This window comes from Comamonas suwonensis, from assembly GCF_012844455.2.
In the GTDB taxonomy this organism is placed as follows: Bacteria; Pseudomonadota; Gammaproteobacteria; order Burkholderiales; family Burkholderiaceae_C; genus Comamonas; species Comamonas suwonensis.
In genome coordinates this window covers 1-57,671 of sequence record NZ_JABBCQ020000007.1, presented here as the reverse complement: position 1 = coordinate 57,671, position 57,671 = coordinate 1, and the positions used below count along the sequence as shown (strand labels likewise).

Annotated in this window: 50 protein-coding genes and 5 tRNA genes (1 of these 55 running past the window's edge); 24 read left to right on the top strand and 31 right to left on the bottom strand. The window is 58.4% G+C overall.

What is annotated here, in order from left to right; all coding sequences use genetic code 11:
- From HF327_RS09560 to HF327_RS09525, 8 genes are all read right to left on the bottom strand, one after another.
- Nucleotides 1-93, bottom strand: partial view of a TrlF family AAA-like ATPase gene (locus HF327_RS09560; protein ID WP_407927033.1) — the start only. Its footprint begins 2,784 nt before the window's first position; only the first 93 of its 2,877 coding nucleotides appear in the window; its start codon is at nt 91-93; its stop codon lies off the left edge, out of view.
- The gene (locus HF327_RS22015; RefSeq protein WP_169107997.1) at nt 86-3,559 is read right to left on the bottom strand and encodes an Eco57I restriction-modification methylase domain-containing protein; all 3,474 of its coding nucleotides are present in this window, start codon (nt 3,557-3,559) and stop codon (nt 86-88) included. Before HF327_RS22015 ends, HF327_RS09560 begins: the two co-directional genes overlap by 8 nt.
- Nucleotides 3,560-3,613: 54 nt before the next feature.
- On the bottom strand, nt 3,614-4,732 hold the full coding sequence (locus HF327_RS09550; RefSeq protein WP_169107996.1) for an Abi family protein: 1,119 nt from the start codon (nt 4,730-4,732) through the stop codon (nt 3,614-3,616).
- Nucleotides 4,733-4,764: 32 nt separating this feature from the next.
- Nucleotides 4,765-8,226, bottom strand: coding sequence for a BREX system P-loop protein BrxC (brxC, locus tag HF327_RS09545; RefSeq protein ID WP_169107995.1), 3,462 nt, complete (start codon nt 8,224-8,226; stop codon nt 4,765-4,767).
- A gap of 38 nt (nt 8,227-8,264) precedes the next feature.
- Complete coding sequence (locus HF327_RS09540; protein ID WP_169107994.1) at nt 8,265-8,828, bottom strand: BREX protein BrxB domain-containing protein; 564 nt, start codon at nt 8,826-8,828, stop codon at nt 8,265-8,267.
- Nucleotides 8,818-9,618, bottom strand: coding sequence for a hypothetical protein (locus HF327_RS09535; RefSeq protein WP_328701769.1), 801 nt, complete (start codon nt 9,616-9,618; stop codon nt 8,818-8,820). The genes HF327_RS09540 and HF327_RS09535 overlap by 11 nt, the downstream gene beginning before the upstream one ends.
- The gene (locus tag HF327_RS09530) at nt 9,615-9,842 is read right to left on the bottom strand and encodes a hypothetical protein (RefSeq protein ID WP_169107993.1); all 228 of its coding nucleotides are present in this window, start codon (nt 9,840-9,842) and stop codon (nt 9,615-9,617) included. Before HF327_RS09530 ends, HF327_RS09535 begins: the two co-directional genes overlap by 4 nt.
- Before the next feature lie 363 nt (nt 9,843-10,205).
- A complete protein-coding gene (locus HF327_RS09525) occupies nt 10,206-11,453 on the bottom strand; it encodes a hypothetical protein (protein ID WP_169107992.1) in 1,248 nt (415 codons plus the stop codon).
- Nucleotides 11,454-11,855: 402 nt separating this feature from the next.
- On the opposite strand from HF327_RS09525, the gene HF327_RS09520 reads away from it, so the two are divergent.
- Nucleotides 11,856-12,221: a helix-turn-helix domain-containing protein gene (locus HF327_RS09520; protein WP_169107991.1), complete on the top strand. Its 366-nt coding sequence runs from the start codon at nt 11,856-11,858 to the stop codon at nt 12,219-12,221.
- Between the two features lie 268 nt (nt 12,222-12,489).
- Here HF327_RS09520 and HF327_RS09515 read toward each other — a convergent pair whose 3' ends face one another.
- The 14 genes from HF327_RS09515 to HF327_RS09450 form a co-directional block, all read right to left on the bottom strand.
- Complete coding sequence (locus HF327_RS09515) at nt 12,490-12,852, bottom strand: hypothetical protein (protein WP_169107990.1); 363 nt, start codon at nt 12,850-12,852, stop codon at nt 12,490-12,492.
- 2 nt (nt 12,853-12,854) lie between these two features.
- Nucleotides 12,855-13,172 carry a hypothetical protein gene (locus HF327_RS09510; protein WP_169107989.1) on the bottom strand — a complete coding sequence of 106 codons (318 nt, stop codon included), beginning with the start codon at nt 13,170-13,172 and terminating at the stop codon, nt 12,855-12,857.
- Nucleotides 13,173-13,290: 118 nt separating this feature from the next.
- Nucleotides 13,291-14,496, bottom strand: coding sequence for a tyrosine-type recombinase/integrase (locus HF327_RS09505; RefSeq protein WP_169107988.1), 1,206 nt, complete (start codon nt 14,494-14,496; stop codon nt 13,291-13,293).
- Nucleotides 14,497-14,674: 178 nt separating this feature from the next.
- Nucleotides 14,675-14,748, bottom strand: a tRNA-Cys gene (locus tag HF327_RS09500).
- 15 nt (nt 14,749-14,763) lie between these two features.
- Nucleotides 14,764-14,839 (bottom strand) — tRNA-Gly (locus tag HF327_RS09495).
- A gap of 58 nt (nt 14,840-14,897) precedes the next feature.
- Nucleotides 14,898-14,973, bottom strand: a tRNA-Gly gene (locus HF327_RS09490).
- A gap of 57 nt (nt 14,974-15,030) precedes the next feature.
- A tRNA-Gly gene (locus HF327_RS09485) sits at nt 15,031-15,106 on the bottom strand.
- A gap of 109 nt (nt 15,107-15,215) precedes the next feature.
- Nucleotides 15,216-17,633 carry an endopeptidase La gene (gene lon / locus HF327_RS09480; RefSeq protein ID WP_169107987.1) on the bottom strand — a complete coding sequence of 806 codons (2,418 nt, stop codon included), beginning with the start codon at nt 17,631-17,633 and terminating at the stop codon, nt 15,216-15,218.
- A 156-nt stretch (nt 17,634-17,789) separates the two neighbouring features.
- Complete coding sequence (gene clpX, locus HF327_RS09475; RefSeq protein WP_169107986.1) at nt 17,790-19,052, bottom strand: ATP-dependent Clp protease ATP-binding subunit ClpX; 1,263 nt, start codon at nt 19,050-19,052, stop codon at nt 17,790-17,792.
- A gap of 176 nt (nt 19,053-19,228) precedes the next feature.
- Entirely contained in the window at nt 19,229-19,837 is a 609-nt protein-coding gene (clpP, locus tag HF327_RS09470) for an ATP-dependent Clp endopeptidase proteolytic subunit ClpP (RefSeq protein ID WP_169107985.1), read from the bottom strand.
- Nucleotides 19,838-19,972: 135 nt separating this feature from the next.
- Nucleotides 19,973-21,283, bottom strand: a complete 1,311-nt coding sequence (gene tig / locus HF327_RS09465; protein WP_169107984.1) for a trigger factor — start codon at nt 21,281-21,283, stop codon at nt 19,973-19,975.
- Nucleotides 21,284-21,620: 337 nt separating this feature from the next.
- Nucleotides 21,621-21,707: transfer RNA gene (locus HF327_RS09460), tRNA-Leu, on the bottom strand.
- Between the two features lie 84 nt (nt 21,708-21,791).
- The gene (locus HF327_RS09455) at nt 21,792-25,001 is read right to left on the bottom strand and encodes an efflux RND transporter permease subunit (RefSeq protein WP_169107983.1); all 3,210 of its coding nucleotides are present in this window, start codon (nt 24,999-25,001) and stop codon (nt 21,792-21,794) included.
- The gene (locus tag HF327_RS09450) at nt 24,998-26,173 is read right to left on the bottom strand and encodes an efflux RND transporter periplasmic adaptor subunit (protein WP_236024134.1); all 1,176 of its coding nucleotides are present in this window, start codon (nt 26,171-26,173) and stop codon (nt 24,998-25,000) included. The genes HF327_RS09455 and HF327_RS09450 overlap by 4 nt, the downstream gene beginning before the upstream one ends.
- 239 nt (nt 26,174-26,412) lie before the next feature.
- On the opposite strand from HF327_RS09450, the gene hpnC reads away from it, so the two are divergent.
- The 4 genes from hpnC to HF327_RS09430 all read left to right on the top strand — a co-directional run bounded on the left by hpnC (nt 26,413) and on the right by HF327_RS09430 (nt 30,829).
- Nucleotides 26,413-27,318 (top strand): squalene synthase HpnC, encoded by a 906-nt coding sequence (gene hpnC, locus HF327_RS09445; protein WP_169108133.1) that lies wholly within the window; start codon nt 26,413-26,415, stop codon nt 27,316-27,318.
- Nucleotides 27,319-27,468: 150 nt separating this feature from the next.
- On the top strand, nt 27,469-28,308 hold the full coding sequence (gene hpnD / locus HF327_RS09440; protein WP_169107981.1) for a presqualene diphosphate synthase HpnD: 840 nt from the start codon (nt 27,469-27,471) through the stop codon (nt 28,306-28,308).
- 8 nt (nt 28,309-28,316) lie between these two features.
- On the top strand, nt 28,317-29,663 hold the full coding sequence (hpnE, locus tag HF327_RS09435) for a hydroxysqualene dehydroxylase HpnE (protein WP_169107980.1): 1,347 nt from the start codon (nt 28,317-28,319) through the stop codon (nt 29,661-29,663).
- 143 nt (nt 29,664-29,806) lie between these two features.
- Complete coding sequence (locus tag HF327_RS09430) at nt 29,807-30,829, top strand: Bug family tripartite tricarboxylate transporter substrate binding protein (protein ID WP_169107979.1); 1,023 nt, start codon at nt 29,807-29,809, stop codon at nt 30,827-30,829.
- 114 nt (nt 30,830-30,943) lie between these two features.
- Here HF327_RS09430 and HF327_RS09425 read toward each other — a convergent pair whose 3' ends face one another.
- Genes HF327_RS09425 through HF327_RS09415 form a run of 3 tightly spaced genes read right to left on the bottom strand, consistent with a single transcriptional unit; the run spans nt 30,944 to nt 32,849 of the window.
- Nucleotides 30,944-31,159 carry a DUF2788 domain-containing protein gene (locus HF327_RS09425; protein ID WP_169107978.1) on the bottom strand — a complete coding sequence of 72 codons (216 nt, stop codon included), beginning with the start codon at nt 31,157-31,159 and terminating at the stop codon, nt 30,944-30,946.
- A gap of 46 nt (nt 31,160-31,205) precedes the next feature.
- Nucleotides 31,206-32,054 carry a DUF2189 domain-containing protein gene (locus HF327_RS09420; RefSeq protein WP_169107977.1) on the bottom strand — a complete coding sequence of 283 codons (849 nt, stop codon included), beginning with the start codon at nt 32,052-32,054 and terminating at the stop codon, nt 31,206-31,208.
- A gap of 45 nt (nt 32,055-32,099) precedes the next feature.
- Nucleotides 32,100-32,849, bottom strand: coding sequence for an HAD family hydrolase (locus tag HF327_RS09415; RefSeq protein WP_169107976.1), 750 nt, complete (start codon nt 32,847-32,849; stop codon nt 32,100-32,102).
- A 71-nt stretch (nt 32,850-32,920) separates the two neighbouring features.
- Between HF327_RS09415 and hemH the strand changes: the two genes are divergently transcribed.
- From hemH to HF327_RS09345, 14 genes are all read left to right on the top strand, one after another.
- The gene (gene hemH, locus HF327_RS09410; protein ID WP_169107975.1) at nt 32,921-34,018 is read left to right on the top strand and encodes a ferrochelatase; all 1,098 of its coding nucleotides are present in this window, start codon (nt 32,921-32,923) and stop codon (nt 34,016-34,018) included.
- A gap of 59 nt (nt 34,019-34,077) precedes the next feature.
- Nucleotides 34,078-35,046, top strand: a complete 969-nt coding sequence (locus HF327_RS09405) for a LysR family transcriptional regulator (protein ID WP_169108132.1) — start codon at nt 34,078-34,080, stop codon at nt 35,044-35,046.
- Nucleotides 35,047-35,249: 203 nt separating this feature from the next.
- Nucleotides 35,250-36,203, top strand: a complete 954-nt coding sequence (locus HF327_RS09400) for an isopenicillin N synthase family dioxygenase (RefSeq protein ID WP_169107974.1) — start codon at nt 35,250-35,252, stop codon at nt 36,201-36,203.
- 11 nt (nt 36,204-36,214) lie between these two features.
- Nucleotides 36,215-37,024: an alpha/beta fold hydrolase gene (locus HF327_RS09395; RefSeq protein WP_169107973.1), complete on the top strand. Its 810-nt coding sequence runs from the start codon at nt 36,215-36,217 to the stop codon at nt 37,022-37,024.
- Nucleotides 37,025-37,083: 59 nt separating this feature from the next.
- Nucleotides 37,084-38,085: an ABC transporter substrate-binding protein gene (locus tag HF327_RS09390; protein ID WP_169107972.1), complete on the top strand. Its 1,002-nt coding sequence runs from the start codon at nt 37,084-37,086 to the stop codon at nt 38,083-38,085.
- Nucleotides 38,086-38,153: 68 nt separating this feature from the next.
- Nucleotides 38,154-38,933 (top strand): ABC transporter ATP-binding protein, encoded by a 780-nt coding sequence (locus HF327_RS09385; protein ID WP_169107971.1) that lies wholly within the window; start codon nt 38,154-38,156, stop codon nt 38,931-38,933.
- Nucleotides 38,934-38,953: 20 nt separating this feature from the next.
- Entirely contained in the window at nt 38,954-39,724 is a 771-nt protein-coding gene (locus tag HF327_RS09380) for an ABC transporter permease (RefSeq protein WP_206764388.1), read from the top strand.
- Nucleotides 39,725-39,798: 74 nt separating this feature from the next.
- Nucleotides 39,799-40,314 (top strand): nucleoside deaminase, encoded by a 516-nt coding sequence (locus tag HF327_RS09375; protein ID WP_169107970.1) that lies wholly within the window; start codon nt 39,799-39,801, stop codon nt 40,312-40,314.
- Entirely contained in the window at nt 40,299-41,135 is an 837-nt protein-coding gene (locus HF327_RS09370; RefSeq protein ID WP_236024118.1) for an FAD binding domain-containing protein, read from the top strand. Before HF327_RS09375 ends, HF327_RS09370 begins: the two co-directional genes overlap by 16 nt.
- A 6-nt stretch (nt 41,136-41,141) precedes the next feature.
- Nucleotides 41,142-43,424 (top strand): xanthine dehydrogenase family protein molybdopterin-binding subunit, encoded by a 2,283-nt coding sequence (locus HF327_RS09365; RefSeq protein ID WP_236024117.1) that lies wholly within the window; start codon nt 41,142-41,144, stop codon nt 43,422-43,424.
- Complete coding sequence (locus HF327_RS09360; RefSeq protein WP_236024116.1) at nt 43,421-43,963, top strand: (2Fe-2S)-binding protein; 543 nt, start codon at nt 43,421-43,423, stop codon at nt 43,961-43,963. The genes HF327_RS09365 and HF327_RS09360 overlap by 4 nt, the downstream gene beginning before the upstream one ends.
- 218 nt (nt 43,964-44,181) lie before the next feature.
- The gene (locus HF327_RS09355; RefSeq protein WP_169107969.1) at nt 44,182-45,138 is read left to right on the top strand and encodes a sulfurtransferase; all 957 of its coding nucleotides are present in this window, start codon (nt 44,182-44,184) and stop codon (nt 45,136-45,138) included.
- Nucleotides 45,139-45,195: 57 nt separating this feature from the next.
- Nucleotides 45,196-46,293, top strand: coding sequence for a YeeE/YedE thiosulfate transporter family protein (locus HF327_RS09350; RefSeq protein ID WP_169107968.1), 1,098 nt, complete (start codon nt 45,196-45,198; stop codon nt 46,291-46,293).
- A 14-nt stretch (nt 46,294-46,307) separates the two neighbouring features.
- Nucleotides 46,308-46,481: a hypothetical protein gene (locus HF327_RS09345; protein WP_169107967.1), complete on the top strand. Its 174-nt coding sequence runs from the start codon at nt 46,308-46,310 to the stop codon at nt 46,479-46,481.
- 74 nt (nt 46,482-46,555) lie between these two features.
- On the opposite strand, the gene HF327_RS09340 is transcribed toward HF327_RS09345, so the two are convergent.
- From HF327_RS09340 to HF327_RS09320, 5 genes are all read right to left on the bottom strand, one after another.
- Complete coding sequence (locus HF327_RS09340; RefSeq protein ID WP_169107966.1) at nt 46,556-47,530, bottom strand: rhodanese-like domain-containing protein; 975 nt, start codon at nt 47,528-47,530, stop codon at nt 46,556-46,558.
- Nucleotides 47,531-47,611: 81 nt separating this feature from the next.
- Nucleotides 47,612-48,487: an amidohydrolase family protein gene (locus tag HF327_RS09335; protein ID WP_169107965.1), complete on the bottom strand. Its 876-nt coding sequence runs from the start codon at nt 48,485-48,487 to the stop codon at nt 47,612-47,614.
- Nucleotides 48,488-48,699: 212 nt separating this feature from the next.
- A complete protein-coding gene (locus HF327_RS09330) occupies nt 48,700-50,217 on the bottom strand; it encodes a tripartite tricarboxylate transporter permease (protein ID WP_169107964.1) in 1,518 nt (505 codons plus the stop codon).
- Nucleotides 50,217-50,810 (bottom strand): tripartite tricarboxylate transporter TctB family protein, encoded by a 594-nt coding sequence (locus HF327_RS09325; protein WP_169107963.1) that lies wholly within the window; start codon nt 50,808-50,810, stop codon nt 50,217-50,219. The genes HF327_RS09330 and HF327_RS09325 overlap by 1 nt, the downstream gene beginning before the upstream one ends.
- Nucleotides 50,811-51,085: 275 nt before the next feature.
- Nucleotides 51,086-52,051, bottom strand: a complete 966-nt coding sequence (locus HF327_RS09320) for a Bug family tripartite tricarboxylate transporter substrate binding protein (protein ID WP_099737766.1) — start codon at nt 52,049-52,051, stop codon at nt 51,086-51,088.
- A gap of 134 nt (nt 52,052-52,185) precedes the next feature.
- Here HF327_RS09320 and HF327_RS09315 point away from each other — a divergent pair, with 134 nt between their 5' ends.
- The 5 genes from HF327_RS09315 to HF327_RS09295 all read left to right on the top strand — a co-directional run bounded on the left by HF327_RS09315 (nt 52,186) and on the right by HF327_RS09295 (nt 56,805).
- Complete coding sequence (locus tag HF327_RS09315) at nt 52,186-52,887, top strand: response regulator (RefSeq protein WP_169107962.1); 702 nt, start codon at nt 52,186-52,188, stop codon at nt 52,885-52,887.
- A complete protein-coding gene (locus HF327_RS09310) occupies nt 52,884-54,365 on the top strand; it encodes a sensor histidine kinase (RefSeq protein ID WP_169107961.1) in 1,482 nt (493 codons plus the stop codon). Before HF327_RS09315 ends, HF327_RS09310 begins: the two co-directional genes overlap by 4 nt.
- Before the next feature lie 32 nt (nt 54,366-54,397).
- The gene (locus HF327_RS09305) at nt 54,398-54,844 is read left to right on the top strand and encodes an RNA-binding S4 domain-containing protein (RefSeq protein ID WP_169107960.1); all 447 of its coding nucleotides are present in this window, start codon (nt 54,398-54,400) and stop codon (nt 54,842-54,844) included.
- Between the two features lie 18 nt (nt 54,845-54,862).
- The gene (locus HF327_RS09300; RefSeq protein ID WP_169107959.1) at nt 54,863-55,660 is read left to right on the top strand and encodes a hypothetical protein; all 798 of its coding nucleotides are present in this window, start codon (nt 54,863-54,865) and stop codon (nt 55,658-55,660) included.
- Between the two features lie 365 nt (nt 55,661-56,025).
- Entirely contained in the window at nt 56,026-56,805 is a 780-nt protein-coding gene (locus tag HF327_RS09295; RefSeq protein ID WP_407927034.1) for a DNA/RNA non-specific endonuclease, read from the top strand.
- Between the two features lie 61 nt (nt 56,806-56,866).
- On the opposite strand, the gene HF327_RS09290 is transcribed toward HF327_RS09295, so the two are convergent.
- The gene (locus tag HF327_RS09290; protein ID WP_169107958.1) at nt 56,867-57,613 is read right to left on the bottom strand and encodes a 16S rRNA pseudouridine(516) synthase; all 747 of its coding nucleotides are present in this window, start codon (nt 57,611-57,613) and stop codon (nt 56,867-56,869) included.
- Between the last annotated feature and the right edge of the window lie 58 nt (nt 57,614-57,671).

The window sequence follows — 57,671 nt, the reverse complement described above, 5'->3', positions numbered from 1 at the left end:
CCTGGTGTCGTCATCGCCCCAATGGGCTGCGTCTTCTGGGGTCTGTACCTGAAAGTCGCACTTGAACCACCGCATTCCTTCGTAGTCAGCCACGGCCTGCCTCCCTTGCCGCTTTCTTTTCCGCCACTGTCAAATGATGGTCATTAATGCGCTCACCGCCAAACACACCAAACCACGGCGCGCTTTCCACGTCCTTGCCGCGATCTTTGTCCAAGGTGATGTTGAGCTTGGGCTTTTTGTTGTGGCGCAGCACCTCGGCGGTCATGAAGGGGCGGATGTTCAGGCGCACGCCGTCGTTTAGGTCGGGGTTCCAGGCGACGGGCTGCTGGGCCAGGGGCTTCCAGCGCACGAAGATGTCGTAGGGCGGCTCACCGGTGGCGATCAGCTCCAGGCGGCGCTTGAGATCTTGGGCCGCCGCGAGGCGCGTGGGAGCGTCGTCAACGCCTTCGTGCACGCCGATTTCCTGCTGGCGAATCCAGTCGCCAAGGTAGGTGTGGATTAGGCGATCGAGCTTGCGGGCGTCGAACTGGTGGTAGTTGACCAGCGCGGCAAAGCCGTCTTTCAGGCCGTCCCACACATGCCAGACAAAGGGGCGGTGGTGAAAGCGCTTGGCGTGCTGCTCAAAGAACTTGTCGCGCAGCCATACATCCAGCCCTTTGCCTGTGCAATCAGCTTGGGCCAGCAGCTTGTCGAGCACGGCGGGCTTCCAGCTACCGGGCTCGACGGTTTCCCAGGAGGCGATCAGCAGCTTCAACAGCCGCTCGTGCGCCGCAGGCTCGCCGCGCACCGAGGGCAGGCAGCAGATGCCATCGTCGTCGATGTGCTCGGCCAGGGTAGAGCAATGGGCTATCCAGACGTGGGCCTGGTCAGACAGCTCCATGGGGGCGGCGCTGCCGGGTACTGGTGCAGCGAGTGCGGAATCATTATTTCGATAGCTGCTAGTGCTTTCTGGTAAAGCGCTGGAGTCCGATTTGGCTTGTAATTCAGACGATGCCGCTGCCTGCAGCTCCGCAGGCCAGCGGTAGCCCACCAAGCGGGCAACTGCGACTTGCAGCGGGTCGGTGGCGGGCTGAGGGTGACCATGGAACAGCCATTGCGTGGGGTCGTCGGAATACGGCTTGGGCAAACCGTGAGGGTAGCGCTCGGCGGCGACTTGTTTCCAGTGGGCGAGGTCGAACGGGACTTTGACCAACGTGGCGTTGGTGACCTTGAGTGCTTGGTCGATTTGGCGAACGGCTTCGTTGTATTCGGGGGAGGAACAGAAGCACCAAATGGCGGGGAGGTTCGATGCGTCGAGCGGCACTAGGGTGGCGCTATTCATGTCCCACGGGCTACCACTGTTCAGCGTCGCTGGCAACTCGCTCATCTGCCGTACGGCAATCCCCCGACTACTCCATGCAACCTGACCTTGAACCCGAGCGGCACTAGAACTAGCAAGGCTTCCTTTGCCGCACTCCCAAAGAAACACTTGCTCTCGACCGCAAAAATGGGCGGTCACATCTCCAGTCGATTGGAAGCTTTTCCAATCTTGCCCCCACTGCCGTTGCTCCCAGAAGCATTGGATGTAGCGAAGGTTGTCACCTGTCGTAATGCCTTGGTATGAGCGAGCAAATTGCTCCAATAGCGGCAATTCAGACGCTTCTTCCAACGCCACCCGCGCATCCGGATTCCCCAACTGCCCTTTCTGGCTCACCGCCACCACCGCGCCCTCGCGCAGCAACAACGCTTTTTCTGGCGCCGACTTGAGCGCGCTGGCGTCCACGCCGTGCAGCGCAAAGCCTTCCGGCGCCGGGGCGCGGGTCTGGGTGAGCAGCACGGCCTGCACCACCTCGCCGCTGATGGTTTCGAAAGCGCCCGGCCCCAAGCGTGCCAGCAGGTTCCACTGCACGCGCTGCAGCAGCGAAGCCCGCTGCTTTTTGTAGCTGGTCAAAAACAGCCAGTTCTGCGGCATGACGATTTGCACCACGCCTGCGCCTTCTTTGCGGCACAGCTCCAGACAGCGCTCCAGAAAGACGTTGGCCAGGTCGTTCTTGGCCTCGGGGTAATGGGTGGCGCAGTAGCTTTTCAGCGCATCGTTTTGCTTGCCGCGTGCCAGATAAGGCACATTGGTGATGACAAGGTGGTAACGCGCCTGCAGCAGACGGGCGGCATCGAGCAGGCCGCGGGCGCTCAGCGCCAGTTCCAGCAGCTCGCCATCGGACGCGTTGGCATCGCTGGTTTCCTGGGCCAGCGCTTGGGCCAGCAGTTCGCGCAGCGTCTGCACGTTGGAGGTAGCCAGGTCGTCCTTCAGGCTACGCGCGGGGTCGAGCAAACTGCCCAGCAGTGGTGCTTGGGCAAAATCGGCCTGTAGTGCCCGCAGGTCTTGCGCTACCAGCTCTTTGTTTAATAGCGTTTCTGGCACCAGCGCGCTCCAGTCTTGGGCGCTGGCGTTCATCTTCAAGCCACAGCAGGCAATTTGCGGCGCAGGCATATCAGCGCGTACGCCCAGTTGGTCGCCATTTTCATCCGGAAAGCGCCAGGCAGTCAGGGCCAATGCGAACACGGCAATCTCCACGCAGCGTGCGTCCAACTCCAGGCCGTGCAGATTGTCTTGCAGCACGTAGTCCACCGCGTCCATCGCACTCAGACCTTCGGCGGCCATGCGCATGGGTACGAGCATGAGGAAGGCTGCCACCAGAAAGTGGCCAGATCCGCAACAGGGGTCGAGCAGCTTGAAGTCTTTGAGGCTGTCGGGCCAGGCGGCGAATGGGCCAGCAGCGGGTGTACCGTCTTCCAGGGTACGCAGGTAGCTCAGCGACACGGGGCATGGTTGGCCGGGGTGGCGCGTTTGCCACCAGGCGCCCAGGCTGTTGTGCAGCAAAAAGTCCACCATATAGGGCTCGGTAAAAAGCTGGGTGACGGCGGGTAGCTCGTCAGCGCCAATCTTGTCCCCGGAGGCATTAACCTCGTCCTTGCGCTTGGCCTGCCAGAACTGGTAAACCCAGCCCAGGCTGTCGCTGGCCTGGAAGACGTCCAAAGGCAGGGCAGCCAGCAGGCGCTCCAACTCGCGCTGGTGCTCGGGGGCAAAGGCCAGCTCAAACACAGGGCTTTGGGGCTTGAACACCTGGGGCAACATCCGTGCGGCGAGCTTGCCGGCCAACTCCCACTGGGTTTTGGCGCCCAGGTTCATGGCGGGGTCGGTTTCTTGCACCAGGGCTTCGCAGTCGTCCAGCGACACCGCGGCGCCAATCTCCCACAGCAGCAGGCCATTTTCTGCCAGAAAGCGAGCAAACAGCATGCGATGCCAGTGCTGGTAGGCCACTTCCCAGCCCAGTTGGCGGTTGGTTTGGCTGCCGTCTGCACCCAGCGCATCGCCCAAGGCGCGGCCATGGGCACGCAGACGGCGGCGCAGGGCTTTTTTGTCGTCGGTGAGGTAGTCAGGCGCCTTTGCGTCGCCTACAGCCATTTGGGTCAATGCGGCTTGCGCGGCTTTTTCGGCCACGTCGCGGGCGGCTTTGACGGTGTTTTCTAGCTGGGTGCGTAAGGGTTTGGGCAGGGGAGCTGCGTGGGCTATGGGCATGAAAAAATCTTTAGTGAAATATGGCTCAAACGCTTTCTAGATAAGCGCAGATAGCTATGTTTTTTTGAGAGCGTGTGGATTGCAGGCTGCGCGCCGGGCTTCAAGAGCCTTGGCCACTCGTGTATGATTACCAGCAATATGCCCGGCGCCTCTGCACTTTGTGTACGCGTCGGTTCTCATTTGTGGCGGCACTTTATGCCTTCTGCTTCCAGGGCAAGGAGTTGGCCCAGCCCTCACAAGCGCCCAGCCCTCACAAGCGCCCAGATCTTGCAACGACAGCCGAGCATTTGCGTGCGGAAATTCATCGTGAAGCAAGGCTTGCACCCGCTGGTCCCAGGTGGAGCGGGGGCAGATCACCTCCAGCAGTTGGCGCATCAAGCAGAAGTAGAAAAACGGGCGCGCATTGTCTGCCTCGGCAGGCCAGCTTGTAGGTACAGCGGCGCGCTCCACCACATTGATGTTCCATAAGCGACTGTGATGGGCCGATACATTGCGGACGAAGTTCAGGCTGCGCAGCCATTGCGCGAATGCCTGGCCGTCCGGCGCGCCGTAGATGGCGGCGATCTGCTGCTGGTCTGCGTATTGCATGCCCGAAAACAGTTTGGAGAGCAGGCCAAAATCCCACACCTCGACCGCAGCCAAAACAGGGAGTGCCCCGTATTGCTGCTGGTGATGGACCACAAAGGGTTCTTTGCGCGCACGGTGCAAAAGCGTTTCGTATTTGGCCAGCCAAAGCTGGTGCTCTGTTTTTCCTACGTTCGGGCCTTTGGTGATACGCTTTTTAGAGAAGTTGCCGTGCAGGCAGTCCGGATTCTCATGAGCGGCTGGGTCCCGTTTACCGAGTAAGTGGGCCACATCCACGCGCACGGCCATTTCTATCCGCTCCAAGGCGTCCAGGGCGAGCAAGCGCAGTTTTTTATCGAACACGTACAAGCGCACCACGTCTTCAAAGCGGCTTCCCGGGACAAAACTGTCCGAGCGCACGGCCCGGCCTTGCTGCCGGGATGCCTCGGCATCTATGGATCGCATGGGATACCAGTAACCACTCAAGCGGTAGTAGCCCAGGCGCTCCAGATAGTCGAGTGCGGCCACGCGGTCTTCCACCTGCAAGCCCCGCGCCTGAAGCACGTCCAACTGCTGGGCAAACGAGAGCCAGGGCTTGAGGGGTTTCATGCGATATGCCTCCAAGTGCCTCAACGCCGGGCTTACAACGACACCGGCCCTTGTTGCAATTTGGCTTGCAACAGGGTTTGCACTTCGTCCAACCAAGCTTGCAGCTCCGCCTGGTCGTTCAAGGTGCGTTTGGGCAGAGTGACGTGGACGACATTGGGTTTGAGCAGTTGCGCGGCGGCATAGCGAGCGGCGTCAAAACGGCTGGACAGAGCCTGAGTTTTGGAAGCCCAGTGCTCCAGATCGCATTCGTCCAGCGCATCTTGCAGTTGCTCAGGCATCCCTAACAGGGGGGCGTTGGGTGCTGCCAGGTGGTGCTGGTTGCGCAGGGTGTCGCGTTGTGCTTCGGTGAGCTTGCCCCAGTCGAAATCGGCCTGGAGCTGTACTTGCTGCTGTTCGAAGACTTGCTGAAACGTGTCCAGCTTGGCGCTTAGGGCCTGGCGCAGCAGGTCGGCGGCCTTGTCCAGCAGCGGGCGCACAGGGTCAGGGTCGGCCAACAAACTGCGTTGTGCTTCGATGGCATCCACCTCGGCTTTCAATGCTGCATAAGGCCCCAGCGCTTTGGCGTGGCGCAGCAAGTCGCCCAGCTTGCGCCAAACGGGCATGCGTTGGGCGATCACCTGCGCCGTTTGGCTCCAGGTTTTGGAGAGCGCCACAATTTCATCGTAGCGAGTGAAAAGCTCTAGCAATTGCGCGTTGCCGCTTTGCGCTTCGATAGCTTCTAGGGCGTCGAGCTTGGGCGCTTGCGGGGCGGGGGCGGTTCCACCTGCTTGGACAGCCTGTTCGCGCAGCTTGGCCAGCAAGGCGGGGACTTTAGTCAGCTCTTCCTTGGGTTGGCAAGGCACGCCGACAGCGCTGAACAGGCTGCGAATCTTGATGAGCTGCGGCGGTGTGATGGTGACGCTTTCGCGCTGAAAGCTCGCTTGGGTGAGCTTGGCGCGGTCCAGGCTCTTGGCATCGACGGGCTTGGAAGCGGCATCTGTAGCTTTGATGTGGCCTGCGGCCAGCAACGCATACAGCGCACCGTCGATGGCGTCGCGCGGCCAGCCGTGAGGCGGGGCTTCGAACTGATCGCGGATTTCAGCGCCTTTTTTGCCAGGACCGATGTAGGCCAGGAGCTTTTGGCTGACGGGGTGTTTGTCAGCCTCCTGGGTGTGCCCCACTGCCTTGAGTGCTTCTAAGCTGCCCTTGCGTGCTTCATCAAGCACCTTGCTCCACTGAGGATGATCGGCAGCATCGAACTGGCTATAGAGGCGAATGGCCGATGAATGGGCTGCCTGCTGGATGCGTTCAGCCAGCTCGTTGCCGTCTTGCACCTCTTGCCCTCCCGCCTGAAAAATGCGTGCGCCGGCGAGGATTTGATTCAGCAGCTCAGCCAGCTCCTTTTCGGCGGCGCGCTGGCGGCTTTCCATGGAGCGCTGGGCATCACGACCCTCTTCGGTGGAAGGTGCGCCTTTTTTCTGTAGCGTGGCGCGTGCGGCTTCCTGTGCAACGATGGCGTTGGCCAGCTCAGTTTTATGCTGCGCGGGCAGGAAGGCGAACAGGCTGGGGTTGTCGGTGCCCAGAGCCTTGGCTTCAGCAAGCACGGATTTTTCTTCAGTCTGCCAGCCATCTTGCAGCCACAGATAGAGGTTCTCGGCATGGTCACGAGGCAGGCGGTCGTCGTAGCTCGGGATCAAGCGCCGCTCTACGTTGTCTGCTCCTTGTACAACGCGTACCTTCTTGAGTACCTCGCCCAAGCGGATCTTGAGAAGGTCGGCACGCTTTTGCTCTATACGCTGTGGTGCGGCCTTGAGTTCGGCCTCCTGAGCGCGGAATTCGTCATACCAAGTGCTGGACTCACGGGTTTGTAGGCGGTACTCGGTACCGTTGCCACCGGCCAGGGCCATCACCAGCCGGTCTTTGCTCTGCAGTTCTTCAAGCAGTTCAGGCAGTTGCTTGCGCAGCTCGGCTGAACCTGCGGACAGGTTCGTCACCAGCAGGTCAGCCAGCACGTCTTCGGTGGCCTTGAGGCCAATGTCCATGGCGGCATCAGCAGGCAGCTTGTTGATGAGGTAGATAAGTTTGAGCAGCCTGGATTTGAGCTGGGCGGCCTCGTCCCCCGCAGCCAGCCGTTGCACGTTCTCAAATACCTCTTTGGGCAGTTGGGCAGTAGAGACTAGGTTGGCAGCAATCTGGTCGTAGAGGAAGTCACCGGCCACGACATGGCCCAAAGGAGCCTCTGCGGTGGCCAGCACGGCCTCATGCACCACACGCAATTGGCTGCGCAGTTGCGAGACTGTGCCCGTGGTGTCGATAGTGCGTAGCACCCGTTCCCAGAAGCGGCGGCGTACAGGCAGCAACGGGTAGTCGGAAGTCATCACGCTTTCGTCGTCGGGGACGTGTTCCAGCTTGGTGCCACGCAGATGACGAGAGATTTCCCCCAAATTGTCGCGCCAGACTTGTTCGACCTGGGGTTGTGCTGTGGGCTTCTTTGCCAGAATGATTTGCCTCGTGACGTTCTCCACGTCCCAGTCCCCCAGCATGATCTGCACAGGGAAACGGCCCATCAGGCGCTGCAGATTGGGCATGCCCGACAGTGCTGATTGGCCGGTGCCCACAAACAGCAGTTTGCCGTTGAAGTGCTTGGACAGCGTTTCGGTGACTTCTTGCACCTGGAAGGCTTTTTCTGCGTCTGCACCAATGTATTGCTGCACTTCATCGAGCACCACGAGCGTAAGCGGAAACTTGTCGCCATCCATGAGCGCAGCCTCGATGGCAGCAGTCATTTGCTCACTGGTGACGTCCTGCACCTGGGGAAATTGCTCCTTGAGCAGCTTGCGCACGTCGGCTTCGGTGTGTGCCAAGTCCGGGCGTGCGCTAAGCAGCCCCTTGGCCAAGGGGCCGGAGACATACATGTGTGGCAGCTCTTGCGCCAAAGACCGTCCCGCCGTCATCAGCTCGGCTTCGACCAGAGACAGGATGCCTTCGCGGCGCATCCAAAGTACGAATTGAGCCTGGTTGTATTGCTCAGGCAGTCCTTTGGACTTGAAGATGATGCCCAGCAGCGCCAGTCGTACTTTATCCCCAGCGCCCGCACCCAATTTACCCGCTGCGGCATGCAGCCCACCGTGGCGTTTGCCATGGGTGCTGAGTTCCTTGAGCTGTTCAAACACACCCGTCGGCAGCGTGGCCAAGCTGCGGGCGGTGGCACCGCCCGTGAACTCGTAATCCGTCCAGAGTGTGCGCAGCATCTTGGCCAAATGGGACTTACCGCTGCCATAAAAGCCGGAGATCCATACCCCCGGCTGCTCGATTCCCGTATCCAAGTTGAGCAGGAATTTATCGAGGATGGTCTCCATCCCCTTCTCGTACTGGCCGTTGCAGACGAAGGTTTCCAATTCGTAGCGCAGAATGGCTTGGGCGGCAGTGGAGTGATCTTCTGAAACTTCAGCCACGCCGTTGTTGACGAGGCGGTTTTCCTGCGGCGGCTTGTTATAGATGTCCCGGTTCAGCATGATGGTTGTTTTTTGCTTCGATGATGTTGGGTATAAGGTCAGCCTTGGGCCAGTAGCGGCACAGCAAGGTAGTTCCAGCCGTCGCGTGCGTCTAGCAGGCGGTAGCTGTGAGTCTCGGGGTGATATTCGCCTGGAAAGAACACCAATAGACGGCCATCGACGGCATCCTTAACGCCCTCGACCAATGAGGACACGCGAGCCACACCGAACAATGCGCCCACGCCCAGTAGCGCCACCACGGTATTCGGCCCGGCTTCTGCTGCGATACGCGCTTTGAGCCTAGCAGTGAGGTCTGCAATGAATTCGGTCAGCTCTCCAGCCTGGTAGCCTGCGAGGTCTTCGGGCGATTCAAAGTAGGCATCACGGTACTCCTGGGCTGCCATCCATTCTGGGAAGGCCAGGGTAATGTCCAGCAGCAGCCACTGTTTGTCCGCCTGCTGGGTAGCCAAGGCAAATTCCTCGACATTAGCACGCAGTCGTAATTCGTCGGATTTGTCGTAAACCGCAAAAATTACGCGCTGAATGGCGGCCAGCCCGGCCTGCCAGGGCACAGTGAGGTGCTGGCGATAGACAGACACTAGCTTAGCGACCTTAGACGACATGTGAAGCCTCCTGGCGGATACGTTCTTCTTCAGGGGTGAGGTAACCAGGAAAGCGGACTTCCTTGACGCCGCCGGCATTCATGAAGACAAGCAATCCCCGGTGCGATGCAGCGTTGGCAAGCGCCTCCAACTCTTCGGCGGAACTACCCAACAAGTCCATCCAGCCGGATGAGAACAGGCGCTGTCCCGTCAACCCTTCCAAGTAGCCAAGGAACAGCAGCAATGCAACCGATTCAGGGTGAGGATGGATGGCTGCGCGGGTCTTGCGCACCTTGCCCTGCAGCAAGCCTGCCGCAGTCCAGGTGCCGCCAATGTTCTGCGCGAAAGACTGCAAGGATGCGGAGCTGAAGCGATCGGGATACACACTTGCGAGAACACCTTGCAACGCTTCACGCGGCACAGCAGCGCCAACGCTTTGCCCCAGAATGAAGGACTGGGTACTGCGTAGCAAGGGATCTCGCGCCAAAGCGGCAACCAGCGCAAGCTGCGGCTGAGCTGCTTCGGCGTATGGCCATAAACGCCGCAGCGCACGAAAAATGGGGCTACTCGGATCAAGCGCATACAGTGTTGCCATATGCCGCGCAGCCAATTGACGCGCCTTGCGAGTAGGTTTACCCAAAACATTGCCTTCAACCACGGCTGCAACATAGTCAGTACGGGAGGATGCTTGCGAGGTATGGGCTAGCAGCAAGCTCAGATCACCCAGCATCATGGTTCGTGCCGCATGCGGACCGTTGATGCCAAAACGAAAACCTAGCTGGGCTAGAAGTGCCTTACGCTGCTCAGTCACGCGGCACTTCCTGGCACGTTGCCACGCACGGTTTGCACCGTATGAGGCAATGTCTCGGCAGGAACGCCCTCCAGCGGATAACCCTGCGCACGGCAATAAGCAACCACCATCACCTCGAACATATTGGCCAGGCTGCGCATCTCCCTCTCTGCAGCCACTTGCATGGCGGCTTTAATGGGAGGCTCAACGCGGACACTGACGACCTCTGATTTGCTGGCGGCCATAGGCGCGCTCCTGTAAGTAAAACGATAGCGGATTGCTAGGTTACCAGATGTTCTCCATTAGCCAGTACATGTTCAGACAATCCGGACCGTTCCTGCAGATGAATGATCTTGCCCCATAACAGACGCGTACATCCGTTGACACAACGAGCGGCAAATCCAGATCTCATGAGAGGAGTAGCCCAATCTATGACCGAGGAGTTCTCTGAATCGCTGCAGAGCCATCCAAGATTTACACGATAACCAAAAAATCAGGAAACACTCCTAATTTTTAATTGAATATTCGCCCATGAGGGGGGGGGGAAGCGCAGATTGGGGGGGGAGCTATGGTTTATATAGCAAAATAATTAAGATGCGATGAAAAGATCAATCATCATCACCTAAAAAATGACGTTGAATATCCGAAATATAACTTTCAGTTCTTTTTCTATCATCATTTATTCCAACAATTTCATTTTGGGCAGAAGACCAGCATCTAACTCTTATCTGCCGTAACAGGCACCAGCTGTTTAAAAATTTTTTTGGAATCATATATCTATACACATTGCTGTTAGCGAATAGAAATTTATGCTTTCCATCATCTCTATCATGCTTCCAAAAATCGCTGCTTGCCAGTGCACCACTAGTTACAAGAACATTGTCCATTTCATTAATAGCATACGCCTCAGAATTTATATTAGAGGGTGATGATACGTAGATACAAGAAATCACCTCATCTCCAGTTATTCTTTTCATCAAATTAACTAAGGGATCAAAATTCCACAACACATATGAATAATAAATCAACTTAGACTTTTTCAAAATTAAAAAAGCATGATGACATCTTTGAAGTAAAGTAGCATCAGTATCTTCATAGCGCCAAACGTTTTCCAACAATTTTGACATCTCATTTAGATCAGAATAATCACATTTTTTATAACGAGAAAAGACTATTGACCAGTCATCTTCTTCATCAATTTCTGGACAAAAAGAAAACTCTTCAAAAATTTCAGAATCAGTACAGTGATGCATTCTTTCAGAAAAAACTCGTGGATTAACTCCAGAGTATTTACTGAAATCTTGAATTTTTAACAAATTCAAAAATAAAACTAGAGCATCTAATCTAGCTTGAGACAAGCTTATTGCACATATATCATGTGTTGCCCGGCAAGCATCAAGCAATTCAGCTAATTTATTAATATTATTATCTTTTAAACCACGATTGGAAATTTTATTTAAAAATTCTCCTGATATATTTAAGTAATTTTGATTTTTCTCCTCTGGAATCTCAAAGGTTATTGATCCTGGAGAAAATTTAATATTTTTTGGACGCTTATCAAAAATGTAATTTTTTCCACATAATTTCTCAATAGAATTCTGAATATCTGAATGCTTCAGGATTTTTGATCTTTCTGAAATGCTTCTCTCTGCGTGTGTAGATACCTTAAATCCACTCCCAATAGTGCACTTACTGTTATCTATACCGCCGCAAATAACGACATACGCAATGAGTGCTGCTAGTGGCTCCTCCAACCCAGCTATCGAATTAATAGCATCAAGTGAGATAGCGAAAAAAGATCGATTCAATTTTGAACGCTTTTTATTTTTACTCAAGTTTTCACTAGCACTCTTCATTTACACCTCGTAGCATTGGACATCTTCCAGTTTATTGTACGCACACTTTAAGCTTTGATGTAGATCTATGGAACAGCTAGAGGATTTTGAATAGCTAGAGCTATTGAAGTCCAAAAATCAGCCCCAATGCCTTATAAACAATAACGATTGCAATTGACGAAGAACGACCGTCCTCTCCAATCATGATGCTCGAAATCTATTTTTATGAATTGAAAGAGCGCAATAATCGAGTACCACGCAATTTGCACACAAATGAGACAAGAATCGTAAAATACGCTACATTAGCAATGCGCGTCACTTGCAAAAACCCATCAAAAATGGGACTGATAGTTATACAACTCAAGCACTTTGAGCATCTTCAGACCGCAATTTCCAATGATTTTCAATTTTAGGGAAATGCCGATGAACAATGCCCATTTCGCTCAATATGTCTTGAGTTGCGAGCAAGTCGCGGAAATGCTTGGTTGTACACAAAAAACGATAGAAGAAAAAGCCCGCATGGGCCTGCTCCCATCTATTAAATTCGGGCGCTCACACATATTCCCTGTAGATGCACTTTTTTGCCAGCTCAACGAACTGGCCAAGGCAAATCTTCGCCCACGAACCAAATCCCCCAAACCCGCAAACGAAAAATCATTCGCCACCGAAACGACTTCGGCAGCGAACGATTTCGCAATCGTAACAAGTTCAAAAAGCATCAGCATTGGCAAAACCAGGAAGCCCAAAGCTTTCGAATTTGGAAGCACTCGTAAGAAAAAAGCCGCTTAGAATTCCCTAATGCTTCGAGATGTTTTTGCTGCAAGCATCAGCAAAGGCGTGAATTTTTTTGTGTTTCCGGACAGAGTAATGTCTAGGGATCCAAGCTTGGACTTAATATCTATGATCGAAACCTGCTCTGCCATGCCCCTGTCTATTTGAAACTGAATAGTTCGGCACAGTGCATCGATAAGATTGAACCAGCCATCACCACACGATATTGGCACATTACCGATGAGTTTTGGGTGCTTCGAGCGCAGTGTATTGCAAAGATCCCGCTTCATAGCTCACCAAGAATGTCATTAATTACAGACTGAGCTGCACTTGCAGATAGCTGAGAAATAGCTGCTGCGTGCAATCCATTTACTATTGCTCCGAGATTTGCATGCTCAGATGTCATTACTGACATTTCTCCAACCTTCTCGATGAAATCTCGCGTGAAGCCTGGATCTAGCTCCATTTTTTGAAGTATGCGAGACTCAAATTCTCTGCGAGCAGCACCGATTTTCTCGTATTTTTCCTTCTGAAAAGGTAGAGAAAATGTTCGGTGGTCCGACATTTTTGAGACAAGCTTATTGAGCTTTTGGTCTTTTGTTTTATTAACAATGTAGACTAAAAAAGCTCTGTCTGGAGCGTTCAGCATAGTTACTCCAGAATGAAGCAAAACACAGTGCCAACATCTTTTCCGCGCAGTTGTCGCGCAATTGTGTCGCGCGCATTGTGCATATCAACAACTCCAGCATATGAATTTTCTTTTGAGCGAACGATGTAATCGTGTTTACCATCGGGGCGCTCTTTGAGCTTCATGAGCTGAAAATACTCATAACCTGGCTTCTCGCAGACACCATGATCAATAAATTCTTGAGCAATATTCTGCTCATTAATTAGACGTGTGCTTGTTGGTGATGCATTTGCAAATGCTGAAAACATAGAGAAAACGAAGAGTATGAAGACGTTTTTCATAAAGCACCTTGGTTGAGTTGCTTTTAGTTTGAACGTCTAGACGTTTATCTCCAAAACCCTGAGTTGCGCCTTAGCACGGCCCAACTTCATTTAGTTTTGGAGATTTTTTGATTGTCTGTTAGAGGCCGGCCTTAGCTGCTCTAGCAGCAGAACTGCCTCGCAGTGAAAGGTATCGGGCAATCATTGCGTCCGATGTCCAACCCATTAAATTCATAATTTCCCACTGGTTATAGAACCAGCCCGGCCCATCCGGATTCTTGAGGGTGAACCATCTGCATGTAGCTTCATGACGAAGATCGTGTTCGTTTAGATCCATCGCTCCTGCTTGTTTGAAAACATTTTTGAATTTTCTGGCAATCGAATTGCTTGTTTTTCTCAGGTCTTCTTCAACATTGCTGCCATCCCAAACTCCGGGAAACAACAAATCAGCGCCATCGCCCAGGCTTTCAATCCATGGATTCAACTCATTTAAGACGATTTGCAAAATCGGAACCTCTCTTGGCGGCGCTTTACCGCGATGCCCTTTCGTTGTCTGAACAATCGCCACGCCACGCGGAACCCCTTCTGCTTCGACAAATGATGAAACCCGCAGACGATAGGCTTCACGAAGCCGCATCCCTGTGTTTGCGATCAATATGAATAGAACTCTCATCTCTGGATTGGCGATGAGCGGCTGCGTCACTTCATCTTTGACGCGCTGCCCGTCAAGGACCTCAATGATCGCTTCATACTCGCCTGGAGCTAGACGCCTATTTCTTGGTGCACCATCTTTGATCTCTCCTCCATTTGCCAGAATCTGCTCAATCTCTTTCTTGCTCGTGACGATTGAGTACCCCTCTGGGAGCTTTCCCCATGGGTCTGGTGCATCGATCTCATTAGCTGCGTGATACCAGCGCCACGCCCTTCCAAGGCAGCCAACGCGGCCGCGGATGCTGTTAGGCGCCAGGTTCTCATCAACTCTCAAGAATTTCGCAAACGACTCAAGCCAAGGGTAGGTTACATCTTGAATTTTGGTCTTCTCGATGTAGTGCATCAGGATCTGACATAGATCCCGATCAGTCGCTGAGATGGATGCGTTGTGCTCTCTGTACGCGGTGACAAGATCGCCAAGCATTCCGGACCGGACATAAGACGCACTGGCATTGGCCGGGGCATCTTCATCAAGGATGAATGCAGGAACAACACCCCGGTTAAGCGATGCACGCACCTCATCTTCGTAGTTTTCAGCATCACTTTTGCTTTGAAATGTCTTGAAATGCTTTCCTTTGGGGAGGCGTTTGTCGATGATCCGAGCCTGGAACTTTTTGCCGTGCGGTCTAGCCATAGTCACTTCCTTTGCAGTGACTGCCCCGGATTACCCTATCCGTGGCAGCGTAGCAATGCTACGCAAATGAGGCGTTTTGAGGCATATCCCAGCCGTGGTGTCCGTGTTTATGGAGCCATTGACAAAAAGCAAAAGCCCCGTAGATCGTTGAATCTACAGGGCTTACTGCTATCAATATTGGAGGCGCGAACCAGAGTCGAACTGGTCTAACCGGATTTGCAATCCGGGGCATAACCGCTTTGCTATCGCGCCGTCATCACAAAAAACTGGAGCGGGAAAACGGGTTCGAACCGTCGACCTATACCTTGGCAAGGTATCGCTCTACCAACTGAGCTATTCCCGCAAATCAAAAAGTTTGGACCTTCTGATGCGAATCTGTATTGCTACAGATTCTAAAAATCTGGAGCGGGAAAACGGGTTCGAACCGTCGACCTATACCTTGGCAAGGTATCGCTCTACCAACTGAGCTATTCCCGCATTCAAAAGGCCTTCACCTTCTGATGCGAATCTGTATTGCTACAGATTCTAAAAATCTGGAGCGGGAAAACGGGTTCGAACCGTCGACCTATACCTTGGCAAGGTATCGCTCTACCAACTGAGCTATTCCCGCAAATCTACCGAAGCCCAACATTGTACAACGTTGTTTGCTGCGATGAATGAATTGTAGCGCAGTTCTGAGGGGTCTCAGAAAAAACGCCACATTTTTCATAAAAACACGCTTAGTGCTTGATTGCAGCCTCTGTAGGCTTGGCATCCGCAGCGGCTACAGCAGGCACTGTTTCCTCAGATAAAGGATCGGGCACGCGCTCCAAAGCGACCTTGAGAACTTGGTCAATCCACTTCACAGGAATGATCTCCAGACCGCTCTTCACGTTATCCGGAATATCCTGCAAGTCCTTGGCGTTCTCTTCAGGGATTAGCACAGTCTTGATGCCACCACGCAGAGCGGCCAGCAGTTTCTCCTTCAGTCCACCAATCGCCGTAACTTCACCACGCAGGGTAATTTCACCCGTCATCGCCACATCAGCACGCACCGGGATACCTGTGAGCGCCGAGACAAAAGCCGTGGTCATGGCCGCACCAGCGCTGGGACCATCCTTGGGCGTCGCGCCATCTGGCACGTGCACATGGATATCCTTCTTCTCAAAGGCCTCATCCTTGATACCCAGCAGGCGTGCGCGGCTACGCACCACAGTACGGGCGGCTTCCACGGATTCCTTCATCACATCGCCCAGCGAGCCGGTACGCGTGATGACACCCTTACCAGGCATGATGGCCGCTTCAATGGTCAGCAAATCGCCGCCCACTTCCGTCCAGGCCAGACCCACCACCTGCCCCACCTGGTTGGCATGCTCCGCACGGCCGTAGCTGAACTTGCGCACACCCAAGTAGTCATTCAGGTTGTCGGCATTCACCACGACCTGAGGCTTGAGCTTGCCCAGTTGCAATCCCTTGACCACCTTGCGGCAAATTTTGGACAGCTCGCGCTCCAGAGAACGCACGCCCGCTTCACGGGTGTAGTAGCGCACGATGTCACGAATAGCGGACTCGGTCACCTCCAGCTCGCTCTCCTTCACACCATTGTTGGTGATCTGCTTAGGCAGCAGGTAGCGCATGGCGATATTGGTTTTTTCGTCTTCGGTATAGCCCGACAGACGAATCACCTCCATACGGTCCAGCAGCGCCGAAGGAATGTTCATAGAGTTAGAAGTCGCCACAAACATCACGTCAGACAGGTCGAAGTCGACTTCCACATAGTGGTCGCCAAATTTGTTGTTCTGCTCGGGGTCCAGCACTTCCAGCAAGGCGCTCGATGGATCGCCGCGGAAATCCATGCCCAGCTTGTCGATTTCATCAAGCAGGAACAAAGGGTTGCGTGTGCCCACTTTCTCGAGGCTCTGCAACACCTTGCCCGGCATGGCTCCGATATAAGTACGGCGGTGTCCGCGAATCTCAGCTTCGTCACGCATGCCGCCAAGCGCCATACGCACATACTTGCGCCCCGTGGCTTTGGCAATGGACTGCCCCAACGAGGTCTTACCCACACCAGGAGGCCCTACCAAACACAGGATGGGCGCCTTGACCTTGTCCACGCGCTGCTGCACTGCAAGATACTCAAGAATGCGGTCCTTGACCTTATCCAGGCCAAAGTGATCTTCGTTGAGCACTTCTTCGGCGTTGGCCAGGTCGTGCTTGATCTTGGTCTTCTTGGACCAAGGCAGACCCGTCAGCACTTCAATGTAGTTACGCACCACCGACGCTTCTGCCGACATGGGTGACATCAGCTTGAGCTTTTTGATCTCCGCTTCTGCCTTCTTGCGCGCCTCGGCAGGCATCTTGGCGAGTTTGATCTTCTTTTCGATCTCTTCGATGTCTGCGCCGTCTTCGCCTTCGCCCAACTCCTTCTGAATGGCTTTGACCTGCTCATTCAGATAGAAGTCACGCTGGTTCTTTTCCATTTGACGCTTGACGCGGCCACGGATGCGCTTGTCGACGTTGAGGATGTCTACCTCGCGCTCAAGCTGCTCGAACAGGTTTTCCAGACGCTCCTTGATGTCCACCAGGTCCAAAACGGCCTGCTTGCTCTCAAGCTTCAATGGCAGGTGGGCCGCAATGGTGTCGGTCAGGCGACCTGCATCGTCGATGCTGGCGATAGAGGTCAGAATTTCCTGAGGAATCTTCTTGTTGAGTTTGACGTACTGGTCAAACTGCTGTGTCACCGCACGGCGCAGCGCTTCGATTTCGCTTTGCGCATGTGCGCCTTCGCCCACTGACTCAACAGGCGCGACGGAGGCTGTGAAATGCGTATCTTCGTCATTAATCAGCTTGACCAAGGCGCGCTGCTGGCCTTCGACCAGCACCTTCACGGTGCCATCGGGCAGCTTGAGCATCTGCAAGATGGTGGACACACAGCCCACATCAAACATGTCTTCAGCAGCAGGCTCATCTTTGGACGCCGTCTTTTGCGCCACCAGCATGATGCGACGGTCGCCGTCCATGGCCAGCTCCAGAGCCTTGATGCTCTTGGCGCGCCCCACGAACAGCGGGATCACCATATGCGGAAACACCACTACATCGCGCAACGGCAGCAGTGGCAGAGTCAGCTCGGTAGAAGGCAAAGGTTTTTTTGCAGACATAGATATCCTCGGTTTCTCAGCGGAAGATGGTCCGCCTACCGGTGTATTTCAACCCCTGGCAACAAATTGTTTTTGCTTCACCAGGGGCATTGCCTTTCAGCCTGCGGCTACAAAGCGATGACTTTTCGTCACGCGCCTTGCATGCCAGCTACAGTATCAAGCCTTTTTGGCGGCTTCGCGGTAAACCAGCAACGGCTCTTTACCGTCTTCAATCGTTGCTTCTTCCACCACGACTTTTTCCACGTTTTCTGCGGTTGGCAGCTCGAACATGGTGCTGATCAGCGACTGCTCCACGATGGAGCGCAAACCACGAGCACCGGTCTTGCGGGCCAGCGCCTTGCGAGCAATGGCCTTCAAGGCGGCAGGGCGGATTTCCAGTTCCACGCCTTCCATGGCCAACAGCTTGCTGTACTGCTTGACCAGCGCGTTTTTGGGCTCAGTCAGGATCTGCACCAGCGCCTCTTCGCTCAGCTCAGCCAGCGCAGTCACTACGGGCATGCGACCTACCAGCTCAGGGATGATGCCGAACTTGATCAGGTCTTCAGGCTCAATCTCCATGAAGATGTCGGAGATAGAGCGCTGCTTCTTGCTCTTGACGGTAGCGCCAAAGCCGATACCAGAAGCCTCAGTGCGGTTCTCGATGACTTTTTCCAGCCCTGCAAACGCGCCGCTGCAGATGAACAGGATATTGGTCGTATCGATCTGCAGGAAGTCCTGATTGGGATGCTTGCGGCCACCCTGAGGCGGAATGCTGGCCATCGTGCCTTCAATCAGCTTGAGCAGAGCCTGCTGCACGCCCTCACCCGAAACATCACGGGTGATGCTGGGGTTTTCAGACTTACGCGAAATCTTGTCGATTTCGTCGATGTAAATAATGCCGCGCTGAGCCCGCTCAACATCGTAGTCGCAGGTTTGCAGCAGCTTCTGGATGATGTTTTCAACGTCCTCACCCACATAACCGGCTTCGGTCAGCGTGGTGGCATCGGCCATCACAAATGGCACATTGAGCTGGCGTGCCAGCGTCTGAGCCAGCAGCGTCTTACCAGAACCGGTGGGGCCAATCAGCAAGATATTGCTCTTGGTCAGCTCTACATCGTCCTTGCCAGCTTTATCTTTGTGATTGAGGCGCTTGTAGTGGTTGTATACCGCCACAGCCAGCGTACGCTTGGCCTTCTCCTGCCCGATCACGTAGTTATCAAGATTGTTCTTGATATCTGCGGGCGTAGGCAGATCTCCACGACCTTCCTTGGGGTCGACAGCAGGCTGTTCGTCGCGAATGATCTCATTGCACAAGTCGATGCACTCATCGCAGATGAACACGGACGGGCCGGCAATCAGTTTCTTGACCTCATGCTGGCTTTTGCCGCAGAAGGTGCAATACAAATTCTTTTCGGTGGAAGAGCCTTTTTTATCGGCCATGGGGGCTATGCCTCGTTACGAAAAAACGAAAATTAATGATAACCAAAGACAAGGCGGCGCATGCCTTCAGGGACAAACGCCGCCGAGCAAGCTCTGAAAGCCTTTGAACAGCGATCAGATTTTTGATTGAAGCGGCCTTGCAGCCCAGTCAGAGACTGGGCTTGGCGCTAGCAATTTCAAGAACGCTTGCTGATCACCTGATCAACCAGACCATATTCCTTGGCCTCGTCGGCGGAAAGGTAATAGTCGCGTTCGGTGTCGCGCTGGATGCGTTCCAGCGGCTGACCCGTCTGCTCCGCCAGAATCTTGTTCAAGCGCTCGCGCGTCTTGAGGATTTCACGGGCATGAATTTCAATTTCAGTGGCCTGACCACGCGCACCACCCAAAGGCTGATGAATCATGACCTGAGCATTGGGCAATGCATAACGCTTGCCCTTGGCGCCTGCGGAAAGCAGGAACGCGCCCATGCTCGCAGCCATGCCTGTGCACAGCGTGGACACATCTGGCTTGATGAAATTCATGGTGTCAAAAATCGCCATGCCTGCCGACACGCTGCCGCCAGGAGAGTTGATGTAGAAGGAAATATCCTTGTCAGGATTTTCGCTTTCCAGAAACAGCAACTGAGCGACCACCAGATTGGCGGTTTGGTCATTGACCTCACCGACCAGGAAAATCACGCGTTCTTTGAGCAGACGCGAATAGATGTCGTAAGAGCGCTCACCGCGACCCGACTGTTCAACGACCATGGGAACCATGCCCAAACCCAGTGTATCCAATGCGCTCATGTTTTCTCCAGTGCTATGCGCCTACTGTAGCCGCATTCTGAAATGAAAATGGGGCTTGCGCGCAAAAGCACAAGCCCCGCTTTTCAACTTATCAGTACCGGCCTAGGGCAAGTACCGACAATAGATCAACAGCGATTAAGCCTGACCCATCAGTTCGTCGAAGGACACCGCCTTGTCCGTCACCTTGGCCTTGGCCAGCACGAACTCGGTCACGTTGTTTTCGATCACAACAGCTTCCACTTCGGCCAGACGGTTGCGGTCACCGAAGTACCAGCGCACCACGTCTTCAGGCTTCTCGTAGCTGGAAGCCAGCTCTTCCACGTGAGCCTTGATCTGCTCAGGCGTAGCGTGCAGTTCGTTGGTCTTGACCAGCTCAGCCACCACCAGACCCAGACGCACGCGACGCTCTGCCTGGGGCAGGAAGATGTCTTCAGGGATTTCAGCCTTGGCTGCGTCCTTGATACCGCGTTGTTCCAGTTCAGCGCGAGCGCCTTCCAGCAGACGACCCACTTCAGCTTGCACAGAAGCCTTAGGCAAATCCAGCTCAGCCACGGACACCAGAGCGTCCATCACGGCTTGCTTGTTGCGGCCTTGAACGCGGAACTTCACTTCGCGCTCCAGGTTCTTCTTGATGTCTTCGCGCAGGGCTTCAACCGAACCGCCGTCCACGCCCAGAGTCTTCACAAACTCGGCATTCACTTCGGGCAAGATAGCGGCTTCCACCTTCTTCACTGTCACCAGGAAGTCGGCAGTCTTGCCGGCCACGTCTTCACCGTGGTAGTCAGCGGGGAAAGCCAGGGGGAAAGTCTTGGACTCGCCAGCCTTCATGCCGCGGGTTGCGTCTTCGAATTCCTTGAGCATCTGGCCTTCGCCAACCAGGAACTGGAAGTCTTCTGCCTTGCCGCCGGAGAAAGTTTCGCCGTCGATCTTGCCTTCGAAGTCCACAGTCACGCGATCGCCGTCCACAGCAGCTTCATTAGCTGCGCGCTCGACGAAAGTGCGACGCTGCTTGCGCAGAATGTCCACAGTCTTGTCGATAGCAGCGTCGTCCACACTCGTGGACAGCTTTTCCACTTCAGCAGCAGTCAGATCACCGATCTTGACTTCAGGCATCACTTCGAACACGGCCTCGAACAGGGCTTCGCCTTCGGCAGCGCCTTCCTTTTCGGTGATCTTGGGCTGACCAGCAACGCGCAGGTCAGCTTCAGTCACGGCAGCCGCGAAAGCCTCGCCCACCTTGTCGTTCAGCACTTCGTACTGAACAGCGTAGCCATGGCGCTGAGCCACAACGCTCATCGGCACCTTACCAGGACGGAAACCGTCCATCTTCACAGTGCGCGCAACGTTCTTCAGACGTGCATCCACTTCGGCCTGGATAGCAGACAGGGGCACGCTCAGCGTGATCTTGCGCTCGAGCTTTTCAAGAGTTTCAACGTTAACGGCCATGATTTTTCCTAAGAGGGATGAGGACCGTGCAGATTGCTGTGCAACCCGCACCGTATTGCGCAAAGTCACAGTGCGCGCACATCTAGCGTCATGCGGCACCACAAATTTTCCGAAGCCTGCTCCGGTAATGAGCCCCGCGTCTGGCGCCGGGCATTTATTCAAATCAGAAACAGGCGAAGCCGACCATTATAACGAGCAGCTGCGCTGGCTCCGTCATCGGACATAAGGGGTTTGCCTGAAAAGCTGACCCAGGCTTCGCAAAAAACCTGTGCAGCAAAGAAAAAGCCCGCACCTTGTTTGAGGTTGCGGGCTCTTGGCAGCATGAACTGCCGGTATCTGGTGCGCGGAGCCGGACTCGAACCGGCACGGTGTTGCCACCGTCAGGACCTAAACCTGGTGCGTCTACCAATTTCGCCACCCGCGCGGTCAGTAATTCGCAAATTTACGCTTACTGAGGTCAAGGCGCAGATTCTAGCCGCAAATCGGCAGCCTTCAGCACAAAGGGGGGTCAGGCAGTTTCCTTCTTGATACGAAACACCGCCGCGTACATAGCTGGCAGCGCCAGCAACGTGAGAACGGTTGCCACAATCAGCCCGCCCATGATGGCTACAGCCATAGGACCCCAGAACACACTGCGCGACAGCGGAATCATGGCCAGCACTGCAGCAGCAGCCGTCAGCACGATGGGGCGCAGACGATGAACCGCTGCTTCCACAATCGCATCCCACGCGGGGACGCCCTGCGCACGCCCGGTCTCGATCTGGTCAATCAAGATGACGGAATTGCGTTGAATCATGCCCATCAAGGCCACGACGCCTAGCAGCGCCACAAAGCCGAACGGGCGATTCAGCAACAGCAAGGCCGCAGCCACGCCTGGCACACCCAGCGGGCCGGTGATAAACACCAGCAGCGAACGGCTGACGCTGCGCAGCTGTAGCATAAGCAGCGTAAACGTCAAAAACAGCAGCACCGGAATGCCAGCCACGATAGCGCCCGCACCCTTGGAGCTTTCCTCCACCGCGCCGGCGACTTCGATGCGATAGCCAGCATCACCAGCGGCATGCCAAGTCGCCTCCATCTTGCGCAGTTGCGGCAGCAACTCATTGGTGAGCGTCGCACCCTGCAGGCCTTCGCGCACATCGCCTTGAACGGTGATGGCGAAGTTGCGCTTTTCACGCCACATCACGCCAGGCTCCCAAACCATGGCAGGCTTGGCGATCTGCGTGAGCGGAATCGACTTGCCGCCACTGGTGGTCACGTAGACACCAGCGATATCCGTGATGGCATCACGATCCTGCTTGGGCGGACGAATTACGATGTCAATCAGCTTATCGCCCTCACGAAACTGGCCCACAGTAGTGCCGCTGAAATTCATGCCAGTGGCTTCGGCAATCGACTGGCTGGTCACCCCCAGAGCGCGCGCCTTGTCCTGATCCACCTGCAGACGAATGACCTTGACGGACTCGTTCCAGTTGTCATTCACACCACGCATATCAGCGTTGGCCTGCATGAGTTGTTTGACATCATCGGCATAGGCGCGCAACTTGGCCGGGTCAGCCCCCATTACGCGGAACTGCACCGGATACTGCACGGGCGGACCATTGGGCAGCAGCTTGGAGCGGGCCCGCACCTCGGGAAATTCCTCGGCCATCAAGGCCGGCAGCTTTTTGCGAATTTCTTCGCGCGCCTTCAAGTCCTTGGCCACCAGAATGAACTGAGAGACATTGTTCTGCGGGAACACCTGATCCAGCGGCAGATAAAAGCGTGGCGCCCCGGAGCCAATCCATTCGCTGACCGAGTCCACCCCGTCCAGCTCCAGAAAGCGCTTTTCCACGCGCAGTGTCACTTCCTTGTTGGCACTGAGTGCCGTGCCTTCCGGGAACCAGATATCGACCAGCACCTCAGGGCGACTGGAATCCGGGAAAAACTGCTGCTGCACCTTGCCCATGCCCACCAGCCCCAGCGCAAACACCAGCACCGTGGCGCCAATCGTCAGCCAGCGGTGCTCCACACACCAGTTCACCATGCGGCGAAAGCGGTTGTAGAACGGCGTATTGAACAGCTCGTGCTCACCGGCATTGGTATTGATGCCTGCTTCTTCGGCAGACACCTCGCCAGAGGCCACCTCGGGCGGCAGCTTGGCCGCATGCGGCGGCTTCTTGAGCAGCAGCAGCCCCAGATAAGGCACGAAGTACACCGAGGCAAACCAGCTCAGCACCAGCGCAATCACCGTCACCGCGAAGATGGCAAAGGTGTATTCCCCCGTCATGGACTTGGCCATGCCAATGGGCAAAAAGCCCGCCGCCGTAATCAGCGTACCGGTCAGCATGGGCTTGGCCGTGATTTCGTAGGCGAAGGTGGCGGCGCGGTATTTGTCGTAGCCCTCTTCCATCTTGCGAACCATCATCTCCACAGAAATGATGGCGTCGTCCACCAACAGGCCCAGCGCAATGATGAGCGAGCCCAGCGAAACCTTGTGCAAGCCGATATCCCAGTACCACATGGCCAGAAAAGTGGCTGCCAGCACCAGCGGAATGGTGATGCCCACCACCAGACCGGGGCGAGGGTCGATATACCAGCGCCTCCATAGCGGATTCTGGCCCTGACGCTTGTGCAGACCCAGGCTCAGAAAGCTCACGGCCAGCACGACGACCACCGCCTCGACTAGCACCTGCAGGAACTCGCTGACCGAATCCGCCACCGCCTTGGGCTGGTTCTGCATATTGTTCAGCGTCACGCCCACGGGCAGATTCTTGGCGATGCGATCTGTCGTCAGCGTCAGCGCCTTGCCCAGGGCAATGATGTCGCCGCCCTTGACCATGGAGACGCCCAGCGCCACCGTAGGCTCGCCCTGAAAGCGCACCATCACATTGGCGGGATCGGCGTAGCCACGACGCACCTCGGCAATATCACCCAGTCTGAACTGGGCACCGCCCGGGCCGGCAATCGGCATTTCGCGCAGCTGATTCAGATCGTTGAACTGACCTTGCACACGCAACACGATGGTTTCAGCAGGTGTTTGCAGCATGCCAGCCGATGCCACAGCGTTTTGCTGGTTGAGCTGGTCCAGCACCTGCTTCAGGTTCAGTCCCATTTGCGTGGCGCGGTGTGACAGCTCAACGTAGACCTTCTCGTCCTGCACGCCAAACTGCTCCACCTTGGCCACATAGGGCACCTGCAGCAGTTGCAGACGCACATCGTCAGCAAGCGTTTTCAGTTCTGCGTAGCTGAAGCCTTTGGCCTGCAGCGCGTAAATCACGCCGTAGACATCGCCAAAATCGTCGTTAAAAAACGGCCCTTGCACGCCCTGCGGCAAGGTGTAGCGCATATCGCCCACTTTTTTGCGCACCGTGTACCAGAGCTGCGGCACCTCCTTGGGCGGCGAGTAGTCCTTGACCTGGAAGATGACTTGCGACTCGCCGGGCTTGGAGTAGCTGCTGATCTTGTCAGCGTAAGGTACCTCCTGCAGCGTGCGCTCGATCTTGTCCGTCACCTGCTGCGCCACCTGCTCCGCCGTGGCACCGGGCCAGTAGGTACGAATGACCATGGCGCGGAAGGTGAACGGCGGGTCTTCATCCTGCCCTAGCTGGAAAAAGGCCGCAAAGCCCAGCACCATCAGCACAACGATGAAGTAGCGCGTCAGTGCCACATGATCGAGTGCCCAGCGGGAAAGATTGAAGTGCGAACCGCCTATCTTATGCTTGTCTCCGCCGCTCATTTGCCAGCCTCCACGGCTGCTGCTGGCTGGGCCTTCGCTTCTGTTTCAGGAGCTGCTTGTGCTCCACCTGTCTGCGCTTGAGGCTGATTTGGCTGTGAATTTTGAGCCGGCTTGGCATATTTATCGCGGTACACGGTGACTTTTTGCCCCGGCGTCAGCACATGCACACCCGTGGCCACCACCTGCATACCCGGCTGCAGGCCAGAGGCAATCACCGCCTCGTTACCATCCGCGGCACCGACTTGCACCGGCTGCAGCTTGACGGAGCCACTGGCCGCGTCATAAAGCCACACCGCCGTGCCCTGACCCTTGTCACCTTCCTGGCGCAAAGCCGTGGTCGGCAGCTTGATGACCTGCGCACCCACCGCCTCCTTGCCCGCACCCATGCCTGCGGGTATGACCTGTACCGTTGAGCCCAGCGCAGGCAAATCGGTGCCCTGCAAGGCAGCCTTGATCAGATAGGTGCGCGTGGCCGCATCAGCACTGGCGGCGACCTCGCGCACCTGCGCATCGATCAGGCGAGACTCATCAGACCAGGGGCGCACCTTGACGGCCTGCCCGGGCTTGATGGCGCTTCGGCGGTCTTCGGGCACGTTAAACACCGCGTCCCGTGCGCCATCGAGTGCAATGCGCACCACGGGTGTGCCTGCGGCCACCACCTGACCAGGCTCTGCATCCACGCTGGTCACCACGCCATCGGCATCGGCCAGCAGTTGGGTGTAATTTTCCTGGTTGGACTGGCTGGACAGCTGAGCCTTGGCCTGATCCAGCGATGCCTGAGCGGCCTTCAAGTTGGCCTCATAGCGCTCCATCTCGGCGGCGCTGATGAAGTTCTGCGCCCGCAGCGTGCGAAAGCGCCTGGCATTGGCATCGGCCAAGTCACGCTGTGTGGTGGCAGAAGACAGCTGGGCACGCGCGGCATCGGCGCTGAGCTGGTAGTCACGTGCATCCAGCCGCGCCAGCACCTGACCCGCCTTGACATGCTGGCCCAGCTCCACCTCGCGCTTGGTGATCTTACCTGCGACGCGAAAGCCCAAACGAGACTCCACCTTGGCCCGCACATCGCCCGAATACTCTTGAGCCGCTTCAATCGCACCCTCGCCCACCGTCACCAGTTTGACCGCACGAACCGGCTCAGGCAGAGGCTCTTGCTTGGAGCAGGCCGACAACATGGCCGCAGCCGCCACGATAGACAGGGCCAGCAAAGGAGCCGCATTCCTGCGCGATGAAACCGACACTGCAAAACGACGAAAGGGCGATACAGCCATGGTGTCCTGGGCTTAAAAAATAAGAAAAGCGCAGCAACCAGACAGGTAGCTGCACCAAAGTCAGCGCTGATTGTGCACGCTCGTACGCTTTTACGCCGTCTTTTTATCGGCCAGCAACAAGCCTTGGCGCAGCTCAGTCCACAATACGGGCCGTGAACCATACGCCCCCCGCAAGCCCCGCGCCCCATGAGCCGGGCAGCATCACGCACTACGAAAATTTCCCCGTCGCATCCTGGCTGTGCCCGCCCCAGCTGCGCCCGCCGATTGCGGCCATCTACCACTTTGCGCGCACCGCCGATGATCTGGCCGACGAGGGTGACTTCAGCACCGATCAGCGCCTGCTCACGCTGCAGCAATACGCCACAGACCTGCAACACATCGGCACGGCAGGCGAAGCCGGCATGCTGACCCGCACCGCCTGGCCCCAGGTTTTTGGCCCGCTGGCCGCACAGGTGCAGGCGCACCAGTTGCCCAAGCCATTGCTGGCCGACCTGCTCAGCGCCTTTGATCAGGATGTGCGCATGACGGGCGCGCAGGCTCGCTACACCGACATGGCCCAGCTGCTCGACTATTGCCGGCGCTCGGCCAACCCGGTCGGGCGGCTGCTGCTGCATTTGTATGGCGTGGGCCATGCCAAGGCGTTGATTCAGAGCGACGCCATTTGCACAGCGCTGCAGCTCATCAATTTCTGGCAGGACTTGAGTCAGGACTTGCCGCGCCAGCGCCATTACTTGCCAGATGCCGACCTGGCCCGCCACGGACTTGCGCGAAGTGCTATCAAACCCGAAGCACAAGCGCTGACACCCGCGCTGCAGACACTGCTGGATGAACTCAACCGCCAGGCCCGCAGCTTGATGAACCATGGCGCACCACTAGTGCATCAGTTGCCCGGCCGCGCGGGCTGGGAGCTGCGTCTGGTGGTGCAAGGCGGCCTGCGCATTCTGAACAAGCTGGACGCGATGCAGGGCCGCAACCTCTACCAGCGCATCAAGCTGGGCAAGAAAGATGTGCCCGCCATGCTCTGGCAAGCCCTCATCATGCCCGCCTGAAATTCAAGTAAAAATAGCTGCCAGCCCTTTACAGATAAGCGCTAGCAGCTATTGAATTTAAAGTACGAGCGGGAGTTTTGACGATGCGCAAGCAGCGCATTGCACTCTTGCGCCCGCCAGACACCCTTGCCATGTGACAATCCTCCCCCTATGAATCCGGATCAGTACGTCCAAGACAAAGCAGCGTCCTCGGGCAGCAGCTTTTACTACGCCTTCCTCTTTTTGCCCAAGGAGCGTCGCGCCGCTATCACGGCTTTTTATGCCTTCTGCCGCGAAGTGGATGACGTAGTCGATGAGGTCACCGACCCCGGCGTCGCCGCCACCAAGCTCGCATGGTGGAAGAGTGAAGTGCACAAAGGCTTTAGCGGTCAGTCCAATCATCCCGTGATGCTGGCGCTGATGCCCCACGCCCAAACCTATGGCATTGAAGAGCGCCATCTGCAAGGCGTGATCGAAGGCTGCCAGATGGATCTGGATCAGACCCGCTATCTGGACTATGCCGGTCTGCAGCGCTACTGCCATCTGGTGGCCGGCGTGGTCGGCGAAGTCGCAGCACGCATCTTTGGCCAGACCGACGAGCACACCACCGAATACGCCCATACGCTGGGGCAGGCGCTGCAGCTCACCAACATCATTCGTGATGTGGGCGAAGATGCCATGCGCGGCCGCATCTACCTGCCCATCAGCGAGCTGCAGCAGTTCGACGTGAAGGCGCACGAGATTACCAAGCGCGAATATTCAGACCGCTTTACGGCGCTGATGCGTTTTCAGGCCGAGCGCGCTCATGGCCTCTATGACAAGGCTTTCTCATTACTGCCAGACGCTGACCGCCGCGCCCAAAAGCCCGGCCTGATGATGGCCAGCATCTATCGCACCCTGCTGCGCGAGATTGAGTCCGAGAACTTTCAGGTTCTGCACCAGCGCATCAGCCTCACGCCACTGCGCAAGCTCTGGCTGGTCTGGAAGATGCAGGCCCTGGGCCGCATGTAATCGCGGCCATGCAAGTTGCCATCATCGGTGGCGGCTGGGCCGGCATGGCCGCCGCAGTACAGCTCTCGCTCAGCGGCCATCACCCCACAGTTTTTGAAGCCAGCCGCCAGCTGGGTGGCCGCGCCCGCAATCTGAATCTGCCCAATGGCACAGACGCCGACAACGGCCAGCACATTCTGATTGGCGCTTATGCCGACTGCCTGCGCCTGATGCGCATGGTTGGCGCCGATCCTGAAAAAGCCTTGCTGCGCAAGCCGCTGGCCATGCGCTATGCCGACGGCAGCGGTCTCTCCTTCCCCAACCTCCCTGCACCCCTGGATGCCTTGATCGGAATTGCCAGCGCCAGCGGCTGGTCGCTGCGCGAACGCGCCGCCTTGCTGGGCCGCGCCGTGCGCTGGCGCTTGCAGGGCTTTCGCTGTGCAGACACAGCCACGGTAGCCGATCTCTGCACCGGCCTGCCAGGGCGGCTGCTTGATGAATTTATTGAGCCGCTATGCGTCTCGGCTCTGAACCTGCCCGCAGCGCAGGCCAGCGGCAGTATCTTCTTGCGCGTGCTGCACGATGCCTTGTTTGCAGGCACCGGCGGCTCTCACTTTCTGGTGCCGCGCTGCGGCCTGGGCGACTTGTTCCCCGTGCCTGCCGCGCAATGGCTGCAAAGCCGGGGCCACGCCGTGCATACGGCCAGCCGTGTTCAAGAGCTGATTCCCCAAGGCCAGCAATGGCTGCTGCGTGCAGCCAATCCGACCATCGTCACAGCGCTTGAACAATCGCGCTTTGATGCCGTGCTGCTGGCCTGCCCACCCCATGAAGCTGCAAGACTGGCCCTGCTGGCCGCCGAAGACGAACGCCTGCCCGCACGAGACGGTGTGCACTACCAGAACTGGTCGCAAACCGCGCAGGCGCTTGAGCACACGGCCATTGCCACGGTTTATGCCCGCACCAGCCATCGCCTAACAGCGGCCATGCCCTGGCTGGCCCTGCACCCCGGCGAATCGGCCCCCGCGCAGTTTGTGTTTGATCGCGGCCACCTGCACACCGAAGATGCTGCCCAGCAAGGCCTGATGGCCTTTGTCATCAGCGACTGCCGCACAGACCGCGAAGCGCTGCAGCAGCAGGTGCTGGAGCAAGCCCGCCAGCAGCTGGGCTGGCAAGACATTGAAGCCGTGCAAACCGTGGTGGAAAAACGCGCCACCTTTGCCTGCACGCCTGCCGTAGAGCGCCCAGAGATGGAACTGGGCCATGGCCTGTGGGCCTGCGGCGACTACATTGCCGGCCCCTACCCGGCCACGCTCGAAGGTGCCGTGCGCAGCGGCATGGCCGCGGCAGATGAACTAGTCAAAGCAGACCAGTCCTGAGCGTTAGGCCGCTCTCATCAGGGTATTCCTGATGCCTGAATAGTCCTGCTGCACCACGTTTGACAGCCGTTTGACAGCCACAGTTGCAACCATGGCTTGAGAGTTCACTCTCAGCCAAAAAACACCAAAGCAACGGAGACAACATGGCATCCACGTTCAACCAATCCACCCGCGAAGTGCTGACCATCTCGCGCCGCCACCTGCTGACGGGCGCAGGCGCGCTGGCCTGCAGCAGCTTGCTGCCCGGTGTGGCTCAGGCGGCCGATGACAACTGGCCCAGCCGCCCAATTCGCTTTGTTGTGCCTTTCGCACCCGGTGGCAGCTCTGAAATTGTGGCCCGCTCCACCGCAGCCGAACTCTCCAAGACGCTGGGTCAGAACGTGTTTGTGGACAACAAACCCGGCGCCGCAGGCAATATCGCCATGCAGGAAGTAGCGCGTGCAGAGGACCAGAGCACCGTCATCCTTGGTCACATCGGCACGCTGGCCGTCAACCCCTACATCTTTGACAAGTTGTCCTGGGACCCCAAAAAGGACTTTGTACCTGTGAGCCTGCTGGCCAAGGTGCCTAGCCTGTACGTGGTGCACCCCGATCTGCCGGTCAAGAACATTGCCGATCTGGTGGCTTATGCCAAAAAGAATCCCGGCAAGCTGGGCTACGGCTCGGCCGGCAATGGCAGCGCAGGCCATCTGGCGTTTGAATACCTGAAGATGACCGCCGATATCTTCATGCTGCACGTGCCTTACCGCGGTACCGGCCCGATGATGACCGACCTGCTCTCGGGTCGTCTTGATGCCGCCGCTGTGGGCGCTGCTGCGCTGCTGCCGTTTATCAAGGCCGGCAAGGTGCGCTGCATTGCAACCGGCTCAACCAAGCGACTTCCTCAGCTGCCCGATGTGCCGACGGTGGCCGAGCAAGGCTTCCCTGGCTTTGAAATGACACAGTGGTACGGCATGCTGGCCCCATCGACCCTGCCCCGCGCCCATGTGGACAAACTGGCGGTTGAGTGCGCCAAAGCTGTCAAGGCCCCCGATGCCCTCAAGCGCCTGCTGGGCGATGCGGCAGAGCCCATTGGCAGCACGCCAGAGCAATTCGCCCAGTTCATCGCTACTGAGCAAAACCGCTGGCAAAAAGTCTTGAAGCGCGCACAAGTTAAACCAAGTTAACCCCCTGAGGCGCTACGCGCCTTCCCCCTTTCTCTTCGGAAGGGGGACGACATCCTCGCTGCGGGGCGGCCCTTGCTCGATGCCCCTGACTTAGTCAGCGCCCTCCGGCAAAGCTCAATGACTCTCTATCCACCACTGGATAGCGATCTTGGCGACGTAGCCAATAAAGCCAACGCCCAGACCCAGGCAGATCACAAAGGTGCCGAACTTTCCTGCCTTGGACTGGCGTGCCAGCTGCAGGATGATGAACACCATGAACAAGATGAAGGCACCCACGCCCCAGGTCAGAAAAAAGTGGGCGATCTGCTCTTCCGTATAACCAAATATCACGACAACCAGGTCCTTACAGCCTTGCCAGGCCCTGGTCGTGCGGCGCTCAGGCAGCAGGCTCTATCGGTTCATCCCTGGATGGAAATGCCGAGGCATCCACCAAGTCCCGATAAGCATGCCAGCTGGCATGGCCCAGCAAGGGCATCACAACCAACAGCCCCAGCAAATAGCTGCCAAGGCCCAGCAAAGTCAACAATACAATCAGCGCCGCCCACAGAGCCATAGGCACCGGGTTAGCCAGAACCACGGACCAGCTGGTCAACACGGCCTGGCGCACAGTCACTCGCCTGTCCAGCATCAGCGGCATGGCCACTACGCTGGACGCAAATATCGGAGCAGCCAGAAAACTGCCCAAAGCCATCCATTGCATGAAGAGCTGGCCGTCCTTGGCCAGCACCACATGCGTCATGAAATCCTGCAGTGTCTCCACTTGCACGGGCGACATCACGGTGATCAGCGATGCAGAAATCAGCACCCAGCCCGTGGCCGCCAACGCCAGCAGCGCACCAAATTTCACCATGCACCAGTACCCTCCCCGACCCGTGTCATGGCAGCTTTGCCATTGAGTCCAGGTTGTGCGAATCAGATTCCAGTTCGCAGTCTCACCGCGCTCAATGGCTCGGCTGATGGAATACAGGCTAGTGGCCACCAGAGGCCCTACCACCAGAAAGCCAGACAAGGCCCCTGTCATCAACCAGAAGCGATTGTGCCCCACGGTCAGAATGGCTGCTCCGATCAGGATCAAGACAAGACCATGGGCCATGCTCATTAAAGGAGCGTTAGCAATGTCCCGCAAAGCTCTGGAAAGCCACACCAGTGGCTGACTCCAGGAGATGGTGTGCACCGGCGCCAGTGGTGGCGGGGTGAAAAGGCAGGCTGTCTGGCAGGTAGGCATAGGCAATTCCTCTTCGCCGACCCGCGCACGCTCTCGCTCGTCAGGTCAACGATCTGCCAGCCCCTGACACAACTGCCAAAGGCTGGCGACTGTGACGTGGGGTTCAGGACCCACGCAAGGCCATGCTAACTGCTCACGGTTGAGCCACACCGCGTGCATACCCGCATCCATGGCGCCCTGCACATCCAGAGCCGCGTCATCACCGATATGCAGCACATTCTCTGGCGCGACGCCCACGGCATCGGCTGCGGCCTGAAAAAAGCGACCATCCGGCTTGGCCATGCCTGCATCGCTGGCCGACAGAGATGCCCTGAAGTGCTCGCCAATGCCCACCACATTCACGTTGGCATTGCCGTTGGAGAGCGCTACGACAGGCCAGCGCTGGGATAGAAACTGCAAGGCAGGCAATGCATCGTCAAAAAGATCCACCTGATGGCGTGCCGCAAAAAATTCATCGAAAGCAGGCTCGGCCAGTGCCGGGTCGTCTCCCGCACGCGTCAGCGCCAGACGAATGGATTCGCGGCGCAGGCCGCTCAGGTCGGTTTTCAGGTCAGGGCGCAGCGTCACAATTTCATGGCGCAATGCCCGCACCGTCGCGGTATCACCCAGACTTTGGGCCGTAGTAGGAGCATGCTGCTCCAGCCAGCGCAGCAAAACACCTTCGGCCTTGGTAATGGTGGGCCAGATAGGCCATAGCGTGTCATCCAGATCCAAGCTGATGGCACGAATCTGGCCGCTGGCGCGTAGCTGCTGCAGGGTTTCGATGGCGGGATTGATGGTGTCTTGAGCTTGCATACCCGCAAGGATAGCGGCAATGCAAACTCGCAGAGCTGCCGCACTCGCTTCTTAGCTGACACAATTGCGCCATGCCTTCACGCTTTGCGCCCGAACCCAGCTTCCGCCACGATCAATCAGCCCGCACCGGCATTCTGCTGTGCAATCTAGGCACACCCGATGCCCCGACGGCCGCAGCCGTGCGCCCTTATCTGGCCCAATTTCTGAGCGATGACCGAGTCGTCGAGATCCCCAAGCTCGTCTGGTGGCCGATTCTGCACGGCATCATCTTGCGCACACGCCCGGCCAAATCTGCCGCCAAGTACGCCACGGTCTGGCATGAAAAAGACGGCTCCCCGCTGCTGCACTGGACCACGCGCCAGGCCACGCTGCTGCGAGGCTGGCTGGGCGAGCGCGGCCACAACGTACAGGTGCTGCCCGCCATGCGCTATGGCAAGCCGTCCATCGAAGCGCAACTGGATGCTCTCAAAAAAGAAGGCTGCACGCGCATTCTGATTTTGCCGCTGTACCCCCAGTACTCGGGCACAACCACGGCCAGTGTGTTTGATGCCGTGTATGACTGGGCTAAGACCCAGCGCCACATTCCTGAGCTGCGCTTTGTGAACCGCTACCACGATGATGCGGGCTATATTGACGCACTGGCCCAGCGCATCGAAGCACACTGGCGCGGCCATGGTCGTGGGGAAAAGCTGGTGATGAGCTTTCACGGCGTCCCCGAGCGCACCCTGCACCTGGGCGACCCCTATCACTGCGAATCCCACAAGACGGCACGGCTGCTGGCCGAGAGACTGGGTCTTGCCAAAGAGCAGTACCTGGTCACCTTCCAGTCCCGATTTGGCAAGGCCAAGTGGCTGGAGCCCTATACCGAGCCATCGCTGATAGCTCTGGCACAGGCCGGAACCCAGCGCGTGGATGTAGTCTGCCCCGGATTCACCAGCGACTGCCTTGAAACACTGGAAGAAATCAGCCAGGAAGCGCGCGAAGCCTTTTTGCACGCAGGCGGCAAGCAGTTTGAATACATAGGCTGCCTGAACGACAGCGCGCCGTGGCTGACGGCATTGAGCAATATTGCCCAGCAGCACATGCAGGGCTGGCCCACGCAGCGCGAGGACGACGCCACCCTCAAAACCCGCCTGCAACGCGCCAAAGATCTGGGTGCCACCCAGTAAACAGTCCCCACGCGCAAGGGAATGACGAACTGGCACGCCATGTGCTGCCAGCCATGGGCATGCACATTCATGCCCGCTCCATTCGTTACTTTGACATGATTCGCCGCTGCAGCTCCATCCGCGAGGCGGCACGTCATCTGCATGTGGCGTCTTCTGCAGTGAACCGCCAGTTGCTGCTGCTCGAAGATGAAATCGGCAGCCCTTTGTTTGAACGCCTGAGCACGGGTCTGCGCCTCACCGCCGCTGGCGAAGTGTTCTCGCGCCATGTGATTACCGTGCTGCAAGATGAGCACCGTCTGTCCACCGAGCTGGAGCTGCTGCGCGGGGTGCGCCGTGGATCCGTGCATGTGGCGGCCGTCGAAGGACTGAATGCAGACCTGATGCCCGCCGTACTGACGCAGATGCATCGGCGCTATCCCACCATTCAGATTCATGTGCGCACCTGCGGCTCGGATCAGGCCGCACAGGCCGTGATTCAAGGGGATGCGGATGTCGGCATCGGCTTTTCCATCCAACGCCACGACCACTTGCGCCAATGCACCGTGGGCCGCTTTGCCTTGGGCGCCATCGTGCCCCCCAAGCACCCTATTGCCCAACTGCAGCGCGTGGACTTTGCCCTGTGCGCGACGTTTCCTTTGATTCTGCCAACGCCCGAGCTGTCCATGTACGGACTGCTACAGCCCCTGTTGTCGCACCACAAACGTGCATTGCAGGTTTTACTGGAAACCTCCTCCATCGAGCTGGCCAAAAGTCTGGTGGAGCGCGGCGTAGGCATCTTCTTTCAGAGCCGCCTCGGGTTGGAACGCGAGCTGCGTGAAGGTCGCTTGGTCCATGTGCCGCTCGATACGCCCACCACGCTGTATTCAGAGCTGGGGCTATACGTGCGCGCGGGTCGCACACTGCCTTCCGCACTGGATGCCTTTAACCGCATCGCAGCCGACGCCATTGAAACCCGCGAGAACGATGAAAGCATGGTTTTGCGCGGCTGGTCCGCTTGCGCGCAGGACAGCGAACGCGTCAGCGGATAAGCCTCACTTCCTGCTTCCGCAAACACCCTTTGAATCGGCGTTGTGCGCATTGAAGTGCATCAATGCACCAATGTCGTGCAGCGCTTTTTTTATGCAGAGGCGATGCTCTCTTTTTTAGATCGCCCTGCCGCAAAAGCTGCGCTATCCAGCGGGCACTTGGCTTCCTAAACTGGGTACCAAGTCATCCGATCTGGAACCATTCTGTGAGCACTTCTGCCCTCCCCCTGATTGATATCACCGGTCTGCGCGGCCATGATCCCGTGGCCCAGCATCTGGTGGCTGAGCAATTGCGCAAAGCGTGTGTGCAACACGGCTTTTTCTACATCACCGGTCACGGCATTGATCCTGAACTCATTGCCAGCGTGTTTGCCGCCAGCCAGACCTTCTTTGACCTGCCCATGGCGGAGAAGCTGGCTGTCGACAAAAAACTCTCGGTCTGCAATCGCGGTTATGAACCCTTGCGCGCACAGACGCTGGAAAGCGGCGCACCACCCGACCTCAAGGAAAGCTACTACATCGGTGTCGAGGTCTCTGCGAATGACCCGCGCGTACGCGCCAAGCGCTTTAACACCGGCCCCAACCAGTGGCCTGTCGTGCTGCCCGAGTTTAGAGGCGTGATGCAGAGCTACTACCAGGCCGCGTACCGCCTGGGATCGGCCATCGTGCAGGGTCTGGCGCTGTCTCTGGGTTTGCCCGGCAGCCACTTTGACGGTTATCTCAAAGAGGCGGCCGCCACGCTGCGCCTGCTGCACTACCCTCCGCAGCCCGCCTGCCCCGAACCCGGTGAAAAAGGCTGCGGGGAACACACGGACTTTGGGGGTATCACTTTGCTAGTGCAAGACGATGCGGGTGGCCTTCAGGTCTGGGACAAAACCAGCGCCAGCTGGATTGATGCACCGCCCGTACCCGGTGCCTTCATCGTCAACATTGGCGATTTGTTTGCACGCTGGACCAATGACCGCTATGTCTCCACGCTGCACCGCGTCATCAATGTTTCGGGTCGCGAGCGGTATTCCATCCCCTTCTTTTTCACCGGCAACCCGATGCATCGTGTGGAGTGCATTCCCACCTGCCTTGATGAAGGTGAACAAGCCAAGTACCTCCCCGTGACGGTAGAGCAGCACCAGATCGAGTGCTACCGCCGCACCTACGGGTGAAGGAGGCCGCCATGAAACCCACCCGACACATGGTTTTGATTCACGGTGCATGGCAGGGCAGCTGGGCCTTCTCTGCCTGGACGCCACTGCTGCAGGCCAAAGGCTGGAATGTGACGGCCGTCAACCTGCCTGGCAACGATGCATCCACCGATGGCGAACGCCATGCCCACCTGGACGGCTACACCGCGCATGTCCAGCGCATTCTCGAATCGCTGGACGGCCCCGCCGTCGTGGTGGGCCACAGCGGCGGCGGCATTACGGCATCGCAAGTGGCGCAAGCCGTTCCGCAACGCGTCAGCGCACTGGTCTATCTGGCCGGAATGATGCTGCCCAGCGGCATGCGCTATAGCGATCTGCTGACCCAGGCCCAAGCGGCAGACAGCGAGCTGTCACCCCAATCCATCGCAGGCATTGGCCCACACCTGATCTGGAACGAAGAACGCAGCCACAGCAGCGTACCCATGGATGCGGCACTGGCACTGTTCTTGCAGGATTGTCATGCAACCGCAGCCCTCAAAGCCGCAAGCCGCCTGTGTCCGCAGCCAGAGACAGGACGAGCCATGGTCAACCAGCTCAGCGCAGACCGCTTTGGCAAGGTGCCGCGGATTTATGTGGAGTGCCTGCAGGACCAGTCCGTGATCCACCCGCTGCAGCAACGCATGCAGCAGCTCTCGCCTGGTGCTCGGTGCATCCGCCTGGACTGCGGTCATGTGCCGCAGCTGGCCTGTCCGCAGGCGCTGACGGATGCCTTGCTGCCCGTTTTGAATGAAATAACCGCCAAGCCATTGATGAACATGAGCATACCGCTCATTAATGCATAGCAATTAGCCACCTCAACCGCTTCACCAACCTTTCACCGTCGCCCGTTCAGGAAACCCCCATGACCCGCCATTCCCCTTCTCCGTCCAAGCTTTCTGTGTTTGCCGCGCTCCTCATGGCTTTTGGCGGCGCGGCCCAAGCCGCTGACAAACTCACCGTGCAACTCGACTGGCTGCCCGGTGGCGACAAGTCCTTTGTGTACGCCGGTGTGCAACAAGGCTTTTTCAAAGAAGAAGGACTGGAGGTCAAGATTATTCCCGGCCGGGGTTCAGCCGATGCGGTGACCAAAGTCGCCTCGGGCTCGGCCGACGTGGGCTTTGGCGGTATCTCGGCGCTGATGATGGCCGCCGCCGAAGGCAAGATTCCGGTCAAGGCCGTGATGTCGCTGTACTCCAAGCAGCCCGATGCGCTCTTCACGCGTGCCGACAGCAAGATCAAAAGCCTCAAGGACATGGAAGGCAAGACCGTGGCCATGCCCACCTTCTCTTCGTCCAACGCCCTGTGGCCCATCGTGCTGCAAAAGAATGGTGTGGATGCCTCCAAGATCAAGGTCATCAAGTCCGACCCCGCCACCCTCGCCCCCATGCTGGCCCAGGGCCGGGTCGACGCCACCATCAACTGGGTGACCGTCGCCCCCGCCTTTGGTGCCGTGCTCAAACAAGCCAACAAGGATCTGGCCGTGCTCCCTTGGTCTCAATTTGGGCTGGATGGCTACGGCTGGTCCGTCATGGCAAACGACAAACTCATCAAGGAACGTCCCGAAGTACTCAAGCGCTATGTGCGTGCTCTGAGCAAGGCGTTGGAGTTCTCCATCCAGAACCCACAAAAAGCGGCCGAGTCGCTGAAAGCGCAGGTGCCTGAAGCCGATGTCGCCGTGATCAAGGCCGAGTTCGAGGCATCGATTCCACTGCTCAAGAACGAGATCAGCCAGCGCGATGGTCTGGGTAAGTTCGACGCAAAGCTGCTGGCCACCACCTGGGGCTGGGTGGCCCAGTCCATGAGCTATGACCTCAAGAAGGTAGACCCTGAGTCGCTGATAGACCGCAGCTTTCTGACCAAGTAAGGCACCAAGGCGGTGGCACACCGTCACCGCCCACCCGCCCCGTTTCCCTATCAAGCCTTCTGCCTGCCATGCAACACGTAATCGATTTGAACGCGGTCACCCAGACCTTTGTCTCCAGCGATGGCAGCCCTGTCACGGCCTTGCAGGGTGTGGATCTGCATTTGCGCCGCCATGAGTTTGTGTCGCTGATCGGCCCCTCGGGCTGTGGAAAATCCACCATCCTCAGGCTGATTGCCGGCCTGATCAAACCCTCACAAGGCGAGGTGCGCATTTTCGATCTGCCAGTCACCGAGCCGCGTGACGAGATCGGCATGGTTTTCCAAAAGCCCACGCTGCTGCCCTGGCTCAGCGTACTGGACAACATCACCTTCCCCATGCGCCACAAGTACGGCCATGTCGAGATGAAAGAAGAAGCCCGCGCCAAGCAGTTGCTGGACATGGTCGGCCTCAAGGACTTTGGGCACAAGCAGCCACACGAACTTTCTGGCGGCATGCAGCAACGCGTGTCGATTGCACGCTCACTGCTGCATGACCCCGACATTTTGCTGATGGACGAACCCTTTTCCGCTCTCGATGCCCTGACTCGCGACGAGATGAGTTTTGAGCTGCTGCGCATCTGGAATGAACGACCCAAAACCGTGGTGTTCGTCACCCACTCCATTCAGGAGGCTCTGCTTCTGTCCGACCGCATCGTGGTCATGAGCGCCCGCCCCGGCCGCGTCGCCGACATCATCGATGTTCCCCTGCCACGCCCGCGCAGCCTGGCCACGCTGGCCGACCCCGTGTTCCACGAAATGGCCAACGAAATTCGCGTCAAGGTCTTCAGCAAACATCCCGCACACGCCTAAAAAAGCTCCAGAGGCCCCCAATGCCAGCAATACCAGCCCTGATTCAACGCCACGCATCCCTGCTGGTTTTCCTCATCGTCCTGCTGATCTGGGAGTTCACCTGTCGCTTTGCACAGGTGCCCGAATACATTTTTCCGGCCCCCAGCGTGATCTGGAGTGCAGCGGCAGAGCTGGGCGCCACCCGCTGGCTGGAGCATGCGATGGCCACGCTTGAAGTTGCACTGGTGGGCTATGCGGTAGCCATTGCGCTGGCCATTCCACTGGCCATTGCCATTACTCGCTCGCAAGTTCTGTCACGCATCATCATGCCGTGGCTGGTGGTGATTCAGTCCACGCCCATCGTGGCCGTGGCCCCCATCATCGTCGTCACACTGGGTGCCGGCATGCTGCCCCGCGTCGTCATCACCACGTTGATTGCCTTTTTCCCCCTGGTGGTCTCCACCGCGCTGGGGCTGGCATCGGTTCCCGCTGAGCTGGTCGAACTGTCACGCTCCTTGCGCGCCACGACCAGCCGTCAGTACTGGCAAATTCGCATGCCGTTTGCCGTGCCTTATGTGTGTTCCGCCTTGAAGGTATCCATCACTCTGGCCATCGTGGGCGCTGTGGTGGCGGAATTTGTGGCGGCAGAGAAGGGGCTGGGTTATCTGATCTTGTTTGCCACCTCGTCGTTCAAGGTGCCCGTGGCTTTTGCGGCCCTGGGTTTGCTGGTGTTGTGCAGCCTCACTCTCTACGCCATCGTTCAGCAACTGCACAAGCGCCTCTTTCCCTGGAGCCAAAGCACTGCGGCGTGACACAAGCTGTGGGCGGCTGTACCAAGTCCCGCAATTCGTGGCCGCTCGCACACCGATATCAAAGAGATTTTTCAATGCCCGATACCAAAAATTTTCCCACCCAAGGCCTGACGCCGACACCCGTACAAATCCAGCGCAACCTGCGCCGCGCACAGGCCGTGGCAGAGCGCGCCACGCAAATGGGTCACCATCCCTTTGGCGCTGTACTGGTGGGACCCGACCAGGAGACCGTGTTGATGGAGCAGTGCAATATCGACACCGTCAACCACGCCGAGTCGACCTTGGCGCGCATGGCGGCCACCAATTACACGCCCGATTTTCTCTGGAGCTGCACGCTCTACACCAATGTGGAACCCTGCTGCATGTGCGCCGGCACCGCCTACTGGGCCAATATCGGGCGAATCGTATTCGGCATGACCGAACACCGCCTGCTGGAATGCACGGGCAGTCATGGTGAAAATCCCACCATGAGCGTGCCGTCGCGCTATGTCTTCGATCACTGCCAGAAAGCCGTGGAGCTGATTGGCCCCGTCCCTGAAATGGAAGCCGAAATCGCCGCCCAGCAGCAAGCCTTTTGGGCACAACTCTGACGGTATGCGTGCTGCGCAACACCATGCTGCTTAGCCACCCATCATCTCCACAGGCCGCGCAGGCCTTGGCAGACCGACTTGGTGCCAACGCCTGCTTTATTGCGGGCGGCACCTTGCTGCAGCAGAGCGGGGGCGAGTCACGCGCTGCACCGGTCCAGACGCAGTTCATCAACATCCAGCACTGGCCGCACACTCAGCAAATCCACCGACAAGACGGTCATGTGCGCATAGGTGCAGGCGTGCGACTGGAGACGGCCCGGACCCACGCCCTGCTTGCAGAGCACGCACCGCTGCTCGTGCAAGCCATCGCAGAACTGGGAGCCATGGGCGTGCGCCGGCTGGGCACCTTGGGTGGCAATATCGGCTGGAGGGAGGGCGATTGCTGTCCGGTTCTGCTGGCCATGGATGCGCTGGTAGAGTTGGCAGACGGCAGTCGTCACACACTGGCTGATGTGCTTCTGCACCCAGTGTGCCCTTTGATGGTGGCCTTCTGGCTGCCAATCCCTTCAGCCGATGCCCGCCAGCCCATGGTGTTTGAAAAAGTGGGCTACCGTGCCGCGTTCTCCCCCGCCCGCTTGCGCATGGCATTGCGCTGGAGCCGCCCGGACAAAGGTTGCAGCATCGACCGCATCACCGCCGCAGCGCCAGGTCTGCCAGTGCACCGACTGCTCGCCGCTGAAGCGCTGCTGGCCACACCCCATGACACAGCCCCCACGCTGACCCAGATACGCTCTGCCTGCCTGCAAACCCTGCCCACCGATCTGTCGTTGATGGCCAGCCGCTTGATCGCCGGTCATTGCAACCTGTTGATGATGAACTAGCCGCTGATGAACATGACCCCTCACCTGATCCGGGACCTGGGCACCGAAAACCTGCAGGTTCGGCCAGATGCAGCCGCCAAGCTCACGGGCAATCCGGGCTTTTTGACCGACCGCGTGCAAAAAGGCCAGTTGATCGGGGCCATTCTGGGCAGCCCCCATCCCCACGCCCGCCTTCTGCACATCAACGTCGATGCGGCCTGCGCCCTGCCCGGCGTGCATGCGGTTGTCACCCATGCCGATATTCCGGGCACCAAGCACTACGGTCTGCGCAAGGTGGATCGCCCCGTGCTGTGTATTGACAAGGTCCGCCATGTGGGCGACCCCATTGCCGCCGTGGCGGCCGTCAACATCGAGGTCGCGCGCGCGGCACTCGCCTTGATTCAGGTGAAGTACGACGTACTGCCAGTGGTGAGCCATGCAGATGTGGCGCTGCAACCGACGCTACCCGCCGATCATCAAATACATGCCAGCGGCAACCTGCTGCACGCCGCTGCACATCAGCAAGGCGACCCGCACGCGGCACAAGCCGCCACCGTGCACTCGGTGCAGGACTGCTATGTCACACCGCGCCAGATGCACGCCTTTCTGGAAACCGAAGGCGGCGTGGCCGAACCTGATGGCGCAGGAGGCTTACGCCTGTTTTTTGGCAGCCATAACCCTGCGCGTGAAAAGCAGGTAATTGCAGACATGCTGGGCCTGCACGACAAAGTACAGGCCTTAGGCACGCCCGTGGGCGGCTCTTACGGCGGCAAGGACGAGCTCACGGTTCAACCCATTGCCGCCTTGCTGGCCTGGAAGGCACAACGCCCCGTGCGCCTGCACCTGAGCCGCCCTCAGTCAGTGGATATGGGCGTCAAGCGCCACCCCATGCAGATACGCATGAGCACTGGCTGCGATGCGCAAGGCAAGCTCACTTTTCATCGGGTTGAAATTCTGGCGGACACCGGTGCTTATGCCACCCATGGCCCAGAAGTGCTGGACGCAGCGCTGGAGCATGCTCCCGGCCCCTATCAATATCAGGCACTCGATATCAGTGCCAGACTGGCCTATACCAACAACGGTATTGCTGGCGCATTTCGCGGTTTTGGGGCGGTGCAGGTGCAGTTTGCGCTGGAGCAGCAGATAGATCGTCTGGCCGCATGTGCAGGCCTGGCTCCCGATGTCTTCCGCGCCATCAACCTCGCGCCCTCTGATGCCCCCGGCCCGCTGGGCCAGTGGATCGTGCCATTCGAGGGCGCACAGCGCGCGCTGGAAGTAGCCCGCCAGCAACCGCTATGGCAAGGCCCGCACCGCTGGCGCAGCGACGATGGGCGCTATCTGCATGGCGTGGGCTTGACGCTAATCCACCGCAGCGATGGCTTTGGCAAAGGCGGCCCCAGTGATTGCCGCATGGAACTGACACTGGCCGAGGACGGCGCTATCGAGTTGCGCTGCGGCTTTACCGAGCTGGGACAAAACCTGGTCGGAACCATACAAGGCCTGTGCGCAGAGCTTCTGGGTTGCGATAGCACCATCGTCAGGCCTGTGCTGGGAGACACCAGCTGCACCCCAGACTCGGGGCCCGTCGCGGCCTCCCGTGCGACCACTCTGGTCTGGCGTGTGCTGCAGGATCTCCGGCCCGCATGGCAAGCGCAATTGCTGGCGGCAGCAGCCCTGCTCCACCCGGGTGCAGACACCATTTTTTGCTGTGGAAAGCAGGGCATTGAAGGCCCCGAAGGGCTGTGGCTGAACTATGCAGATCTGGCCCAGCACATGGGCGACAAGCGTCCCCGGCTTGCCATCCACCTGCAAGCGGAAGACCCCAAAGACAATGCCCACGACACGCATTTTGTCTTTGGTGCCTGCGCAGCCATTGCCCAGGTACGGGTGGACACCTGGACAGGTGCCATGCGCGTGCAAGACCTTGTGATGTGCACAGCACTGGGGCCTGTGGCGTCCGCACAAGGCTATCTGGGACAGATGGAAGGTGGTGCCGTCATGGGCCTGGCCATGTGTACGCAAGAAAACCTGCCCTGCGTGGATGGTCATTACACCGCCCGCAACCTCGACGGCTACCTGATCCCCACCATGGCAGATGCTCCGCGCATGCAGGTGCTGGCCATTGAAAATCTGGCCGCCGACGACCCCATAGGTCCGCGCGGTGCAGGAGAGATCAGCGTGAACTTTGCCCTGCCAGCAGTGGCCAATGCGCTGGCGATAGCGCTGCAACGCCCTGTCACCCACATTCCCATGACCCCAGAGCGTGTGATTGCAGCGCTGGAGTCGCATCCAGATTCTGCTGTGCCATGACGCCCCTGACCCCACAAGCCTCCATTTCCACCGAGATAGCTGACAGCGCCAGCATGCCGCGAGAACACTCCATGCTGGAACTAAAGCTCGAACTCAACGGCCAATGGGTCAGCACCTCCTGCAGCCCCGACACCCGATTGCTGACATTGCTGCGCGAGCATTGGCTGCTGACCGGCGCCAAGCCTGGCTGCGAAGTGGGCCGCTGCGGCGCCTGCATGGTCTGGCTCAATGGCGAGCCCGTGAATGCCTGCCTGCTCATGGCCTATCAAATCCAGGGCCAGGCCGTGCGCACCATAGAGTCGCTGGCGCAGGACAGCGCCACCCAGCCGGTACGCGATGCGCTCGCGCGCTGCGGCGGCGTGCAATGCGGCTACTGCACCGCAGGCATGGTGATGAGCATGAGCTGGCTGCACCAGCAGCAGCCGCCCCCCACCACCGCAGAAGCCGAAGCCCTGCTGTGCGGAAACCTTTGTCGCTGCACGGGCTATGGCGGTATCCGGCGTGCCGTGCGCGAGCTGTTTCCGGCGCATGAGCCCTGATTGCGATTCGAATTTGATAGCTGCATGCGCTTACCCATAAAGCGTTACAGCCATTATTTCCATGGATTTCAGGAGTTCTATCAGCCTTGCGGCTGTTCATGACCCCAGGCCATAAGCAGACAAGTTTTTCATCGTTGGCCTTCTTGACCCAAGACCGGACAATAGAGGTCTTGGGCGTAGCCACGCCCGCTGACGACTCGGCTTCGCCGACTTCTGCCATGAAACACTCCATTACTACCCATGTGCTGGGCCTGAGCTTGGGTCTGGGTGCCAGCAGCTGGGCTGTTGCCGCCCAGCCTTTGCTCACCCCTGAACTGTTGCAGCCTCTGCTGCAGCAAGCCGATGTCCGTCTGATTGACATCCGCGACCCCAAGGCGTTCCAGACCGGGCACATTGCCCAGGCCCTCAACGCCCCCTATGGCAAGTGGCGCGGCCCTGCGACCAATCCCGGGGAATTACCGGATCAATCCAAACTGGTCGCGCTGGTGCAATCACTGGGCCTGACGCCCGCCACGCATGCCGTAGTGATCTCCAGCGGTGCCGACGCCACGGACTTCGGTGCCACTGCCCGCGTGTACTGGACGCTCAAGAGCCTTGGCCTGAAAGATCTGTCCATCGTCAATGGCGGTATGAAGGCATGGGAAGCAGCAGGCAAGCCCGTGGGCAAGACCATCCTGCAGATCCCTCCCAGCAACTACGCCCCCAGTTTTGACGCCAACTGGCTGGCAACTCAGCAAGATGTGGGCAAGCATGTAGACCTGTCCAACGCCGCGCTGGTGGATTCGCGCCCCGATGCCTTCTATCAGGGAAAGACGCGCGCGCCAGCCGCCAAACTGTCTGGCACTTTGCCCGGCGCTCAGCAGCTGGATTTCAACCAGTGGTTTGTGCCCGGCACATCGCAGTTTGTGGACGCCACCAAGGCCAAAGACATCGCCAACAAGATCCAGCGCCAGCAAGGCCAGGACATGGTGGCTTTCTGCAATACCGGCCACTGGGCGGCGACCGACTGGTTCGGCCTGTCTGAAATGGCCGGCCTGCCCAATGTGAAGCTGTATGCAGGCTCCATGGTGGACTGGACGCAATCCAAGGATGCACCGCGCATGGCCAATCAGCCGGGACGCGCCCAATCGCTCGCCTACGACGCGCAAAAGTGGTGGGACAAGACATTTAAATAAAAACAGGCTCTAGCGCTTATGCCTCAGGCGCTGGCAGCTATCAAATCAATACCAATAATGAAACGACTTCCCATTACGGCCCTGCTGGCCATTTTCTTTGGCTGGCTGCTGTGGTCCGTCTCGGTGCGTCAGGCAGCATTGTTTGCCGTGGGCATTGGTCTGGGCGCCGTGCTGGCAGGCAAGCGCTTTGGCTTTACCACCGGCTGGCGCATGCTGGTTGAGGAAAAAGACGGCAGCGGCATCTTTGGCCAGCTCTTGCTGCTGGCCCTGGCCGCAGCCCTCGCCATGCCCCTGCTCGGCCATTTCCCTGAACTGACTGCCGCACTTGGCCCACCCAGCATCAGTCTGCTGGTGGGTGCTTTTGTCTTTGGGCTGTGCATGCAGATTGCCGACGGCTGCGGCAGCGGCACGCTGTACAAGGCGGGCATGGGCATCCCCATGAACACAGCCATCTTGCCGCTGTTTGCCATTGGCAGCTTTGCGGGCAGCCTGCACCTGGGCTGGTGGCTGGACCTGGGTAATACCGCGCCCGTGGGTCTGGTCACCGAATGGGGCTGGGCTCCGGCGCTGATCGCCACGCTGGCCGCACTGGCCGTGGTGGCAGCAGGCGTGGCACTGTACGTCAAAAAGGCCAATGCGACTCTTAACCGCCCTGCCAAGCCCCTGCTGGTGCGCAAGTGGCTGGTGGGTGCCGTGCTGCTGGCCGTGCTGGCTACGCTCAACCTCATCATTGCCGGCCAGCCCTGGGGCGTGGTCTATGGCTTTGGCCTCTGGGCCGCCAAGGTGGCCAATGCCACGGGTGCAATCGATCTGGCCAGCAACTGGTTCTGGAGCCAGCCCGGCAACGCGGCGCGCCTGCATGAAACCGTGCTGCTGGATGTGACCAGCATCACCAATATCGGCATTCTGGGCGGTGCACTGTGGATTGCAGCGGGCAAGCCCGCCGCCGCCAAGGCGCTAACTGGCACGCAATGGATCGTGGCACTGGTCGCAGGGCTGGTGCTGGGCTACAGCTCTCGCCTGGCCTTTGGCTGCAATGTCGGCGCCATGCTGTCAGGGATCTCCACCGGCTCCATCCACGGCTGGATCTGGGTGCCGCTGGCGTTTGCAGGCACCATCTTTGGCCTGCGCATCCGCCGCCATTTCGGCTTCTGAGCAAGGAATACACCATGACTTCACAAACTACCTTGCGCGCAGCCTTCTGGACGGTGCTCGTCGTCTTTCTGGCCTGGGATGTCCATCGCTCCCCTGCCATTGACCTGCGCTTTGAAGCGCCACTGATTGCAGCCGGCTCCGGCCAAGCTGCGCAGGGCGGCCACTGCTCCATGCCTGCCGGCAAGTAAAGCAGCTGCCAAGCACGCTCATCAAGAAAGCCCTGTCATGCAAGCACATGACAGGGCTTTTTTGTGCCACGTAATTAACCCACGCGGGCAGTAACTACCGTGTCTGGAACGCCTTCAACCAGTTGCCCAGCCGCTTCCCAGGCAGACAGGCCCCCCTCCAGCGGGCGCACATTGCTAAAGCCTGCGCGCTGCAAGCGCTTGGCCACGGTGGCGGCTGAAATTTCATTGGGGCAGTCGCAATACACCACCACACCGTGGCGATGCTGATCGCTGGGCAGCAAATTTTCATAAGCCGCCTTGCCTTTTTTGCCACCCGCCATCCAGGAATGCGCACCGGGGATATGGCCCATTTCAAACAGCATGGGCTCGCGCACATCAATCAGCGTGGGGCAGATTCCCTGTGCATGCAAATCGGCCAGCTCCCCCACCGAGATGCGCGGCATCTTGAGCGAGCGCACCACGCGCTGGCGCTGCAGCCATTTGCGGGCCAGAAAGACGGCAAAAGCCACCGTCAAAAGCAGCAGCCCCCACTTGCCCAACGCCGTCAGCACATCCAGCAAATCCTCCACTGTGGTACTGAACAGCGAACCAAGAAACACGGCCGATCCCACCCAGATCAGCGCCCCCAAGGTGTCAAACAGCAAAAAGGTACGAAACGGCGTCCCCACCACCCCGGCCAGCGCACTGGCAATCGAGGCAAAGCCGGGTACAAATTTAGCGACCAGCAAAGACTTGGCCCCCCAGCGGCCGTACACAGATTCCGTCTGGCGAATACAAGCATCGGGCGAGAGCGAGATACGGCAGATCTGCCCCAGCACCTTGTGACCATAAGCCTTGCCAGCGCGATACCAGAGCACATCCGCAATCAGGGCTGCAACCACGGCAATCAGCGTCAGCAAGCCCAGCCGTGCCATGCTGGTGCCCTCCAGCGCGCCGGTCACTACCAGCACCGGATAAGCCGGAATGGGCGCGCCCATCTGCTCAATCAGCACATTGAGAAAGACGATACCTAAGCCGTATTCCCGAATCAAGTCCACCACAAAGCCCATGACTGCCACTCCTGAACCCTGCCCAGGGTTTGGCTCTGATGCTAGCGGGCCTCGAACGTCCTCAGGAGGAAAAGGTTTGCCTCAATCGCGCTTCTTGTCCAGCTCCAGCAGGCGCACGGCATTGTCTTTGAGAATACCGGGCATGACTTCGGGCTTGAAGCCTGCGACCTCGAAGTCCTTCATCCAGCGCTCTGGCGTGATCAGCGGGAAGTCACTACCGAACAGCACACGATCCTTGAGCAAGGTATTCGCGTACTGGACCAGCTGCTTGGGAAAGTACTTGGGACTCCAGCCCGAGAGGTCGATCCAGACATTGGGCTTGTGCAGCGCTACCGAAATTGCCTCGTCCTGCCATGGAAAGCTGGGGTGGGCCATGACGATCTGCATATCGCCGAAGTCCACGGCCACGTCGTCCAGCAGCATGGGATTGCTGTAAGCAAGACGCAGGCCACCGCCACACTTCATGCCACTGCCAATGCCGCTATGCCCTGTGTGAAAGATGGCGGGCAGCTTGTAGTGGTTGATGACCTCGTAGATGGGCCAGGCCATGCGGTCGTAGGGATGGAAGCCCTGCACCGTGGGATGGAACTTGAAGCCCTTGACGCCGCATTCGGTGATCAGGCGCTCGGCCTCGCGCGCCCCCATCTTGCCCTTGTGCGGGTCGATGCTGGCGAACGCCACCATCATGTCGCTGTTCTCACGCGCGGCATCGGCAATTTCTTCGTTGGGGATGCGGCGGCGACCCAGCTGCGCCTCGCTGTCCACCGTGAACATCACCAGGCCGATCTTGCGCTCGCGGTAGTAGGCAATGGTCTCAGCAATGGTGGGACGCAGCGCGCTGCCGAAGTACTTGTCGGCAGCTCGGTCGTATTCCTCTCCATAGCTGTCAAAAGGGTTGCGGCAGCTGACTTCGGCATGGGTGTGAAAGTCAATGGCGATCAGGTCTTGATGGTTCATGAGTGCAGCCTGTTCAGGTCTCAATTAGATATTTCTCATAACTATAAAAACAAACAGAACCGGCATCACCAAGGGCTATCCCTAGCTTCTGCAGCAATTACGCTAGGCTTTCATTCGCTCATAAAAAAATCCCCTGTTCAATGGCATGAACAGGGGATGTGAATGCAACGGGCTCCATGCGTGAAGTACCCGCAGCAGGCTAGGAAATACGATCAGGCGGCGGCAGCCTCTCTCGCCTGTTTAGCGTCCGACATGCGCTTGAGCACACGGGGAACAATCAGCACCGACAGCACAATGATGATCAGCGTCAGCGACATGGGGCGCTGCAGGAAGATCCACCAGCTGCCTTCGCCAATCGACACGGCGTTACGCATCTGCGCTTCGGCCAGAGGGCCCAGGATCATGCCAACCACGACTGGGGCTGTGGGGAAATCAAAGCGACGCATGATCACGCCCAGCACGCCAATTCCGTAGAGCAGGAACAGATCGAATGCGCTCTGGCGCATGCCGTAAGCACCCACCGTGGCGAAGATCAAGATACCGGCGTACAGCTGAGGACGCGGAATCTTCAGCAGCTTGACCCACAGACCGACCATGGGCAGGTTCAGCACCAGCAGCATCACGTTGCCGATGTACAGCGATGCAATCAGCGCCCAGACCAGAGCGGCCGAGGTCGTGAACAGTTGCGGGCCGGGGTTGATGCCGTAGTTCTGGAATGCACCCAGCAGCACCGCGGTGGTGTTGCTGGTAGGAATGCCCAGAGTCAGCAGAGGAATCAGCGCAGCCGTCACCGTGGCGTTGTTGGCGGCTTCAGGGCCGGCCACACCTTCAATAGCGCCTTGCTTGCCGAACTCGGCCTTGTCTTCGCCCTTGGCCAGCTTCTTTTCGGTGGCGTAGCTCAGGAAGGTAGGGATCTCGGTGCCACCGGCAGGAATACAGCCAAACGGTGTACCGATGACGGTGCCGCGAATCCAGGCAGGAACAGAACGCTTCCAGTCGCGCTTGGTCATGTGCACGCGGGTCAGCTTGTTCTGCGATTCTTCAACCTTGCCTTCGTAGATGGCGGCATACAGCACTTCAGCCACGGCAAACAGGCCCACGGCCACCAGCACGATGTCGATACCGTCCAGCAGCTCCATCTTGCCGCCGGTGTACCGGGCCGCGCCAGAGATTTGGTCCATGCCAATACAGCCAGCAGCCAGACCGACAAACAGCGCCGTCATGCCGCGCAGCGAGCTTTGACCCAGCACCGCACTCACGGTGGTGAAAGCCAGAACCATCAGCATGAAGTATTCAGGCGGGCCCAGCTTGACGGCAAAGTCAGCCACAAACGGGGCAAACAGCGTCACCACAACCGTGGCAAAAGTACCGGCAAAAAAGGAGCCAATCGCCGCCGTTGCCAGCGCCGCACCGGCTCTCCCGCTCTTGGCCATTTTGTTGCCTTCCATGGCCGTAACCATGGACGCGGTTTCACCGGGCGTATTCAGCAAGATGGAGGTGGTCGAGCCACCGTACATGGCGCCGTAGTAGATGCCCGAGAAAAAAATCATCGAAGCCGTCACATCCACCTTGGCTGTGATGGGCAGCAACATCGCCACCGCCACCGCAGGGCCGATGCCGGGCAGCACGCCCACAGCAGTACCCAGCGCGCAACCGACCAGCGCCCACAGCAGATTGACAGGTGTGATGGCCGTGGCAAAGCCGGCCATTAATGCGTTAAAAATATCCATTACAGCCACCCCGTCTGAGTCAGGCCCGGCAGATTGATGGCCAGGAATTGGGTAAACATCCAGAACACGGGTGCAGAGATCAGCAGGCCGGTGATCAGATCCTTCACCCAGGTGCTGGGTGCAGAAACATTCTTTTCATGGGCTGCGCGGCGCAGGCCTTGCACGGCCAGAACGTAGCAAATGGTGCAGCTGAAGATGAAGCCAAGCGTGCTGATCAGCGCAGCATTGATCAGCAGGCCTGCAGAGACCCAGACAAAGGCACCAATGTCCGCCTTGGCACCACCGCCGGGGTCGGCTGCATGGCGAAAGCCACCGGTCTGTGCTTCCCAGATCAGCAAGGCACCACAAATGCCCAGCACAGCCGCGCACACCCAAGGCAAAAAGTTGGGGCCTACGCCGCCGTAGCCTGCATCCCCAGGGATTTGCAGCGCGCCAACGGCCAGGCCAATGGCAACCAGAAGCACGCCACCGCCCACGATGGTTTGCGCCACCTTGGACGGGACATTCGGGCTTTGCGGCTCGTTGGGGTCTGCGTAGGCCGAAACCTGCGCGGCCTCTGCGGCCTTGGCTAGATCTTGGTAAGAATCAGACATGATGTATGAAGACTTGATGTTCAAAGGCTTGGTCATTCGTCAAAGCGGCGGATCTGGGACTTTTTGTCTTGAACCACCACTCCAACACCAATCACCGGGGTGCAAACGCCCCAGCCTTGCATTTGCGGCAAGACCATTGAACATTTGCGAGGGGAAAACTCAGGGTCGCGAAGAAGAAAAACCGGTCAGCAAGAATGCTGCGTTCGCGCCCTGTGGCAAGAGGTAGAAAACAGACAGTGGGCAGCTCTGACGAATGCAAAGCGTCCCAGCCATCATCAGATCATTCCAGACTTGGCCATGGTGGCGCGCAGGCTGGCGAACTCGTCGTCCACAAACTTGGCGAAGGCATCACCGCCCAGCCATGCTGGTGTCCAGTCGTTCTTTTGCAGCGCTTCGGCCCAGGCCTTGCTCTTGGTGGCTTTTTCGATCTGAGCAATCAGCTCGGTACGCTGAGCCGCAGAAATGCCGGGAGCGCCATACACACCGCGCCAGTTGCCAATTTCCACGTTGATGCCCTGCTCCTTGAGCGTGGGGATGCTGGATGCAGCGCCTTTGAGACGCTGAGCCGAGGTCACGCCAATGGGCTTCATCTTGCCGGTAGTGATGTATTCAGCAAACTCGCTGAAGCCACTGCCGCCCACAGTCACGTTGCCGCCCAGAATGGCGGAGATCGCCTCACCGCCCCCACGGAATGCCACGTAGTTAATCTTGGAGGGGTCCACGCCCACTTCGCGGGCAATCATGGCCGCAGCGATGTGCTCGGTCGATCCACGCGAACCACCGCCCCACTTGATCGAGCCGGGGTCCTTCTTGAGCTGGGCCACCACTTCGGCCATGTTCTTGTAAGGCGAGTTGGCAGGCAGCACGAACACGTTGTATTCGCTGGTCAGGCGGGCCAGAGGCGTTGCCTGAGTCAGATTCACCGGTGGCTTGCCGGTGATGATGCCACCCAGCATCACGGCACCCATCACCATCATGGCGTTGGGATCACCCTTGCTACCGTTGACAAACTGGGCCAGACCAATCGCGCCCGCAGCGCCGCCCTTGTTGTCATAGGTGACGGAAGAAGCCACACCCGCGTCCTGCAAAGCCTTGCCCAGAGCACGGCCTGTCGTGTCCCAGCCACCGCCGGGGTTGGCGGGCAGCATCATCTTGATGGCTGTCGCAGCCTGTGCCGACAGAGGCAAAGCACCAGCTGCCGCAAGGGCTGCCAGAGACTTCAGAAACGTATCACGACGCATGGTGAGCTCCTTATGTATTTGGTGAACGAATGATGAAGAGCCTGCCTGTCAAACAGCTGTCCAAACGCCTAGGGCATTCCCTTAAGCGGCATCGGTAGTTTCACGAGTGGGCCGCGAGTTCTTGGCGCAGTGCTATGTTCTGCCCCATGCAATTACTGCTTGTTGAAGATGATTCCGCCATGCGCACCACGCTGCAGCGCACCCTCATGCGCCGAGGCCTGCATGTCGAGGTGGCAGCCGACGGCCCCAGTGCCCTGGCCCACTGGCTGACCCGTGAACCCGATGCCGTGGTGCTGGACCTGAGCCTACCCGGCCTCGACGGCCTGCAGGTGCTGGAGCGCGCCCGCGCGCAGGGCCTGCGCACCCCTGTGCTGATACTCACAGCACGCGGCACGGTGGGCGACCGCGTGATGGGTCTGAATGCCGGTGCCGACGACTATCTGGCCAAACCTTTTGACCTGGATGAGCTAGAAGCACGCCTGCGCGCGCTGCTGCGCCGCAGCCAAGACAGCTTCACCCCAAAATCGGCTCCTGAGACAATCATGCTGGGCGCTCTGCGCTATGAAAAAGAAAGCGGTGCCATCTACTTAAACGATGCTGTGTTGGAGCTGACGCCCCGTGAACTTTCCATGATGCACGCGCTTCTGGCCCGCCCCGGCCACGCCGTGACCAAGGAGCGCCTTTTCAGCCTCGTCTTCCCCGGTGAAGTCGATGTTCAGTACGAAGCCGTAGAAGTCGTGGCTTATCGCCTGCGCAAAAAACTCAGCGGCACAGGCGTGCAACTGGTCACGTTGCGCGGCCTCGGCTATCTCATCAAGGTCGAGGTCAGTGCATGACCGCCAGCACAGCTCCAGCCAGTGGACGGCGCCGGGCGGCCTGGTCACTGCGGCGCCTGCTGCTTACGGGTATTTTGCTGCCCGTGCTGCTGCTCATTGCGCTGAACGCCTGGAGCCTTTATCAGCAAACTCTGTCATCGCTACACACAGCGTATGACAGAACGCTGCTGGCCTCGGCCAAGAGTATCAGCGAACAAATTGGCGTCGAAGGCTACGACGAAAAGGCCCATCTGCGCGCCATGGTGCCCTACTCGGCTCTGGAGATTTTTGAAGCCGATAACCAGAGCCGCATGTACTACCGCGTCTCTACCCTCGATGGAGCAATGGTCTCGGGCTTTAGCGAGCTGCCCATGTGGCATGGCAAGATTCCGCCGCGCCCGCCCTATGCCGCGCTGGTGGATTTTTATGACGATGAGTTCCGCGGCCACCCCGTGCGCGTTGCCGTACTGCTGCAACCTGTCGCCAGCGCCAACGGCCGCGGCATGGCGGTCATTCAAGTGGCTGAAACGCTGGAGCTGCGCCAGTCTCTGGCCCTGCAGATTCTGCGAGACACGCTGATTCGCCAGGCCTTGCTGGTACTGGTCGTGGCCCTCATCGTCATCATCGTGGTGCAGCGCGCAACCCAGCCCATCCGCCAGCTCAGCGAAGATTTGCAGGAGCGCGCCCAGGGCGACCTGAGCCCTCTCGACGCCCCCGAAGCCCCGCGTGAAATACAACCGCTGCTGGACGCTACCAATCAGACCATGCGGCGCCTGCAGCGCCTGCTCAGCAATCAAAAGCGCTTTGTGCGCGATGCATCGCACCAGTTGCGCACGCCGCTGGCCGTGCTCAAGGTGCAGGTCCAATCCGCCAAGCGCGGCGATATCCCACCGGCCCAGGCCTTTGCAGAAATAGACGACACCGTAGACCGCGCCACCCGCGTCGCCAACCAGATGCTGGCACTGGCCAAGGTCGAGCAGCTGCGTCAGGAAGACAGCAGCCAGCCCAGCACCATGCTGGCCCAGCTAGACGACATCGTGCGCGATGTGGCGCTGGAGCTGTCACCGCTGATTGCCGATCTGGATATGGACTTTGGCATTGAAACCCAGCCCTGCCACGTGCCCGCCCATGAATGGATGGTGCGCGAGCTGACCCGCAATCTGCTGCACAACGCGCTGCGCCACACGCCGAGAGGTGGGAGACTGCAAGTCGATGTGCGTCAGCAAGGCGGCATGGCCGTACTCAGTATCGAAGACAGCGGTAGCGGCATTGATGACGAACTGGCCCAGCGCCTGTTCCAGCCGTTTTCTGCGGGCAATGCGCGCAGCGGATCGGGTCTGGGTCTGGCGATCTGCCAGGAGATTGTTCAAACCTTGGGCGGCAAGATCGAGTTGCGCAATCTGCATGATGTGCGGGGCCAGGTGAGTGGACTGCGTGCACTGGTACAACTGCCGCTGCACACTGAAAATGCTCAGCGCCTTGATACACAACTGTCTTGAATCTTGGCCCAGACTCGCCGCAAAATATCTGCATGAGTGAAATTCAATCCATGCGTCTGGACAAATGGCTGTGGTGCGCGCGGTTCTACAAGACACGCAGCCTGGCTGTTGAGGAAATTGGCAAGGGCCGCGTCACCGTCAACAAGGCCAATGCCAAGGCCTCGCGTGAAATACGCCCCGGCGACACCATCGACCTGCGCCAGGGCAGCATTCCCAAAGAAGTCATCGTGCGCAGTCTGAGCAATATGCGCGGCCCGGCCCCAGTGGCCCAGCTGCTGTATGAAGAAACGCCGCAGAGCCTGGCCCAGCGCGAGCAACTGGCCGAACAGCGCCGCCTGGCACCAGAACCCGCAGACGCGCTGGCGGCGCTGCATGCGGGCCGCCCCACGAAACGCGACCGACGCGAGATTGACCGCGTCAGCAAAGACCACCGTAGCAGCGGCTGGGGTGATCGCTGGAGCGCATCGATTGACGACTAAAACCCAGCCGCAGCAGCCATGATCCGCAGACAACTGATCTCACTGGCCGGAGCGTTGACTGCATCGTCCCTCGGTTGGTGGTGGCTGCGCAAAGATGCGGCAGCGGAAGATAGACACGACATCATTCGCTCCGTCTTCTCGGCCAACGCCCTACCGGCTTTCACAGCACAACACCTGCTGCTGATACGCCAGTTGCGCGTGAACTGGGTTCCCGAAGAATCGGGCGCACCGGGCATTGATCCTGTAGAGCCGCTATGGCATTCCAGCGCCAACGTCAATACCAGCACCGAAGCTGACTCTGCCTTGAGCATTGCCCTTCACATTCTGCAAACCACAGACCGCACGCGGGCCACCCGTCTGCTGGCCGAAGTCTGTTTGCTCATTCCTGAATTTGTCGCCTCAGCCATGCTGCCTGCGGGCAACTATTCATTACCTTCTGGTTTTGCACAGCCCAGGCAGCGCCTCCTCGCAAACCAGCTATTTCAGTTTCTGCCCGCGCATCAATCGCTGCTCAATGCGGCCCAATGGCGCGAGGTCAGCAGCGACAGCATTGAAGACCTGTTGAGCGACGAAGACCCGAACCAGCCGCTGTGGCCCATGCCCTATATCGACGGCAAGCGACCCTATGGCAATCGCAGCTACTACCAGATAGACATGGCTGAGTTGCTGGGTCAGCCCTATGCCATGAACGCTCAGGGCAAATACATTCTGTCGCCCGATAAAGATCAGGCGCTCGCCAGCTTGTACTTGCAGACGCAGGGAGCGTTGCAAGTGCTGTTCATGTACGGGACACCTGGCACTCCCATACAAGGCTAAAAGCTATCTAGCGCTTACAACTCGAGCGCACTCAGCTCTGAAATCATGAGCAAGAGACAAACTTCCACATCTTTCAGTTATTTAAAATAAGAGCTGCCAGCGCTTGTGATTCAAGCCTTTGATGGAACTTCAGGCCTCAAATAGCTTCTATGCATACGCAAGCAGCTATCTTTTCAATAGCTCATCCTCGCCTTTGCGGCATGCTTTTTCTGCTCGGTTCACGAGCCTTCCCCCGTCTTTGCTCTCGAATGTCACTCGCTTTTTCACGGTCTGCTCACGCCATCCCCGTCACTTCAGGCCAACACCTTGCACGCTATGCCGCCTTGGCCCTGCTATCCGTAAGCAGCATGGCCTGCACGGCCAAAATGCCGCTGCCGTCGTCGCCCACCGCTCCAACGGGTCAGCTGCAAGTCTCCAACCCCACGCGCAGCACTCAGGGGTTTAGCCAGTGCCCCCAGTTCTTTGCAGGTGGCAAGCCTCCAGTCCTCAGCGATCAGCCCAAACTGCGTGCACTTTGCTATGACGCATTTGCCATTCTGCACAGCGGCCAGAGCAAGACTCCCGTCTTTGTCGCCCAGCGCTTGAACAAGGCACTGGTGGACGACGCAGACGAAAAGCGCACCAACAAGTTCTTCAGCGACGCCCGCCTGCCCCGCGACGAAAGGGCCGAGCTGAACGACTACAAGCGCTCCGGCTACTCACGCGGCCACATGGCACCTGCCGGTGACATGCCCACTGCACAGGCCATGGCCCAGAGCTTTTCACTGGCCAATATGGTGCCTCAGTCCAGCAAACAAAACGGCGGCCCCTGGGCTCGCATTGAGAAGGACACACGCAGCTACGCGCAGCGTGCGGCTGGCGATGTCTACGTCATCACCGGCCCCGTATTCGCAGCGGAGACGAGCACCGTCGGCAGCAATCAGGTGCGAGTCCCCAGCTTTTTGTACAAGCTGGTCTACGACGCCCAGAGCCAACGTGCCTGGGCCCACTGGCAAGCCAATGACGATGCCGCCCGCGTAACCCAGCCCATCAGCTACGAAGAATTGGTGCACCGAATCGGCATCGAGTTCCTGCCCGCCACAGCTCTACGCAGCTCAGGCAGGATGCAGCAGGTTTCTGCTCCTGCATCTGTGCTGCAACGCTAAGCCTGCTCTTCAAACAAAAAAGCCTGCTGACGCGACCAGCAGGCTTTTTTGCATTGTGTATTTAGTTGCCGGGCTTGAGCAATTCCAGCTCATCCGCAGTCAACCAGCGCCACTGGCCTGGCGCAAGATCTGCCGGCAACACCAGTCCACCAATCCGCCAGCGGTGCAGACCTTCCACGCGGTTGGCCACGGCAGCCAGCATGCGCTTGACCTGGTGATACTTGCCTTCAGTCAGCGTCAAATCCAGTACATGGGTATCAATCAGCTCGCATGCTGCAGCCTTCACAGGCTTGGAGTCATCATCCAGCACCACACCATCCAGCAGGTTCTGCACCTGCTTGGCATCCACAGGGTGCTTGCAAGTCACGCGATAGACCTTGGACACATGCTTTTTGGGCGAAGACATGCGGTGAATGAACTGACCGTCATCGCTGAGCAGCAACAAACCCGTTGTATCCTGATCCAGGCGGCCCACGGCTTGCACGCCCTGCACAGCCCCCTTATTGGGCCGCAAGCGCAAAGGTGGTGGCAGCAAGCTATAGATGCTGGGGTGCGCCGAAGGCTTTTGCGAGCATTCCGTTCCAGCTGGCTTGTGCAGCAGCACATAGCCCAAAGCATGGTAGGCCCATTCCACGCCCTGGACCTTGAAGCTCATCCCCTCAGGATCAATGTCCAAAGTGGAGTCAAGCACCACATCCCAAGACTCGGTCTCGGTGTTCCACAGCTCCACCCAGCCCTGCTGCACCAAACCGGAGCACACACGACGAATGCCAAAGCCCTGTGAATACAACATATCCTGCAGCTGCATGCCTGATTCCTTCTCTTTGTCCACTACTGCGCAAGCAATATCAAGAATACTGATTTAT

Excerpts from the sequence above, each read along its gene's own strand:
- clpX (WP_169107986.1), bottom strand. The coding sequence starts at position 19,052 with ATGGCCGATAAAAAAGGCTCTTCCACCGAAAAGAATTTGTATTGCACC.
- HF327_RS09315 (WP_169107962.1), top strand. The coding sequence starts at position 52,186 with ATGTTCTGCCCCATGCAATTACTGCTTGTTGAAGATGATTCCGCCATG.
- HF327_RS09405 (WP_169108132.1), top strand. The coding sequence starts at position 34,078 with ATGCACATTCATGCCCGCTCCATTCGTTACTTTGACATGATTCGCCGC.
- HF327_RS09550 (WP_169107996.1), bottom strand. The coding sequence starts at position 4,732 with ATGAAACCCCTCAAGCCCTGGCTCTCGTTTGCCCAGCAGTTGGACGTG.
- HF327_RS09310 (WP_169107961.1), top strand. The coding sequence starts at position 52,884 with ATGACCGCCAGCACAGCTCCAGCCAGTGGACGGCGCCGGGCGGCCTGG.
- HF327_RS09385 (WP_169107971.1), top strand. The coding sequence starts at position 38,154 with ATGCAACACGTAATCGATTTGAACGCGGTCACCCAGACCTTTGTCTCC.
- HF327_RS09355 (WP_169107969.1), top strand. The coding sequence starts at position 44,182 with ATGAAACACTCCATTACTACCCATGTGCTGGGCCTGAGCTTGGGTCTG.
- HF327_RS09360 (WP_236024116.1), top strand. The coding sequence starts at position 43,421 with ATGACGCCCCTGACCCCACAAGCCTCCATTTCCACCGAGATAGCTGAC.
- HF327_RS09380 (WP_206764388.1), top strand. The coding sequence starts at position 38,954 with ATGCCAGCAATACCAGCCCTGATTCAACGCCACGCATCCCTGCTGGTT.
- HF327_RS09330 (WP_169107964.1), bottom strand. The coding sequence starts at position 50,217 with ATGGATATTTTTAACGCATTAATGGCCGGCTTTGCCACGGCCATCACA.
- lon (WP_169107987.1), bottom strand. The coding sequence starts at position 17,633 with ATGTCTGCAAAAAAACCTTTGCCTTCTACCGAGCTGACTCTGCCACTG.
- HF327_RS09365 (WP_236024117.1), top strand. The coding sequence starts at position 41,142 with ATGAACATGACCCCTCACCTGATCCGGGACCTGGGCACCGAAAACCTG.
- hpnE (WP_169107980.1), top strand. The coding sequence starts at position 28,317 with ATGCAAGTTGCCATCATCGGTGGCGGCTGGGCCGGCATGGCCGCCGCA.
- HF327_RS09350 (WP_169107968.1), top strand. The coding sequence starts at position 45,196 with ATGAAACGACTTCCCATTACGGCCCTGCTGGCCATTTTCTTTGGCTGG.
- HF327_RS22015 (WP_169107997.1), bottom strand. The coding sequence starts at position 3,559 with ATGCCCATAGCCCACGCAGCTCCCCTGCCCAAACCCTTACGCACCCAG.
- tig (WP_169107984.1), bottom strand. The coding sequence starts at position 21,283 with ATGGCCGTTAACGTTGAAACTCTTGAAAAGCTCGAGCGCAAGATCACG.
- HF327_RS09415 (WP_169107976.1), bottom strand. The coding sequence starts at position 32,849 with ATGCAAGCTCAAGACACCATCAATCCCGCCATCGAAACCCTGCAGCAG.
- HF327_RS09505 (WP_169107988.1), bottom strand. The coding sequence starts at position 14,496 with ATGGCTAGACCGCACGGCAAAAAGTTCCAGGCTCGGATCATCGACAAA.
- HF327_RS09300 (WP_169107959.1), top strand. The coding sequence starts at position 54,863 with ATGATCCGCAGACAACTGATCTCACTGGCCGGAGCGTTGACTGCATCG.
- HF327_RS09290 (WP_169107958.1), bottom strand. The coding sequence starts at position 57,613 with ATGCAGCTGCAGGATATGTTGTATTCACAGGGCTTTGGCATTCGTCGT.
- HF327_RS09295 (WP_407927034.1), top strand. The coding sequence starts at position 56,026 with ATGCCGCTGCCGTCGTCGCCCACCGCTCCAACGGGTCAGCTGCAAGTC.
- HF327_RS09345 (WP_169107967.1), top strand. The coding sequence starts at position 46,308 with ATGACTTCACAAACTACCTTGCGCGCAGCCTTCTGGACGGTGCTCGTC.
- HF327_RS09320 (WP_099737766.1), bottom strand. The coding sequence starts at position 52,051 with ATGCGTCGTGATACGTTTCTGAAGTCTCTGGCAGCCCTTGCGGCAGCT.
- HF327_RS09455 (WP_169107983.1), bottom strand. The coding sequence starts at position 25,001 with ATGAGCGGCGGAGACAAGCATAAGATAGGCGGTTCGCACTTCAATCTT.
- HF327_RS09305 (WP_169107960.1), top strand. The coding sequence starts at position 54,398 with ATGAGTGAAATTCAATCCATGCGTCTGGACAAATGGCTGTGGTGCGCG.
- HF327_RS09450 (WP_236024134.1), bottom strand. The coding sequence starts at position 26,173 with ATGTTGTCGGCCTGCTCCAAGCAAGAGCCTCTGCCTGAGCCGGTTCGT.
- hemH (WP_169107975.1), top strand. The coding sequence starts at position 32,921 with ATGCCTTCACGCTTTGCGCCCGAACCCAGCTTCCGCCACGATCAATCA.
- HF327_RS09510 (WP_169107989.1), bottom strand. The coding sequence starts at position 13,172 with ATGAAAAACGTCTTCATACTCTTCGTTTTCTCTATGTTTTCAGCATTT.
- brxC (WP_169107995.1), bottom strand. The coding sequence starts at position 8,226 with ATGCTGAACCGGGACATCTATAACAAGCCGCCGCAGGAAAACCGCCTC.
- HF327_RS09525 (WP_169107992.1), bottom strand. The coding sequence starts at position 11,453 with ATGAAGAGTGCTAGTGAAAACTTGAGTAAAAATAAAAAGCGTTCAAAA.
- clpP (WP_169107985.1), bottom strand. The coding sequence starts at position 19,837 with ATGAGCGCATTGGATACACTGGGTTTGGGCATGGTTCCCATGGTCGTT.
- HF327_RS09395 (WP_169107973.1), top strand. The coding sequence starts at position 36,215 with ATGAAACCCACCCGACACATGGTTTTGATTCACGGTGCATGGCAGGGC.
- HF327_RS09520 (WP_169107991.1), top strand. The coding sequence starts at position 11,856 with ATGAACAATGCCCATTTCGCTCAATATGTCTTGAGTTGCGAGCAAGTC.
- hpnD (WP_169107981.1), top strand. The coding sequence starts at position 27,469 with ATGAATCCGGATCAGTACGTCCAAGACAAAGCAGCGTCCTCGGGCAGC.
- HF327_RS09340 (WP_169107966.1), bottom strand. The coding sequence starts at position 47,530 with ATGGGCTTTGTGGTGGACTTGATTCGGGAATACGGCTTAGGTATCGTC.
- HF327_RS09515 (WP_169107990.1), bottom strand. The coding sequence starts at position 12,852 with ATGCTGAACGCTCCAGACAGAGCTTTTTTAGTCTACATTGTTAATAAA.
- HF327_RS09390 (WP_169107972.1), top strand. The coding sequence starts at position 37,084 with ATGACCCGCCATTCCCCTTCTCCGTCCAAGCTTTCTGTGTTTGCCGCG.
- HF327_RS09335 (WP_169107965.1), bottom strand. The coding sequence starts at position 48,487 with ATGAACCATCAAGACCTGATCGCCATTGACTTTCACACCCATGCCGAA.
- HF327_RS09375 (WP_169107970.1), top strand. The coding sequence starts at position 39,799 with ATGCCCGATACCAAAAATTTTCCCACCCAAGGCCTGACGCCGACACCC.
- HF327_RS09325 (WP_169107963.1), bottom strand. The coding sequence starts at position 50,810 with ATGTCTGATTCTTACCAAGATCTAGCCAAGGCCGCAGAGGCCGCGCAG.
- HF327_RS09530 (WP_169107993.1), bottom strand. The coding sequence starts at position 9,842 with ATGGCCGCCAGCAAATCAGAGGTCGTCAGTGTCCGCGTTGAGCCTCCC.
- HF327_RS09430 (WP_169107979.1), top strand. The coding sequence starts at position 29,807 with ATGGCATCCACGTTCAACCAATCCACCCGCGAAGTGCTGACCATCTCG.
- HF327_RS09420 (WP_169107977.1), bottom strand. The coding sequence starts at position 32,054 with ATGCCTACCTGCCAGACAGCCTGCCTTTTCACCCCGCCACCACTGGCG.
- HF327_RS09540 (WP_169107994.1), bottom strand. The coding sequence starts at position 8,828 with ATGTCGTCTAAGGTCGCTAAGCTAGTGTCTGTCTATCGCCAGCACCTC.